Annotated in this window: 34 protein-coding genes and 1 tRNA gene (1 of these 35 running past the window's edge); 19 read left to right on the top strand and 16 right to left on the bottom strand. The window is 41.2% G+C overall.

Annotation, left to right across the window (positions count from 1 at the left end; translation table 11 throughout):
* The 4 genes from ACE1EF_RS10830 to ACE1EF_RS10815 all read left to right on the top strand — a co-directional run.
* Window positions 1–1004: the 3' portion of a hypothetical protein gene (locus ACE1EF_RS10830; protein ID WP_375720682.1), read on the top strand. Its footprint begins 94 nt before the window's first position; 1004 of the gene's 1098 nt are visible here — the last part of the coding sequence; its start codon lies beyond the left edge, outside the window; it ends in the stop codon at window positions 1002–1004.
* 17 nt (window positions 1005–1021) lie between these two features.
* The gene (locus ACE1EF_RS10825; protein ID WP_375720681.1) at window positions 1022–1693 is read left to right on the top strand and encodes a hypothetical protein; all 672 of its coding nucleotides are present in this window, start codon (window positions 1022–1024) and stop codon (window positions 1691–1693) included.
* A gap of 26 nt (window positions 1694–1719) precedes the next feature.
* A complete protein-coding gene (locus tag ACE1EF_RS10820) occupies window positions 1720–2499 on the top strand; it encodes a head GIN domain-containing protein (RefSeq protein WP_375720680.1) in 780 nt (259 codons plus the stop codon).
* A gap of 95 nt (window positions 2500–2594) precedes the next feature.
* A complete protein-coding gene (locus ACE1EF_RS10815) occupies window positions 2595–3020 on the top strand; it encodes a thiol-disulfide oxidoreductase DCC family protein (protein WP_375720679.1) in 426 nt (141 codons plus the stop codon).
* Here ACE1EF_RS10815 and ACE1EF_RS10810 read toward each other — a convergent pair.
* A complete protein-coding gene (locus ACE1EF_RS10810) occupies window positions 3015–3722 on the bottom strand; it encodes a hypothetical protein (RefSeq protein WP_375720678.1) in 708 nt (235 codons plus the stop codon). The two genes, ACE1EF_RS10815 and ACE1EF_RS10810, sit on opposite strands and share 6 nt — an antisense overlap.
* A 72-nt stretch (window positions 3723–3794) precedes the next feature.
* Window positions 3795–4694, bottom strand: a complete 900-nt coding sequence (locus ACE1EF_RS10805) for a hypothetical protein (protein ID WP_375720677.1) — start codon at window positions 4692–4694, stop codon at window positions 3795–3797.
* Between the two features lie 199 nt (window positions 4695–4893).
* Here ACE1EF_RS10805 and ACE1EF_RS10800 point away from each other — a divergent pair, with 199 nt between their 5' ends.
* From ACE1EF_RS10800 to ACE1EF_RS10755, 10 genes are all read left to right on the top strand, one after another.
* Complete coding sequence (locus ACE1EF_RS10800) at window positions 4894–5619, top strand: type III pantothenate kinase (protein WP_375720676.1); 726 nt, start codon at window positions 4894–4896, stop codon at window positions 5617–5619.
* The gene (locus ACE1EF_RS10795; protein ID WP_375720675.1) at window positions 5609–6865 is read left to right on the top strand and encodes a BamG family beta-barrel-assembly machinery protein; all 1257 of its coding nucleotides are present in this window, start codon (window positions 5609–5611) and stop codon (window positions 6863–6865) included. Before ACE1EF_RS10800 ends, ACE1EF_RS10795 begins: the two co-directional genes overlap by 11 nt.
* Before the next feature lie 18 nt (window positions 6866–6883).
* Complete coding sequence (locus ACE1EF_RS10790) at window positions 6884–8275, top strand: tetratricopeptide repeat protein (protein ID WP_375720674.1); 1392 nt, start codon at window positions 6884–6886, stop codon at window positions 8273–8275.
* 2 nt (window positions 8276–8277) lie between these two features.
* On the top strand, window positions 8278–8853 hold the full coding sequence (lptC, locus tag ACE1EF_RS10785; RefSeq protein WP_375720673.1) for an LPS export ABC transporter periplasmic protein LptC: 576 nt from the start codon (window positions 8278–8280) through the stop codon (window positions 8851–8853).
* 46 nt (window positions 8854–8899) lie between these two features.
* Entirely contained in the window at window positions 8900–10159 is a 1260-nt protein-coding gene (locus ACE1EF_RS10780; RefSeq protein WP_375720672.1) for a hemolysin family protein, read from the top strand.
* A 95-nt stretch (window positions 10160–10254) separates the two neighbouring features.
* Window positions 10255–10327: transfer RNA gene (locus tag ACE1EF_RS10775), tRNA-Phe, on the top strand.
* Between the two features lie 528 nt (window positions 10328–10855).
* Window positions 10856–12481, top strand: a complete 1626-nt coding sequence (locus ACE1EF_RS10770) for a lipocalin-like domain-containing protein (protein WP_375720671.1) — start codon at window positions 10856–10858, stop codon at window positions 12479–12481.
* Window positions 12482–12981: 500 nt separating this feature from the next.
* Entirely contained in the window at window positions 12982–14652 is a 1671-nt protein-coding gene (locus ACE1EF_RS10765) for a T9SS type A sorting domain-containing protein (RefSeq protein WP_375720670.1), read from the top strand.
* A gap of 267 nt (window positions 14653–14919) precedes the next feature.
* Complete coding sequence (locus ACE1EF_RS10760; RefSeq protein WP_375720669.1) at window positions 14920–17601, top strand: helix-turn-helix and ligand-binding sensor domain-containing protein; 2682 nt, start codon at window positions 14920–14922, stop codon at window positions 17599–17601.
* 291 nt (window positions 17602–17892) lie between these two features.
* Window positions 17893–19686: a cellulase family glycosylhydrolase gene (locus ACE1EF_RS10755; RefSeq protein ID WP_375720668.1), complete on the top strand. Its 1794-nt coding sequence runs from the start codon at window positions 17893–17895 to the stop codon at window positions 19684–19686.
* Window positions 19687–19915: 229 nt separating this feature from the next.
* Here the strand turns inward: ACE1EF_RS10755 and ACE1EF_RS10750 are convergent, their stop codons facing one another.
* From ACE1EF_RS10750 to ACE1EF_RS10685, 14 genes are all read right to left on the bottom strand, one after another.
* Entirely contained in the window at window positions 19916–22630 is a 2715-nt protein-coding gene (locus ACE1EF_RS10750; RefSeq protein WP_375720667.1) for a carbohydrate-binding protein, read from the bottom strand.
* 69 nt (window positions 22631–22699) lie between these two features.
* Window positions 22700–24202 carry a glycoside hydrolase family 30 protein gene (locus ACE1EF_RS10745; protein WP_375720666.1) on the bottom strand — a complete coding sequence of 501 codons (1503 nt, stop codon included), beginning with the start codon at window positions 24200–24202 and terminating at the stop codon, window positions 22700–22702.
* Complete coding sequence (locus tag ACE1EF_RS10740) at window positions 24199–25722, bottom strand: CotH kinase family protein (protein WP_375720665.1); 1524 nt, start codon at window positions 25720–25722, stop codon at window positions 24199–24201. Before ACE1EF_RS10740 ends, ACE1EF_RS10745 begins: the two co-directional genes overlap by 4 nt.
* On the bottom strand, window positions 25723–27273 hold the full coding sequence (locus tag ACE1EF_RS10735) for a glycosyl hydrolase (RefSeq protein WP_375720664.1): 1551 nt from the start codon (window positions 27271–27273) through the stop codon (window positions 25723–25725).
* A 29-nt stretch (window positions 27274–27302) separates the two neighbouring features.
* Window positions 27303–29300 carry a family 16 glycosylhydrolase gene (locus ACE1EF_RS10730; RefSeq protein WP_375720663.1) on the bottom strand — a complete coding sequence of 666 codons (1998 nt, stop codon included), beginning with the start codon at window positions 29298–29300 and terminating at the stop codon, window positions 27303–27305.
* A gap of 4 nt (window positions 29301–29304) precedes the next feature.
* A complete protein-coding gene (locus ACE1EF_RS10725; RefSeq protein WP_375720662.1) occupies window positions 29305–31326 on the bottom strand; it encodes a cellulase family glycosylhydrolase in 2022 nt (673 codons plus the stop codon).
* Window positions 31327–31332: 6 nt separating this feature from the next.
* Window positions 31333–33600: a beta-glucosidase BglX gene (bglX, locus tag ACE1EF_RS10720; protein ID WP_375720661.1), complete on the bottom strand. Its 2268-nt coding sequence runs from the start codon at window positions 33598–33600 to the stop codon at window positions 31333–31335.
* 351 nt (window positions 33601–33951) lie between these two features.
* Window positions 33952–35688, bottom strand: coding sequence for a sugar-binding protein (locus ACE1EF_RS10715; protein ID WP_375720660.1), 1737 nt, complete (start codon window positions 35686–35688; stop codon window positions 33952–33954).
* A 727-nt stretch (window positions 35689–36415) separates the two neighbouring features.
* The gene (locus ACE1EF_RS10710) at window positions 36416–37960 is read right to left on the bottom strand and encodes a RagB/SusD family nutrient uptake outer membrane protein (RefSeq protein WP_375720659.1); all 1545 of its coding nucleotides are present in this window, start codon (window positions 37958–37960) and stop codon (window positions 36416–36418) included.
* 20 nt (window positions 37961–37980) lie between these two features.
* A complete protein-coding gene (locus tag ACE1EF_RS10705) occupies window positions 37981–41073 on the bottom strand; it encodes a SusC/RagA family TonB-linked outer membrane protein (protein ID WP_375720658.1) in 3093 nt (1030 codons plus the stop codon).
* Window positions 41074–41109: 36 nt separating this feature from the next.
* Window positions 41110–42588, bottom strand: coding sequence for a fasciclin domain-containing protein (locus tag ACE1EF_RS10700; protein ID WP_375720657.1), 1479 nt, complete (start codon window positions 42586–42588; stop codon window positions 41110–41112).
* 9 nt (window positions 42589–42597) lie between these two features.
* Window positions 42598–44082 (bottom strand): RagB/SusD family nutrient uptake outer membrane protein, encoded by a 1485-nt coding sequence (locus ACE1EF_RS10695; protein ID WP_375720656.1) that lies wholly within the window; start codon window positions 44080–44082, stop codon window positions 42598–42600.
* An 11-nt stretch (window positions 44083–44093) separates the two neighbouring features.
* Window positions 44094–47360: a SusC/RagA family TonB-linked outer membrane protein gene (locus tag ACE1EF_RS10690; RefSeq protein ID WP_375720655.1), complete on the bottom strand. Its 3267-nt coding sequence runs from the start codon at window positions 47358–47360 to the stop codon at window positions 44094–44096.
* 22 nt (window positions 47361–47382) lie between these two features.
* Window positions 47383–49575 (bottom strand): fasciclin domain-containing protein, encoded by a 2193-nt coding sequence (locus tag ACE1EF_RS10685; RefSeq protein WP_375720654.1) that lies wholly within the window; start codon window positions 49573–49575, stop codon window positions 47383–47385.
* 2143 nt (window positions 49576–51718) lie between these two features.
* On the opposite strand from ACE1EF_RS10685, the gene xerA reads away from it, so the two are divergent.
* From xerA to ACE1EF_RS10660, 5 genes are all read left to right on the top strand, one after another.
* Entirely contained in the window at window positions 51719–53077 is a 1359-nt protein-coding gene (gene xerA, locus ACE1EF_RS10680) for a site-specific tyrosine recombinase/integron integrase (RefSeq protein ID WP_375720653.1), read from the top strand.
* 210 nt (window positions 53078–53287) lie between these two features.
* Window positions 53288–53878 carry a hypothetical protein gene (locus ACE1EF_RS10675; protein ID WP_375720652.1) on the top strand — a complete coding sequence of 197 codons (591 nt, stop codon included), beginning with the start codon at window positions 53288–53290 and terminating at the stop codon, window positions 53876–53878.
* 157 nt (window positions 53879–54035) lie between these two features.
* Window positions 54036–54836, top strand: coding sequence for a hypothetical protein (locus ACE1EF_RS10670; RefSeq protein ID WP_375720651.1), 801 nt, complete (start codon window positions 54036–54038; stop codon window positions 54834–54836).
* 611 nt (window positions 54837–55447) lie between these two features.
* Window positions 55448–56062: a hypothetical protein gene (locus tag ACE1EF_RS10665; protein ID WP_375720650.1), complete on the top strand. Its 615-nt coding sequence runs from the start codon at window positions 55448–55450 to the stop codon at window positions 56060–56062.
* Between the two features lie 260 nt (window positions 56063–56322).
* Window positions 56323–56520 carry a hypothetical protein gene (locus ACE1EF_RS10660; protein WP_375720649.1) on the top strand — a complete coding sequence of 66 codons (198 nt, stop codon included), beginning with the start codon at window positions 56323–56325 and terminating at the stop codon, window positions 56518–56520.
* Window positions 56521–57671: the final 1151 nt, after the last annotated feature.

Here is a 57671-nt window from a genome sequence, read left to right as displayed (position 1 = left end):
TGATTACTGTCAGGTCTTATAAAGTTGAACCTGATACCAAACTGGAGGTTTTTAATAAATACGGAACCATACACATCAATACATGGGAAAAGGATTCTGTAATCATTAAAGCCAGTGAATATTACAAAGCCGATGATAAAAAGCAGCTTGATAAGTTGAAAAGTTCTGTCGACTTTGCGATTACAAGAACGCACTATATTATTAATGTGAAAACGGTTTTTGCTGATCCGGCAAAAGACCTGTTGAATTTTATTCCGCTCGATCTTAAATCAAACAGCGAGACAAGGGTCGATCTGGAAATCTGGATGCCGGAAAACATTAATCTTACACTCGAACACCGGTATGGTGATGTTTTCCTGGGCACATTGAGAGGTGATGCGTATGTTGATGTAGCCCACGGTCAGTTTAAAGCCTATAACATGTATGGCAAACTGAAACTGAATGCATCCTACTGCAATTCGACGATACGCTATGCTGAGGATGCCATAATTACTGCTCGTTTCGGTGAAATGACGCTGGATTCTATCGGCAGACTGAACCTGGAAAGCAGGTCAGCCGAAATGAATATCGGTGATGCCGGTCTCCTTGAAATTAATGGCAAAAACGATGACATATATATCAGGTCATGCCGGGAACTTCATCTGGACGGCTATTTTTCTAAACTTAATGCCGATAAAATTTCAGGAAATGTGTATTCCAAAACAACATACGGCAATCTGAACCTGAACTTCCCGGAACAATATGAAAACAGCATCACGATATACTCCAACTATACCGATATTGGCTTAACATTTGATGCCGGGAACGGTCTGTTGCCTGTATCGGTTCTGCATCAGAAAAGCCGGTTTATGTATTCGTCTTCCAACACGCATCTGAAGGAAGAAAAGATAAGCGGTAAAGATGTAATATATAAATCCACAGGAACGATAGGTCACGGAGAAATGCTGAACGGGAACCTTAATGTGGAAATGTTCTCAGGTGAATTAAAATTAATTGTAAAATAATCTAAACTAATATAGTAATGAAAAACAGAAGTATACTAGCTGCAGTGGTTTTGGCGTTAATGTTTTTACAAACAACGGTTGCACAGGAAGAAACGAACAAAGATTTTGTTATCGTCGATCACAGTAATGACGATTTTAAATCTCTTTTAGGTAATAAAGGATCCAATGGAGGTTACCTGAGTATTGATATTACCGGTGGCCAGATGGATGGCAATCAGGTATTTGAAGCCGGGGGACGTCTCGGGTGGATCATCAACCACGGTTTTGCCTTTGGCCTGGCCGGTTATGGTTTTGCACAAAATATTGTAGATGACTCACAAACTCCCGGAGCAGAACTCAATCTTGCTGGTGGCTATGGCGGTTTACTGATTGAACCTATTGTCTGGAGCAAGGAAATTGTACATTTAAGCATACCCGTAATTATTGGTATTGGTGGTGCCGGAAGAAATTCCAACTCCACCTATGTTTCCGAGATCCAAACATATTTTCCTGATGGCACATACGGGGAGAACGATTTATTCTTTATGTTAAGGCCCGGTGTTGAACTGGAAGTGAACCTGTCGCGTTTCTTCAGAATTGCCCTGGGAGGCTACTACCATCAGGCGCTCGGGTTCCAGTTGGAAGATGTGAGCAGCAGAGCCCTGAACGGATTTACAGGCGGAGTCAGCTTTAAATTTGGCTGGTTCTGAAATTATAAATATAAAAAAATACGAAGATGAAAAAGACAATTTTATCAATCATAGCATTAAGCGTGCTGCTGTTAACCTCGTGTATAGGTTATTACAGAGCTGACGGACCAATTGAGACAAGAAATTATGACCTGAGTGGTTTTGAAGGAGTAGAACTTGACGGATCAGGTGATGTATTTGTTTATTACGGGGAATCGTTCAACATAGAAGTCTCCACGCATAGTGATCTGTTCGACATGCTGAACATTTATGTTTCCAACGGTGTATTACACCTGGGTTTTAAAAGCGAATTCAGAACCATAAGTTATGATAAACTTCAGTATAAAATCACGTTACCGGAACTGCATTTTGTATCCATCGACGGATCGGGCAATATTGATGTAATGGACAACTTCAGCATGAACAATGACTTTGCCATGTCAATTGACGGATCAGGTGATATCATGACCATGAATATAACTGCAGATCGCGTTTTTGCAGATCTTGGTGGCAGTGGAAGCATCACCACAACCGATATTGACTGCCAGATTTTTGATGCAAATCTTGACGGTTCCGGTAAAATCAGAAGCCAGGGTTATGCCAGAAAACAAATTATTAACCTCGATGGCAGTGGCGATGTCTTTACAGATTACCTTGAGACCCTGGAATCCTATTTAGATATCAATGGATCCGGGACCTGTAAGGTATGGGCTACCGATATTCTGAATATCCGTATCGACGGCAGCGGAAAGGTTTATTACTACGGCGACCCGGAAGTAAACTCCCGAATCACGGGCTCAGGCGATATTGTCCACCTTTACGACTAAACATTCCCTTCCAGATATTGAAACTCCGCATGTTTTACCATTCAACATGCGGAGTTTTTTTATAAACCTTATGCCTTCAAATTGGTTTATCAGGTATGAACCAACCTGTAATTTTATACGATGGATTCTGTAATCTGTGCAATTATTCTACACGGACCATACTTCGGTTCGACCATAAAAAGCAATTCGAATATGTCCCTTTACAATCACCGGATGGTCAGAAGATATTGTCCGACATTCAAAACATTCCTGACACTGTCATACTTTATTACCACAATAACCTCTATCTAAAATCAGATGCTGTATTGAAAATTTCCACACTCATCGGCTTTCCACTTTCAATACTCGCCATATGCTATATATTTCCACGAACGGTAAGGGATTATGTGTATGACTTAATTGCCAGATACCGTTATAAAATATTTGGCAAAAAAGATTATTGTACCATGCATCCGGAGGATAAAAAAAGGAGACCCGGTTTGTGGTCTCCTATAAAGAATATGAATAATGATTCATTATAATCTGTTCATGAATTGTTTGTGAGCTTCCAGTAAAAAATCGGACGAAAGAGCCGGATTATAAACCCTTACCACATCTTCTATCCTGTCATCTGTATAAAAAAATGCGAGGGCAAAATCCGATTTAGCGGTGATCCAGTTGTAATTGACCCGTTTTACCAAATCCCGGAATTCGTCCCACTTTAGGTGGTAAGGCAAAACAAAATAGCCCTGATCCAATTCACCTACATCAAGATATATGCCTTCCTGCACCACATTCAGATGAAACAACTTTTTAATGGTAATCAGAGCTGTATCTTTGATATCTCTTAATTGCCGGTCAAACCTGATCCCAACTTTACTGTATACCTCCTGTAAAACCGGTACTTCGCTGAAATTATCAAGATTACGAACACGAATAGCATCAAACGACTCGTGTGGGAATTTTATCTCTGCATAAGCAGCTTCAAACCGTCCCTTGAAAACGGATCTTGCAGCCTGAGTTGCCCGTGCAACCTCCTCGAGAGACGATTTGCCCTGGATGATAAAATAGATATACAACGGAGAAGAAAAATGAGGCCGTTCACTGTAATATTCAAGATAACCGGGAAAGGGTTCAGGTGCTTCCAAAACCAATGTGCCGGGGATTTTCTGAGAGGTTACAGTTGTGAGCTTCTCATATTTATTCAAGTGACCGTATCTTTCAATCTTTTCGGCTGAGTTCATAATACTAAGATTTGGTTAATATTTAAAGGTATAACAAAACATACTCATTTTCTGTTTAACAGTTAACTAAACTTACGATCTGCTTTTAAGTTCTTTCTCTGCTTTTTTCAGTATATCCTTCTGAATAGCCGTTCCGCATATTATTTTGTAAGTCGCCGGAAATAACGATTTCTGAGTAATTTTCTCCGTTGTAATACCATCACCATTTCCATTAAGTTTTACGGAAATAATGCCATTTTGGTTTCCATACAACCAGAATTCTTTGTTATTTTTTTGTAATCCCACTGTTTGCAGCCACTCCAAACTATCAGTCATTGTTCCGTCTTCTAAAACCCATCCGTTTTTAGCCCCGGCGGATGTGTAAAAATCTATGTGAACCTCCTCACGATTACCATTAACGGACATCAGTGCCAGAACATATAAACCGTTCAATCTGAAAATCTGAAAATCCTCAATATCAACTGTTGAATGAATTATTTTTATGGGTTCAACAAGTTTACTGTTTTCTGTACAGGTGTAGTAAATTCCGGAATTATCCAGTGCATTATTGCAATAAAACAGCTCAGTGCCGGCTTTTTTATTTTCCAGTATTTTAAATTTAAAGGGACCCGGAAAATCCAGAACTGCATCCGCATTTTCCACGACCGTTAAAGGTCGCTCCCAATGAACCAAATCATCGGACTTAGAACTTAATATTTTGTTTTTACCGGTAACGTAGTGCATGAACCGGGATCTGGCTACTCTTATGATTTGCTGGTTTTGAACATCATCATAATCAGCAATAACCAGGGGTTTGGCACTGGAAATAATATTCCATTTTATTCCATCAGTGCTTTTTGCCCAATGCATAGTTTCGGGTTTGTTTTTTTCTGAACATAAAACAATAAAGGCATCAGGTGTTAACAGTCTGTATAGCGTTAAACCAACCAGTGCGAGTACAGTGAGCAATATGGCTGTGTAATTTATCTTCATGCAGATATTGATGATTTTTGTTGTAACCCTTTCAGCCGTTTACCGTTTTAACAATATTGATATAAGCAAAAACGTTATTGTAGTAGAGCAAATTAAAGAAAACCTGAGTAATTTATCAAAGATTAACACTTTACTTGGAGTTGAAATAATATGATTCACGGTAATTTAAATACTTTTGTCGTCTTCACATAAACAACTGATGATGAACCTTATAATTGACGAGGGTAATACACGTACCAAGGCAGCAGTTTTCGAATCGGGAAAAATGCTGGATACGACGACCTGTACATCATCAGATTCAGAAGAATTGAAGGATTTGATAAACAGGTTTCTACCCCGGTTATGCATAATAAGCTCTACCAGGAGGGATAAATCAGATTTCTCAGAGCTTTCTGGTAAGTTTTCTCAGTTTATATTTCTGGATCACACCGTGAAAACACCGTTAACAATTCTGTATGATACACCTGAGACTTTGGGGAAAGACAGACTTGCAGGGGCTGCAGGGGCATACAGACTATACAAAGGCAAAAATCTTCTGGTGATAGATGCCGGAACTGCTGTAACTTTTGATTATGTGGATAATGCAGGAAATTACCTGGGCGGAACCATTTCACCCGGCTTAAACATGCGTTTAAAGGCATTAAATACGTTCACTTCGAAACTTCCACTGGTTGAACCGGTTTTTTCTGAAAACATTTTGGGTAAAAACACGCATGAGGCCATACAACAGGGTGTATTTAATGGTTTAACACACGAAATTAACGGGGTATGTTCCGGTTTTTTAGATAATAATCCTCATGGCAAAGTAATTCTGACAGGAGGTGATGCTGTTTTTTTTGAAAAATATGTAAAAAGTACCATCTTTGTACATTCAAATTTGGTACTGATAGGACTAAACACAATTTTAGAACACAATGCGAATTAAACTTTTATTTTTTACATTTTGTGCACTGACGTTTGTAACTGTTTTAAATGCACAAAACAGTACCAGTTCGCCCTATACGAGGTATGGTTTGGGCTTGCTTGAAACCAATACATTTGGCCGCGGACAATCGATGGGTAAATCGGGTATCGCATTGCGTTCCAATAAGACCATAAATCCATCTAACCCGGCAGCATTCAGTGCCATCGATACCTTAAGTCAGATTTTTGAATTTGCATTTTCCGGTCAGATCTCACAATTCAAATCCGGAACGCAGACACAGTTTAACAATGATGTAAACTTCAGTTATCTGGGCATGGCATTTCCGATCTCAAAGTACATTGGAGTATCACTGGGAGCAAGACCAATGTCAAATGTTGGATATAATTACTTCATTCAACAGGATCTTCAGGATATCGGCATCACCCAAAGCACCTACGAAGGTTCCGGAGGTGTGACCAATGCTTTTGCAGGTATTTCTGCCAGGTTTTTTAATCATTTATCATTGGGTGTTAACCTGGAATATCTTTTTGGTGCAGTTTCGCATAACAGAATTGTTGAGTTTCCCAACAACCCTGAGTATTCAACTTTCTACAGTTATGAAAAACTTTATGTTAATGCTGTTCATCCCGTCTTCGGCTTGCAGTTTGTCCTGCCAGTGAATGAGACTCACAGTTTGACACTGGGTGGTACCTACGAATTTAAAACATCCTTAAATGCCAGGCAGGATCTCATATCCCAAAAAGATTTCGCAAGCATAACAAAAATTACAATTGCCTCTAATATAGGTCAGGATATTGGAATGGAAATGCCGGAAGCATATGGCATAGGTGCAGCTTATGAAGTTAAAAATAAACTGACTGTTACAGGCGAATATGCATTGCAAAAATGGAGCGAAAGCGAATTTTATAACGTTACCGATACACTGGGGAACAAAACAAGAATTTCTGCCGGTTTAGAATATATTCCTAACTTTATAGACCGAAACTATTTTAAACGTGTGGAATACAGGCTTGGTGGATTTTACTCAACCAACTATATCACCGGGCTTGGAGAGGATCTCTACAATTTTGGCATGACTTTTGGACTCGGTTTACCACTGAGATATGAAAAGACAAGATTCAACATTGCATTTGAACTTGGCCAGATGAAATCCTCAGGAGGTTCTTTAATTAGTGAATCATATGGAAAGGTAACCATTAATTTTTCATTCAATGATTATTGGTTCTTCCGCAGAAAACTGGAATAATAATTAATCGCAATAAAAATGAAAACGAAGGTATTTACAACATTAGCATTACTTGCTTTTACGATGACCATGTTCGCCCAGACGGGGCTGGAAAGTGGTTCAAAATTCGGACATGGAGAAGACAGTATCAGGTGTCTGAGTAATTTTTCGCTGTTTCATGAATATGCTAAACAAAAAAATTACAAAGATGCGGTTAAACCATGGACAGTATCCTATAATGAATGTCCCGCAGCCAGTATTTACATTTATACTGAAGGTGAAGATATTATGGAGTGGCAAATAAAACATGCGCAAAGCCCAGAAGAGAAAGAGCAGCTTATTCAGCAGTTAATGCAACTTTATGATCAGCGGATAAAATATTTTGGTAATCATTCAAAATATCCCAAAGAATATATTAATGGTAAAAAAGCACTGACTTATTACGAGTATTATGGCAACACAACTGAAGGATTAAAACAATCACTTGATAACTTTGATGATGCCATTAAAGGGCTTTTAAACAAATTCATGCCTTCTACAGCTTCAACACTGCTGTCATGCATGTCAAAATACATTGGTCTGAATTTTGTACTTTATGATCGGAGTGAAATCACTGGCGAAACGCTTATAGCAAACTACCAGGAGATACAATCTAATCTGGATAAAATTCAGAAAGCAACAACAAAATATAATAGTACTGTTGATCAGTTGAGGGACTTTGCAGAAGAGAAATTTGCTGAAAGCGGAGTAGCAGATTGTAATACACTGGAAAATATGTATGCTGCAAAGGTGGAAGAAGACAAAGAAAACAAAGAAGAGCTTGAGAAAATTCTAAAGACTTTTGATAAATCAGATTGTACCGAATCTGAGACCTATTTTAAAGCAGCTGAATATGTTTATGATATTGAACCAAGTGCAGTAGGTGCAGTTGCCCTTGCTAGAATGTACATTAATCCGGCTCATGAAGATATAGATAAAGCCATGGAGTATCTGCAACAAGCAGTTAATCTGGAACAAGACAACGATAAAAAAGCAGATTATCTTTATTTAATGGCCAACATTGAATTTTCAAAGAAAAAAGATTATCCAACTGCCAGATCGTATGCTTTAAAAGCCATTGCAGCCCGGCCCAACTGGGGCGATCCATATATCCTGATTGGACAAATGTATGCTGCTTCTGCACAGGCTCAGCAACTGGGTAGCAAAGATATTGAAAACAGAGCGGGATACTGGGCTGCAGTAGATAAACTAAAAAAAGCCAAACAGGTAGATCCTTCATGTGCTGATGTAGCAAATATGTATATCAACAATTATTCTCAGCATTTCCCCGGTACAGAAGAGATATTCATGCAGGAAGGATTTGAACTGAATCAGCCATACCGGGTTGGTGGATGGATTAACGAAACAACAACGTGTACACCTAAAGACTAATTTTGTCACAACTTAAAATTCATATTAAAATATCACTTATTGCAGCACAAATTATTTGTGCTGCAATAATTTTTTCAGGTTGCAGTAAAACAAAAACACAACTTGTTCCTGATATTGACAGAACCAAATGGCCTTCGGTAAAAGCAGAAAACATTGAGTCAATAGTCTCAGATTCCGGTTTTGTGAAATATATCATTACTGCACCTCTGTATGAAGTTTTCGACAAAATTGAAGAGCCGTACTGGGAATTCAGTGAGGGTTTGAAACTTAAACGGTACAATCATGATCAGCTTGTTGACTCTGAAATAGAGTGTAACTATGCACGCTATTTTGAGAAAGAGAAACTATGGAAACTGGAAAACAAGGTGTTTGCCAGGAACATTGACGATGAAACATTTGAAACGGAGTTAATGTACTGGGATCAGAGCGAGGAAAAGCTTTACACGGACCAGATGTTGCGGATTACAAACCACAAAACCGGACAGGTGGTTATCTGTACAGGCTTTAAATCAAATCAGAACTTTACGCAATACTCCTTTGAAAAAGTAACAGCAACATTTCCGTTAGATATTGAATAATTTGAAATTTTAAATTCTCTTTCTTAATTTCATACAAAATATTGCAATGAGTTCACTCGCCACAATCCTCATAACGGTAACATTTTCAGCCTTTTTCTCAGGTATGGAAATTGCATTCGTGGCTTCAAATAAACTCCGGTTCGAAATTGACCGCCAAAAGGGACAATTTACGTCCAATATCCTTTCCATTTTTTATGAACATCCCCAGCAGTTTATTGCGACCATGCTGGTTGGAAATAATATAGCGCTTGTCATCTACAGTTTACAGATGGCCAAAGTGCTTGAACCCGTATTTTTCAGATATGTTGATTCCGGATTAGTTGTTCTGCTGTTGCAAACTATTTTCTCAACACTGATTATCCTCTTTACTGCTGAGTTTTTGCCCAAGACTGTGTTCAGACTCAATCCCAACTTATCACTTAAACTATTATCCATTCCATTGATCCTGTCGTACATCGTGCTGTATCCTGTTGCTTCTTTTTCCTCATGGGCTTCGGCAAAAATACTACGTATTTTCAGGGTCAGGTTTGACACCATGGAGGAGAAACCGGTTTTTGGAAGAATTGAGCTGAACAATCTGCTTGAAGAGACATACGAAAACACCAATGGAGACTCTGTCCCTATTGATCATGATGTAAAAATATTCCAGAATGCACTTGACTTTTCACGGGTTAAACTGCGGGAGTGTGTTATCCCAAGAACAGAAGTTGTTGCTGTTGATATTGACTCATCTCTGGAAGATTTAAAACAACGTTTTATTGAGACCGGCCTTTCAAAAATTGTTATATATAAAGAAAATATTGATCATGTTGTCGGCTATGTTCACTCCTCAGAGCTGTTTAAGAATCCGAAGACCCTGCGTTCAAGGATCATGAATATCCCTATTGTTCCGGAGACCATGGCTGCAAGCAAACTTCTGAAAGTATTTATGCAGGAAAAACGAAGTATTGCCGTGGTTGTGGATGAATTCGGTGGGACTTCAGGAATAGTGACACTGGAGGATATTATGGAGGAAATATTCGGTGAAATTGAAGATGAACATGACAGTACAGATCTTCAGATCAGCTCTGTTGGTGAAAATGAATATATCCTGAGCGGACGGGTTGAAATTGACAATGTAAATGAAAAACTAAATCTAGAATTACCCAAAACAGATGATTTTGAAACGGTTGCCGGATTAATACTTTATCACTATGAAAACCTGCCTAAGGTAAACGATATCATAGACATAGGAAAGTTTAAATTTAAAATCCTGAAAGCCACAGAAAACAAAATCGAACTGGTTAAATTAACGGTTATTCAATAATTTTCTATTTTTCTTAATCTGGTTTTTGAGAATTTGAAAAAATATCTATATTTGCACCGCTCTTAGCAATAAGAGATCACACAGCAAAACCAAACGGTGCCATAGCTCAGTTGGTAGAGCAACGGACTGAAAATCCGTGTGTCCCCGGTTCGATTCCTGGTGGCACCACAAAGAGGGAAAAACGATTGTTTTTCCCTCTTTGCTTTTTCAATATATTGGTGTCCCCGCTTCCCCCGAAGCTTCGGGGCTGGTGGCACAAGTTATATTCATTCCACCTAATCCGATTTTAATTTTTCAATATGCTTTAGTTAATACAGATTCTTTATGCGAAACATTTAAATCTAAACCGTTCTTCGGCCTATCATAAAGAATTGTCCGAACTCCCTCGCTGAAAACGACCTAAGAGAGTGTTTATCTAGGGCGATAAATGTGAAGCATTAATTCTATTCCACTGTTATAAAGTCACCTTTTATCTGGGGAAGGTATAATCAGCTTGATATAATGACATGGCGTTTCACTCAACGGCCTTCTGAAACCCCTTTCTTTATCCCTCAGCAAAAATACCCAAATTCGTTTTGTAGGTAATTTTACTGTTTTTATTGTTTTATATTTGTGTTGAACGTTAGAAGCATTTCCAATCTCTCAAATTTAATTATCTTTATCTTGACTAATTATAAATAACCTAACAGTTTTATTATGGGCAAATACGTTTACTTTTTTATGCTTTTTCTGATTACAGAAGTACTTCCGGTCAATTCTCAGGACTGGAAAGATTATCCCTATGAACCTGCTGGCAGCCTGATTAAGTTTCCAAAGGATGAGGGAAGACACACAACAGAACCTGTTGAATGGTGGTATACCATTGGTCATCTCACCGGGGATGAATCAGGCACTCATTACAGTTACATGCTCACCTATTTTTACATGAACTATCCACCTTATCAGGGATTTAGAATTTTTAATGTAACAAACGATGATACAGGCGAATTTTATTCTGATGTACAACCTGTGACCTATGCCCTGCTGGCTACAGACAGTCTGAACCTTATTGTGAAGACAGGATTTTTGGGATCAGGCACCGAAACATGGAAAAACAAGACCAATGCTGCCGGCATGATTCCTTTTGAATACGTTTTGACTGCCAATGCATCAAAAGGTGCTCTGAATCTGGAATATGTGGCTCAGAAACCACCACTTATCCTGGGTGATGATGGTTACTTCCCCCAGGGACAGGAAACATATACCTATTACTATTCGCAAACGCTTAACAGTGTTACCGGTTCATTTACATTTAACGGTACTACTGAAAACGTAAGCGGAACCTCATGGATAGACAGACAATACGGGACATTTAACCCGAGTACCGGTGAAAAATATGAATGGTTCTGCTTACAACTTTCCAATGGTATGGATATAAACGTCTGGGACCTTTTTGCAACTGACAACACGATTCCTGAAGATCCTAAATACAAGAATATATCGGTTTATGTGGATGAACTTAACAGTTATACCAATATTGATTTCCATATTGAGCGGCTGGGATTCTGGTGGAACTCGACAGAGGATTTATGCTATGCCCGAAAATGGCGACTCACTTCTGAGCAGAATAATATGGATCTTACGATTACAGCAATAAACAACAACACGGAAGTTGACCTCCCTTTTCAGTTTTATGAAGGTTCAGTAAGTATTGAAGGAACGGTAAACGGAAATCCGGTCAGCGGCAAGGGCTATGCAGAACTTTTACATCATTATCTTAATCCGGAGGTAACAGTTGTTCAACCGGAAAATGATGAATGGAATGCTTCCATGCCATTATCCTGGACCCTTAATAATCCTGATGACGGCAATCCGTTAGCTTACGATTTATACTATAGTGTGGACAATCAAGAGAGTTTTACAAAAATAGACTCCGGCCTGAAAGTCAATGAATATTACTGGCTCCCCCCTGCTGTCAGCACCGGTGAGTCCGTTTGGTTCAGGGTAGACGCCTACTCCATTGATACGACTCTAACCGGCACTGATACAAATGATGCCATGGTAACCGTAACAAAAGGAACAAAAACAGATGAGAAATATAAGCTGGATGGCATCCAAATTTTCCCTGTTCCGACCCGGAATATGCTACAGATAAGGCACGATCCTTCTGTCTCTGTAAAGCAGTTCACCATATATGATCTGGCAGGCAATAAAGTCATGGAGAATATTTTACAAAGCAACACATCAGAACAGATCAGTACAAAAAAGTTAAAACCCGGCTACTATGTTATTCGCATAAACAGCAGTTCAGGCACTGTCGATAAGAAATTTCTAAAACTATGAAGAGGAGGTCCCAAAAGTGATATCAGAATTATCTTTACTTACGGATCGTAAGTAATTTTTACAAAATTACCCCTAAGTCCACCTGCGCCTCCGCTATTGCTTCGGCGACACGCGGAAAGGGGACTTGAAACCTCCCTATTTAGGGAATTCCCGATAGCTGTCGAGGATGGAGGGGTAAAATAAAGATTGCTTACAATTTATAAGTTCAAAATATTTTCATTTGTCTTTTTGGACAGCTTTTTTTCGTTCGTTATAAAGAAGTATTTAAATTGCAGATCTGTTTGTGCAATCGATTGTGAAAAATCACGTGAATTATTCAATTTCAAAAATTCATTGTTATATTTGTAGTACACTTATCAAAATCTCTTTTTGCAGCACGTATTCTGATGGATATTTGGGAATAAAACTTTGGACAAATTCATAAAAAGAGATTAAAGCACTTCAGTTTGCCTGAATCTGTCTACTGGTTTACAAATAAGAATAACATTAATTCGATTGATATGAAACGTATTTCTACTTTACTTTTTTTATTTTTAGCCCTGATGCTTACAGAGGCATCGGCACAAACACCAGCTTTCCCGGGAGCAGAGGGAGGTGGAATGTATACAACAGGTGGACGAGGTGGTGAAGTTTATTTTGTTACCTCTCTGGATGATACCAATACAGGAAATTATTCAACCCATGAAGGTACACTCAGATGGTGTCTGGGTCGCCCCGGAAAAAAAACCATTATATTCAGAGTTGCGGGTATCATTGCACTTAATTCCAGACTGGATATTAACGATAACACAACTATAGCCGGACAAACAGCGCCCGGAGATGGTATCTGTCTTAAAAACTACAGCCTTTATCAGGGTGGAAGCAATGTCATTGTAAGATATATCCGTTCCAGGATGGGTGACGAGAAAGCAACACAGGATGATGCCATGTGGGGCAGAAATGAGTCAGACATTATTATTGACCACTGTTCGCTAAGCTGGAGCACAGATGAGTGCGGATCATTCTACGACAATAAGAACTTTACGTTGCAATGGTGCATTTTATCCGAAAGTCTCAGAGAATCAGTTCATGAAAAGGGAACCCATGGCTATGGAGGCATCTGGGGAGGCCAGACTGCAACATTTCATCACAATCTGCTGGCGCATCATGACAGCAGAAATCCAAGGATGAACGGCTCAAGATATTCAGGTGAAACAGATCTTGAACTGGTTGATTTCAGAAATAATGTCATTTACAACTGGGGAGGTAACAGCGGTTATGCCGGTATGGGCGGAAGCTATAATTTTGTCAACAACTATTACAAAGCCGGCCCTGAATCGTCTCATAAAACGCGTATTTTCAATCCTAATCCAAGTACTGATAAATATGAACTGCCAGCTGGCGTCTGGGGAGTTTTCTATGTTGACGGTAATATTGTAACTGCAAGTTCATCTGTTACTAACAGCAACTGGTTGGGAATAGAACCCAGTGGTGGTGATTTGCCCGGTGGTTCTATTGAAGGTATTAAATCGAATACAGAATTTGAAGTTCCTTATGTGCATACCCATAGTGCTGAAGTAGCTTACGAAACCGTACTTGACTATGCCGGTGCAAGCTATAGCAGAGATTCCACCGACATGCGTGTAACCAATGAAGTCAGAAATGGGCTGGCACCGGACAGAGCTTCCAATGGAACAGAACGTGCGGGATTAATTGACACCCAGGAAGATGTTGGTGGTTGGGAGACTTACTCTTACGATGAATCAGAAGTTCCGGTTGACAATGACCGTGATGGCATGGCAGACGACTGGGAAGATGCCAATGGGTTGAACAAGGAAGATCCAAGTGACCGTAATATAGTGGGAGCTGACGGTTATACTATGCTGGAAAAATACATCAACAGCCTCGTTGCAGAAAACGGACCTGTTCCGGTACAAAAGGTGAATTCAGATCCGAAAGGATTCAGCATATACCCGAACCCGGCCAGTTCGCAAATTCATTTGACAATTCCGGATTATAAGTCATTCTTGTCTTACAGCATTTCGGATCTTTCCGGTAAAACAGTACAGAAAGACAGGCTCACCGGCGCATTAGCCAGTAAAATAAATATTACGGCTCTGGATCGTGGCATATACTTTTTCACGATCTCTGACGGGAAACGGGTTATTACCAAACGGTTTGTAAAACAATAAAAACAGAAAGCCAGCGCTTTTTAGTAGTGAACCCCAAAAGTTTTTATCCGGCTTTTGGGGTTCATTTTTTATACCGGAACTATTTCATTACCTGATATTACTACTTTTTCTAACCTGAAAAAAGAACCAAAACATGTTATACAACGTTCTTACGGCACCATTTTATGGCTTGGAAGACATTGATCTAAATACTATATTTGCTTTTAACAAAGATCTCATTTCACTAACCACAGCATCTTTAACGATAACGATATCACTGTAAATGTAATGACCAGAATATGTTTTATTATACTGATTTCCGTTTTCTCTTATTCCGGAGCATTTGGATACAATTACCTCTCGGTAGTTAAATCCTATGATAAAACAGACTATAGTGCCGGTCGTCAGAACTGGGATATCGACATTGATTCATACGGTGTGGTTTACTTCGGAAACACAGAAGGATTACTAAGAAACATTTACGGCATATGGGAGCTGTCGCAAACTGCCAGTAAGGATGTCATCAGAAGTCTTAAAGTTCAGAACGATACCATATGGTGTGGTGGTGATGTTGACTTTGGATATTTTGTAAAAGCCACGCCAACTGATCTTGAATACACTTTTATTGGCAACGTGGAAGGCGGAACAGTGTGGGATGTGGAATGTTTGGATAACAGGATCTTTTTCCAGACTGAAGGACTGATAATGGTATATGATAAAAAAGCCGCCAAACAATCAGTCATACGATCCGGCACAGGCTTTTACAGCATGACGCTGTGGAACAACCAGCTATGGGCTATATCACGGGAAGGTAAAATCGGCACCGTGGAAGAAGACACCTTTAAGGTCCATTATAATTTCAATCAGACACATGGTGTTGAGATAAGAAAAATATTTGTCCGTAATAACCAACTCTATTTTATCCTTTTCAATGGTAAAATGTTTGCATACGATGGCAAACAGGTCAGGCAGGTAAGTCTACCGGAGTCTATTGACGGGATATCTTTTTTTACAGCATCTTCTTATGATAATGAAATTTACAGCATTGGAACCATATCTAATGGTCTGCTTCAGATTGATGAACAGGACAACTCTGTAGTAACAGAAGTTAATTCAACGAATAACCTGATTGACAATACCGTTCTGGCCATAAAAAAAGCACCCAATGGCAATATCTGGCTGGGACTGGACTACGGCATTGCTTATGTTGAACTGAAAAATGCATTAAAACCAATCTTTAACAAAGGTGCCACCTACTATATTCAGGATTACAACAACACAACATATCTGGCTACAAACAAGGGACTGTTTTCATCAGAAGCATACAATCCTTTTACTATTGTTCCAAACAGTGAAGGGCAGGTGTGGCGAATTCGCGAAATTGATCATCAGCTCTACATCTGTCATACGCTGGGTTTAATGAAAATGGACAACAATAAACTGGTTAAAGTGTATGCCGGTGATGGCGTTATGGATATTGCGCGTTTTGGGAGTACCGACTTTTATCTTTTATCCACGTATTCCGGAGTTATTCTTACGCGGAAATCCGGTGATAAAATGCAGCTTGTAACCTTTGTGAACCATACCGCGGGCACTAAACTGTATTTTGATGATTCTGACAATTGTATCTGGTCTGATACTGAAAGTGAACCTGTAACACAGCTTCGGCTGGTTCAGGATGATATGGTAAAGCAAACGGTTTATGATACCATTGAAACGTTTTTTGATTATAACAATAATGTTATTTTTTACAATGGCGATAAGCTGCTGAGCTATTCTAACGGATCCTTTGACGAAATAACCCCGCCACCGTTTAATTCCATCAGCGGCCCCGGGATTTCAGCTTTTTACGAAGAAGCTAACGGCAATTCACTGGCCTATGTACAGAACGGACAACTGGATATGCTGGTTGATCTTCATGACGGAACTTACTATTCCTACAAGAAGCTGCTGAGTTCTGTTGAAAATGCACTGATGAAACATAATATTTTCATTGACATTAAAAACGGAGAATTGCGGATAGGAACAGATCGCGGGGTAACCACATTTAATATTGAAAACACGTCAAAACGAGTAACCGGGTCACCACCGGTAATAACGAAAATAGAAGTAGGACAGGATGAAAATGACTTTAAGGAATACACCTATCCTTATATGACAAGGCAACTTCTCTTTTCTGCCGGAGACAAGAATATAATTTTTCATTTCGGAACACAGAAATCATCCACCGATGTAATAGAGTTCAGATACATCTTATGGCCCTACGATAACGACTGGTCGCAATGGAGTGCCACAGCCGGTAAAAAAGAGTATACCAAGCTCAACGGAGGAACATACAGATTTACGGTTCAAAGCAGACTAAACGGCAAGATTACGAAGGAAAGTGAAGTTTCTTTTGTGATTGACTCATACTGGTACCAGACAAAATGGGTCATTATCCCCTATTCCATTATATTTCTGCTGTGTATTTTATTCACCATTCATATTATGAACCGGCTGAATAAAAAGCGTATTCTGAACCAGCAGCAGCAACATGAGCAGGATGTGGTTAAAAGCAATATTGCCATTAAGAATGAACAACTTTTGCAGTATGCCGAAATTATAAGCCATAAGAATCAGTTTCTAATGGAGTTAAAAGAGGGTCTGGAAAAAATGCGGAACAGCGATTCGAAACGTTGGGAAAACAAGATACTGGAGGAAGTCAGCAACGAAAAAAGAAATTTCTTTTTCCATAAGTTGTTTTCTGAACTGCACCAGGACTTTATTAACCGGCTCACCGAAAAACACACAAATCTTACGCCGCATGACGTGCGCATTCTGTCCTTTATCCGGATCAATCTGGATACACAGGAGATTGCAAACCTTATGAATATTTCGCCCAAAAGCGTTGATGTTACCCGATATCGCTTACGTAAAAAGATGGGGCTGTCTCACGAAACAGATCTGAACCTGTATATCCGGGAATTGTAGAACGTTTGGATCTGTCTCTCATAAAAAATGACTCTTTATATTTCCCGGTGATGGCACTATAAGCGACAGATTTAACTGAACAAAACACAGGCGGCCTTCCACTTTTATTGAAAACATAAAGAGCTGAAAATCTTAAAAATAAAAGCGTTTGTATAGCATATCCTGATTATTTCTTTCATCTGTAGAGAGCAAGTATACTATGAATTCTGGGTAAATCCTTTTTCCTCCGGTATTTTTGAATATTGTTTAATGTGGATAAAACCGCATGGTTCTAACCGATTAGTTAAAAAGATGGCAAAATTTAAATACTTACTATTCCCCTTGGTTATTCTGATTTGCATTTTTCAGGAGTCATCTGCTGCCAAAAGTGTAAACGGTTTTTTGAAACGTGATGGTCAACGGATTGTTAATTCTAAAAGTGACAATTTCATTTTAAGAGGTGTAGGGCCCGGAGGCTGGATGCTGCAGGAAGGTTATATGTTTCAAACGCCGGTAGGGCCCCAACATAAGATCAGAGCCATGCTGGAGAATCTGACTGACAAGGCCACTACAGATGCATTCTACCGTGAATGGCTTAAAAATTTCTTTACGGGTGAAGATGTAAAAAACATTAGTGACTGGGGCTTTAACTCCATTCGCGTTCCCATGCACTATAATTTATTTACCCTGCCGGTTGAACAGGAACCCGTTAAAGGGAGAAACACCTGGTTAAGTACGGGATTTAATATGCTCGACAGCCTTCTGTTCTGGTGTGAAAAAAATGATATTTACCTGATACTGGATCTGCATGCAGCTCCAGGTGGACAGGGGAAAGATGCTAATATCAGTGATTACGACCCTGAGAAACCCTCTCTATGGGAAAGTGAGGCCAATAAAGCTAAAACCGTGGCACTTTGGTACCAACTGGCAAAACGGTACAGCAAAAGAGTTCATATCGGAGGATACGACCTGATTAATGAACCAAACTGGGCCTTTGAAAATGATGGCACACATCCCAATGGTTGCGACTGTACAATAAACAAACCGATACTTGATTTATACAAGCGCATTACCGATACCATCAGGTTGGTTGACCCTAACCATATCATTTTTGTTGAAGGAAATTGCTGGGCAAACAATTATAAAGGACTGCATGAACTTGCTTCATATGACGAAAATATTGTATTCAGTTTTCATAAATACTGGTCAGTAAACGATGATAAAAGCATTGAAGGTGTTCTGGATCTCAGAACCCAGCTCAATGTACCGCTTTGGTTAGGCGAAACCGGTGAAAACTCTAATGTTTGGTTTACCGATATGGTAGAACAGATGGAACGCCTGAATATCGGCTGGGCGACATGGGCATACAAACAGATGGATATTGATGATCCATACACCATTGTCTCTAAAAGCTGGGACGCAATCATCAACTATAATCCTGAAACAGGAGAAAACAGACCCGGCAGAGAACAGGCTGTCACCGCCATGAATGATCTGCTTGAAAATATAAAGACAGAAAACTGCAAATTCAACAGTGATGTTGTTTTCGCCTATCTGGATGCACCGTTTAATCATCAGCGTAAACCGTTTAAAACACATAATATTCCAGGCACCATATTCGCAGTAGATTATGATTTCGGAACCCTTAATGATGCATGGAACGACAGTGATTACCAGGATCTGCACGTAACCACCGGAAAATACACAGGATGGAATTCCGGCTATACCTACCGTAGCGATGGTGTGGATATAGGCATATGTAATGATCCGATTTCTAACGGGTATTATGTCGGCTGGACCGAAGATGGTGAATGGACAAAATATTCAATATCCACAGTAACACCCGGCATATATAATATTATTTTAAGGGTATCCGGTGATTCCGGGAAAATTAAAATTACGCTTGGAGACCAGCAACTCGAAGTAGCTCCACCGAAGAAAAATCTGCAGAAATCCGGTGAAGGATGGTATAATTTATCCATCAGCGATGTTCTCATTAAAGAAGGTATTAAGGACGTTAAACTCACCTTTACTAAAGGAGGATTAAACGTAAACTACATAAAATTTAAACACCTTTCATCTGAGGTCAGTCAGACAGAAAATTAAGCCTGAAAGTGTAACCAAAAAAGGATTTAATTAAGCTAAATAACTCTGAAAAAATAGCTCCGGTTTGTACCGGGGTTATTTTTTACCACAACCGAAGTACACGAATCTCAAATAACATCGGTCCGGTTTTATAAACGCAATGTATTACCAGGTTTTCCTAAACATAGCTAAACACTCAACACCGTACGATCTGTCCGGTGGATTAACGTTAAGAGGCTGACAGTTACAGTTATTTTACTACCGAAAGTTTTGAGACACTTTGTTTATCTCCGCTTTTCACCCTGATGATATAGATGCCCTGATCGAGACTTTCCGTATTAATCCGGCATTCAGCATCTCCTGTTTCTGCAATGATCATGCTGTGCCCGCTAAGATTTAGAATTTCAACTGTTCTTTCTTCACCGGCTGTTGCATTGAAACTGACAATTACGTGATCTTTAGAAGGATTGGGAGACAGTTTTATACCGGCATGCAATTCCGTTTCATCGGTCGCTGTACCGGTATAGTTCAACTGAAACCAGTTCAGATTAAATTCACTTTGTTTCACCAGGAACCGGAGATAGTAGTATCCTTCTTCCAGGTACACTTCAGAAGTTTGAATATCCCAGTTTTGCCAGCCGCCTGTACTTTCGAACTGCATGGTATCGAGCGTCGTATAAATATTTAACGGACCGGCCTGAAATTTTATCTCCGCATTGGATTTTTCTGTGGCAACGCGATAAATCACACGGTAATATCCTGTTCGTGTGACATGTACTTTATAAATAAGGTAATCACCCGCGTTGGCATACGACGTGTTTAATCCGTTTCCGGTATCTGTACAATCTTCCAGTTCAAAGCCATGATTTACAAAAAAGTCTTCCGCCTGAATTTTTCCGGGGATACGTTTACTTTCTGCCATCTTTTTAAGAACCGGTTCATCTGAAAACTGTAACAGGTTAACATCGCCTGACTGCACCGATTCTCCGGTGTACGACAGCCGGATATTCTGATCGGAATAAAGTCCCTGAGCTACAGACAGGACCAGGATCATATCTGATGATCCGCTCAGGTTGACTTCATCCACAGGTACAGCTTCATCATCTACCAGCAGCTCAAAATCGGCCGGGTTAAATGAAACATCCGGAATATCCACATTCTTATTCACACTCAACAGAATGCCAAACCCATCCTCAGTTGTCTCGGCAGAAATCAGCTTAAACACCACTTCGGAAGCAGAACGCGGATTTATGAACTGAAAATAATTCAGGTTCGAACCGCCCCGTTCAAAAACAAGCTTTATTTTAATATCACCTTCCGGAATAATAATATCATTAAAGGTCGTGGTCTGCCAGTTATCCCAACTTCCGGTAGCCGGAAGCACCAGACTTCCTGATACATTTACGCCGTTTACTTCAAAATGCACGGTTGATCCTCCTGAACCGGATGCGTGGCGGATCTGCAGATCATACATGGCAACAGAGTCGCTGTGCATGGAATACTGCATCCACTCACCATCTTCGGTCCAGCCAACATTGTATCCATTATTGGGTTCACTATCCGAACAGGCCTCTATATCCACGCCATCATTCCGCATAGACCAGCCATCGTTCCAGGATGAAAAATCCATACTGTAGTTGGCCACAACGGCATCTGAATACGCAATCGTATTTTTACCGTAATCATATTCCGTAAAGAAAACGGGTTCTGTAAGTTTGTGATCCCTGTAAGGCAGCACCTCGTTGGTATTTGGCTGACGGATCATGGCATCAATCACATCATACTGAATAACACAATTCTCAATTTTGTGATTTTCAGCCCAATCCAGGACCGCATCAAAAGCTTCCTGCTCAGTCAGTGCCGGCCCCTCTCCTTTCCAGTAGCGGATGAGACTTTCATAGGCACTGCTGGTTTTTACATTCAGAATGCTGTTTATATCATCCTTTTTGACCGGCCACCACGACCAACCTATATTTTTACTTTCGCATAACTGAATCAATTCTGTAAACCATGTATTTGAATTCTCACCTGACTCGCCAAGCCAAAGTGGAACATTGTACTGGTTACGCAACTGTATGATCCAGTCCAGATCGTTCGGTCCTGTTGTGCTCCAGTATTTATGGAAACTGTACACCATGTTATCATCCCATGGTGGTTTTAAACCGGAATGGTCATTGGCAAAACTGTTGCCCTCAATAAACAGAATATGGTTTTGATCGACCTTTCTGATGCTGTCTGTAATTTCTCCGAACAGTTGCCGCAGCTGTGAATTATTACCTTCGGGAAAGGTCCAGTTTGTTTCATTAATCAGATCATAACCTCCAATCCATGGCTCATCGGCATAGCGTTCTGCCAGTTTCTGCCACAGCGCCACGGTTTTCTTCTTGTTATCATTGCTTTCCCAAAGTGACGGTTTGGATGGATCATAATCCGAGATAGCCGCATCCTTACCCTGACCGCCCGGAGCTCCATGTAAATCGAGAATCAGGTACATCTCATTATCGCCACACCAGTCAAGTAGGGAATCTATCATCGTGAACCCTTTATCAAGCCAGGTATTTTCACCCTGAACAGGTTCATCTTCAATGGGAAGGGTAAACCATTTATAATGCATGGCAACCCTGACGCTGTTATATCCCCATATTTTCATGGAATCCACATCGCGACGGGTGAAGTGATTCGCCAGCCAGACATTGTAGAAGCTGTCTGTTTTAGCCACACCTATGGTTTCAATCAACTTATCTCTGAACTGTGTATGTGTATTTGCTACGCCGACAGTTTTCATCATATAGCCTTCCATGATCATCCAGTTCCCGGTGCCGATGCCCCGAAGAATGATGTTCTCTCCATTTCCATCCACAATCTGTTTACCGTCGGCATGTAAAAACCCTTCAGCACGAACTTCGGGGCTTAAACATGCGGCTAAAATCAAACTTAAAAAATATATACCCTTTATTATCTTCATTTTGTATCGATTCTTCCTTCTGGTTTAGTACTTAACCTATCACTTTAAACTGTTTACAACATAATCATTTTAATAGACTACGGTCTGAATAGCTCTGGCCGGAATCTTAACGTTCACAGACTGCATATTCACATACAACAAATAATCTATGTCCTTATCTGTATCATTCATCACAACGGTCACCATTTTACCATCCGGGTTCCGGAACGATGTACTTTGGAGGAAGCTGATACTTGTTGCCGTACTCACTCGTTTGGCACCTGGTTCAATAAATTTCGAAAAGTGTCCGATGTAATAATATGCCGGGGTAAAGATCAGCTCCCCGGTCCGCGTATCGGCATGAACCGGAGCAAAACAGAAATTACCGACATGATTGGGTCCGCCATTCTCATCCAGTAAGATATTCCAGTCGGTCCAGCCTACCGTACCACTGTTAAAATCATGGATCATCGACTCCCCATAACGTTCAGCATTGGGCCAGTACTGGTATTTCTCCGGATCAAACTTCTCGTTACAACCCTCTGTAAACATAAGGTTTTTATCAGGATATGCCTCCCATACTTTTTCAAGATTATCATATTTGGGATCTCCGCCCGACCAGTTTTCGTACCAGTGAAAACCAATTCCCCAGACATATTTAGCGGCTTCAGGATCGTTTAATATGGTGTTGGCACGGTTAAAAACAAGATCCCTGTTATGATCCCAAACGATGATCTTCTTGTCCATTAACCCCTTATTCTCAAACGTTGGTCCTAGGTAGTTTTTCAAAAAATCACGCTCATCCTCAGCAGTGTAAATGCAGGATTCCCAGCGTTGAACCGCCATTGGTTCATTCTGAATAGTTACCCCCCAAACGGGAATACCTTCTTTTTCGTAAGCCTCAATAAACTTTACAAAATAGTTAGCCCAGGGCTGGTAATACTCAGGCAACAGTTTACCTCCATGCAGCATTTCACCATTGCTTTTCATAAACGGTGGCGGACTCCATGGACTGGCATAGGTTGTCAGTTTTCCTCCGGCAGTCTCCAGGGCACGATGAATCATCGGAATCCTGTATTTCATGTCGTGAGCAATGGAGAAAGTCTTTAGTTCCGGATCTTCGTCAGATACATAAGTAAAGCTTTCTGATCCGAAATCAGCACTATGGATAGAGACCCGGAGCAGGCGATAATTTATACCCGTTTCAGCGTAATAGGCGTCAAGCAATTCCTGCTGTTTTTCCTCAGGCAGTTTTGCAAATACTTCGGCAGAGGCATCCGTAATGGCTCCTCCAACACCCATAAAAGTCTGAAATGTTTTATGCGGATTCACAAATACAGATTTTTGCGTTTCAAGGGCCTGCTTTCCTTTTTCAAATTTATACTTTCCCGTTTTTTGTAACCTTGAACCGGTATGCATTGCCGTGGTGTACACCGTTGCTGTTTTCCCTTTAGCCGAAAATACATCATCTGTGCGCTTTGCCACATCATCCTTTACATGCCTTGTGCCACAAGATGAGAGGATGATTCCCAAAACGACTGCTCCTATATAGCCTTTCATGTTATGTGTTTTTATTTTGTTTTCTTTTTTCATTTTAAAATGATTTTAACCCGCGTCATGTCATTTCCGGAGGTTATAACCAACATGTAGATTCCTTTAGTATACTGCTCCGGATCAACAATTTCTTCAACGGAATGCCCCTGATACATGCGCTGGTAAATGGCCTTACCGGTCATATCATACAGTGTAATTCTGCTATTTCTATGTTCAGAACTATACCGCACATGTACCGGACCGGAAGAAGGATTAGGATAAACCAGAAGGTTGTTGATTCCGCCTCTTAATACCGGAGGTTTATACCCGGTTTGTACGTCATATTCGCTGAGTTCAGCAGTAACATTACTGATGCGATCATCGATAAATGATTTCATATCATCCATGTCATTATGAAAGGTGCTGCTTTCATAACGACTTACATTATTGCGGATAGCCAGCCATAATGAATCCAGGGTTGCATTGAGAAAATCCGTCCCCAGATAGCTGTTCAGTGCGCTTTTATATGTTGCGATATATTGATTTCTAATAAGGGAATCTTTCATCATGTTCCACACCAGTGGTCGTTCCACCGGTTCCCCCTCCACCTTATTGTAGGGTTCGTAGCCATCGAAATAATGAAATACACTTCCATTAGTTCCGATGCTGTTAAAGTGGCCTGAACGCTGAAAGGTGGCATCCATATCCCAGGGTATAAAGTGCCACATTTTATCATTTGGGGTCTGGTATAAAAAGTAGTTTTTGGGTCTGAAAGGGTAACCGTCCCAATGAGCCATGAAATTAGCCACAACCAGGTAATTCAGGAATGCATCCACATCAAAATTCCGGCGAATCATTTCAGCAAACTGATCTTCAGGTGTGTAGCTGATTAAATACGTAAAATCACGAATCGAACTGTAATCAAATTCCTCTTCGTCATTATTGTTGGTTTGCTTGCGATAATGCAGAAAGTAATCACTGTAAGCATTCCCCAGGAAAGTCAGGTCTGCAAAATACTTTATTTCATCCGGCATATCGTATGCTGCTTTGTACAGGTCTCCGTTGTTATCGCCAAACGTATCGGTTAACCAGCGTTTATTATCCGGATCCTCATACTGAAGGTATACGCCCTGCCGTTTACCGTTAACGGAAAGGATGACATGCTGAGCGGTAACACAGGGAACCCCGGCTGCATCCATGAGCAGATATGCCAGCCGCTGACGCAGGTTTAGCTCGTAATTAAAATTCCATTCCCTCCGGTTGTTGTAGCGGTTCAGTTTTGACGTTTTGATTTTCCAGTTTCTGAAGTCGCCCTGCTGCATCAGTGTATACAAATAATAAGCACCACGGTAATGTATTTCAACATTATCAATCCTCAGATCATCAGCGGTAAAGTTTCCGTGCACGTCTTCGTTGGTATATGGATGTGATTCCAGTTCATCAATACTATCCTGCTCAATTTCAATATTTACCTGTACAAAATCCTGGCTGCTTATACCCTGCCCCATAAAAAAGCAAAGCATGACAGTAACCCCAAAGGGGAACCACGTAAAACGTGTATGTTTTTGTTCAGGCTTCATTTATTGCTTCACAATTTTTTTTAAAATCCGGTGGTTATCAGCATTGACCTCCACAACATAAATGCCCGGCACCAGGGTACCCAAATCAATTTGTGTGGCATTCTCCTGTTTCAGCACAGGAATACCGTCAATATTATAAATCTGTACTCTGTTTGCGGAAGCAGATGTGCCGGAAATAATCAGTACATCATTAGCTGATGCATTTAAAATAACGGCAGTGCCCGGCTTCTCATCCAGTTTCTGTGCGGTCTGATTCCTGATTTCAACCCAATTCAGATTAAAGCCGCTGCCCAGGGCAACCAGCTTTAAGGTATGTATGCCCTGCGACAGATCGATCGTTTTTGTCACGGTTGACCAGTTATCCCAGCCATCATTATCCGGAATCTGATGTGTTAAGACAGCTGATCCATCCACATAGACTTTTAGTGCAGTTCTTCGTGTTGACGAAACCCGGATATCAAAATTATATGTCCCGTCTGCCGGAACATCTATTCTGTACTCCAGATAATCGTTGATCTGCACATCGGTTACATCCATCACCCCGTCCTGGTCTGATGTGCGTTCAATCTTCATTCCCAATGCACGATTATAATCTTCCGCTTCTATCCGTGCAGGAACCTGCACCACTCTTGCGGTATCATGTACCGGCATCGCTTTATAGGTCTGACCCAAATCGGTAAGTTGTCCGTTTGCCCCCAGCAAATCGATGTATGGAAAACTCTGAATCCCACCTGATGTCCGTCCGATAAACCAGGCATACCGGAACACTTCCGGACTGTTTTCCAGAAACTCCACAGCCTCCATCATAAAGCTGATCTGATCTTCCTGGGAATTTATGGCATCGTTATATTCCCAGCCTGAGAACTCTGTCAGCCAAATGGGCTTGTTGTATTTTTCAAATAAAGAGATATACCATTCCAAAGCACTGGCATGGTTCATATAGCAATGCACCGCAATATGATCGACCTGACAATCGGGGCAGGCCGCAAAAAAATCATCCAGGTACTGAACAGGATCTGTATAGGTAGTGCCATTTTCAGATACGCAGCTGTTACAGAAATTAACTGCCGGACCAACAATCTCAAGGTTGTAATCAGCAGCAATAGCTTCCAGCCGTGGCCAGATCGCTGCAACCTGGGATGGTTTCATATTAGCCTGATCCAGAAAGTTGGGCTCATTGAAGGCCAGTAGATATTTGGTTTCCGGATGCTTATCAAGGAATGTCCGTAGTTTGCTTTCATTAAATGATCCGTTCCAGGTCATCGGAACAAAGTCAAAGCCATAATCGCCGTATACATCAGCGACAGTGCTCTCCGGTGTTTCTGACCAGTTATACCACCAGGAGACAGCAGGCGCAAGGGTCTCCATATCCTCCGGGGAATGATGGCCATAAGCAATACCCCGTTTTTGTGCATCCGCATCAGGTATTGATATCAGAAGCAGGATAAAGCAAAAAACGCCTGTAACCCGTACGCCATACTTTCTTAATTCATGCATGATACAAACGATATGCACTAAAGGTATTACGGGGTATGGAACTGTCTTTTTCATGTTTTATTTCTGCATCGGATCTTGCGGATTTATAAATTCTGTGATCTGACTTTGATGAATCTTTTTGATGTCCTTTCATATGCATTCCGGAGGGTCAATATATAGACACCGGCCTCCAGGCTTCCGGTAGAAAGTACCTCGTCCGGTAAAACACGCCCGGACTGTATAATTTTCCCGCTCACACTGGCAATCTGGTACCGGTACTCCGTATCCATGTTGCTAATGTGTAGCCTGTTGGTCACTATCGTGGGAAAAACTGCTAAGTCTGCTACTGACGTGTTTTTATCCAAAGGTGTTGTTGAACGTGTAAAATTCATGTTTGCCATGTTAAAATCTCCATTTATAATTTCCAGTCTTAACATGGTATCTGTTTCAAATAGCTGTATTTCCCTGATGTACATGGAGCGAAACTGCGTCCACGAGCTGGCAGTAGAAGCTACTTTTTCCCCGGTGAGATCGCGCCCGTTCATTAACAGCCGGAAACTGCCTCCACGGGTAAGACCTGCTGTTCTGCACATGATATCGTACAGGCCATCTGCCTCAACCTTCACGCTGTATTCCAGCCATTCTCCCGGAAATGTCCAGCCGATATTACCGGTACCATCTCCATCTTCCGTATCCACATCTTCATCCTGGCGAAGTCCCGGGCCGTTATTCCCTTCATCGGTATCGTGATATGCAATTCCTTCTCCTCCCTGATCAAAATATACCGACCGTATGTCTCCCGGTATTGTTAGCGGCTGATCCAGATACGGCAGCTGTGCAATTGCATCCACCTCCATTTCAGCACTATCTGTTCCACAGGAATTGCCAATCATTACTTTTAGGGTTCCATCAGTTCCACCCCAGTTCACGAAGATCGTGCTGGAGTCCTTTTTTTCTGATGTCACGCCCTCAGGCAAAATCCAGGTATAATCTGTATGCGCTGCATGAGGCACCTGATACACGATGTTTTTCTGATAAGCGCTGACCGTATTTTCCCCACTCATGATGACCTCAGCGAGCTCCACCGGGTAAGCCAGGTTTTTAGTTGAACAGGGTGTGGTCAGCACACACTTTACAGTATCCGCACTACAGCCCCAGTTAACTGTAACCGAAGATGTTCCCTGTCCTGAAATGATTTCAGCACCATCAGGCACCAGCCATTCATATTGATATTCCGGATTATTAATCAGGCTGAACTCAGCTCCTTCCTGACGAGGGATCACTTCTGCCGGTCCTTCTATTGCAGGGTCGGATCCAACCTGATAAACCCTGACATAATCCACCCACATCTGTTGAGGAAAGGTTGTTGATCCATCCGGATTTCCCGGCCAGTTTCCACCGACCGCGAGATTAAGAAGGATAAAAAAGTCATTGTGAAACTCTGACATATGATCAGGCGTAATGCTCACCACTGCATACTGCACATCATCCAAAAACCACTTGATATAGGTTTCGGTCCACTCTATGGAAAATACGTGAAATGCATCGTTAAAAATACCAGTGGGCAACTGTTTTGAACCGCCATACTGCGCATGATTACCACTGGCATCAGACCAGTGAACTGTGCCGTAAATTTTATCATCGCGGCCTTCTCCGCCACCTATCATCTCCATGATATCAATCTCACCGCACGATGGCCAGCCGGTTCCCGTAAAGATATTGTTGCCCATCATCCAGAAAGCAGGCCAGATGCCCTGACCGTAAGGCAGTTTTATCCTGGCTTCCATCCTGCCATATTTAAATGACGCTTTATTGTATGAAATCAGACGTGCTGAAGTATATGCTTTCCCAAGGTAGTTTTCCTTGCGTGCCTCAATAATCAGCATGCTGTCAACAACCCTAGAATTATTCAGGTTATCCGTGTAATACTGCAATTCATTGTTTCCTCCGCCATCGCCGTTTACCTCATGCGTCCATTTGGCAGGATCCGGTGCGCCTGAATAGTTAAATTCATCAGCCCAGACCAGTTCATAACATTGTGCTACAACGCTGGAGAAACCTGCTAAAATTGCAAAACAAAGTATGAAAATTCGTTTATTCATAGTATTATTTTTTTACCTCCAGAATTCCGGAGAGCATTCTGTCATCGTGACCAATTTGTACAATGTAGATTCCGGTACTCAATGGCGGTGTTATTTTCAATGTTTCTGACACAGGGACAGGAAGGAATTCACGATAGACTTTCCTTCCGTCTGCTCCGATAATTTCAATTCTGTTAAACCTGAATCCGGGACTTGTAACAGAAATGCTTCCAGAAGTCGGATTAGGGTAGAGTTGAAAATGGTTGGTCTTATTTTTATTCAGTGCCAGGGCATTGGCATCACGGAACTCAAATTTATCGATATTAAAAGCACCTTCTATTATTTCAATCCGCATGACCTGTTGTCCTTCCGGCAGCCTCAGTTTATCCTGCGTAACTTCCGTATTTTGCTGCCAGTCTCCGGTTGCCGGAACCGTCCAAATCCTGGCCTTACCGCGTTCAAACACCATCCTGAATGTTCCACCATCTTCAGCTGATGCCACATGTGCTGTAATGATATAATCCGTGGTTTTATCAATATTCACTGTAAATTCGAGCCACTCATCCGGTTCAACATAAGCCAGCTGGAAACCTCCATCGGTACGTGCTTCAATATCCACACCCGTATTTGATCTGAAAGCACCTCCCTGGTTCTCAGGATCCGAATCATGATAAGCATCACCTTCATCCCCTTTATCGAACTCCTCTGCCTGAATTGTTCCGGGTATAGATAAAGGAGCAGTGTTGAACGGCGCCCTTATAACAGGAGCCACTGCATTTATGATCTGGGGATAGCCCCATGAAACAGCCGTATCGCTTTGATGGGTCATGACACGGAAATAGTATTCCCGCCCGGTAGCCAGCGTTGAATCTGTAAACCGGTTCACGCCCGGCACAACGCTACCTATGGTTATATAATTCCCTCCTGCCAGTTTCCGCTGAATCGTCAGGCTGTCGTACGTACTGGCCTGATTTACCCATGATAGAATTACGGAAGAATCCGGCTGCATTTCAGCTGTAAAATCCGTCACACTTTGCGGGGAATAGTGTAAGATGATGTCATTCCACTCTTTCCACTTCCGTGTTTGCCTCATGTAAACCTGGAACCAGCCATTATCATCCCACACGGTAAATGCAACCTTGTTTTTTATAGCATTTTCAACGAAACAGGCATAATGGCGAAACCTGGAGTTCAGGTCGCTGTCGCCACCGTCATCGTTGACATAAGTTGAACCGAATTCTCCCAGTAAAACAGGTATTGCGGTCTGATCCGACCAGGTACGTACCTTAGTGAACATGGAAGCAATTGCATTCTTGTCCGCGGCGGTTCCCCAGGTCCCCTTACCCTGTCCACCGAATTCCCAGGGATCGTAGGAATGATACGTGCCAAACAGATACGGATCATCCGGAAATATGACTTCGGGATTGACCATATCATTGGCTGAAGACCAGTTATTACCGGCCAGTACAACAATGCGTGTCGGATTAGTTTTACGGACGATACCAAGAACGCGATGATTATACGCATTCACATTATCAACAGTCCAGCCGTTGGGCTCATTCATCAGTTCAAAGAACAGTTTATCCGGTTTATCCTTAAATCTGACTGCTACCTGGCTCCAAATGCTGTCCCAACGTTCCTTTTGTCCTTCATAGTCCTCTTTTACCGGTTCGGAGTGATGGGCATTGATGATCACAAAAAAGCCCTGATTCAGTGCCCAGTCCACGATGGTCTCCACACGGTTCATCCATGATTCGGAAATTTTATATGGCGCCGATTCTTCGGTATGTGTATACCACCTTACCGGAATTCGTACGGTGCTGTAACCAGCAGTTTTGTAATCTTCAAAAAAGTATTCCTGTGCTGCGGGAGCCCATGAACCTTCCTCTGGTGCTTCCAGTGTATTGCCCATGTTGATTCCCCGTCCCATTTGTTCCAGTGCCTGCTGTGGTGTTATCTGAGCAAACATCCCAGGTGAGAACATGAAAGCCAGTATGATTCCTGTATATTTCTTCATCAGCATCTGCATTCTCCGTTCAGGTAGCATAGATTTTTACATTAGTTCAAACTCACCGGTCAGTCCCTTATCAGAACTGGTTCCCACCATCACATCAAACATACCGGGTTCCACCACAAATCTGCCGTCGTTATCATAAAACCCGAGTTCTTTAGCTGTCAGGATAAACGAAATGGTTTTTGACTCACCGGCTTTCAGCATATATTTTTCAAATCCCTTCAGTTCTTTAACCGGTCTGGCCACACTTGCAAACCGGTCACGGATATACAATTGCGTCACCTCTTCACCATCTCTATCGGATGTATTTTTTACGGTTACAGAAACTTTCACAGCTTTTGGATCAGACGCATCCACCTGAAGCCCGGAATAGTCAAAACCGGAATAGCTTAAACCATATCCGAACGGATATAAAGGTGTATTTGCCACATCCATGTAATGTGACCAGAACACATCTGTGTTTGGCCCCGGACGACCGGTATTCAGATGATTGTAATAAATCGGGCACTGACCCACTCTGCGCGGAAATGACATGGGCAGTTTTCCTGACGGATTATTTGCTCCGTACAAGGTTTGTGCAATGGCATTACCAGACTGGCTTCCCAGGTGCCATGTCTCCAGGATGGCCGGAATGTGTTCATCAGCCCAGGTAAGAGTTAACGGACGGCCATTCATCAGTACCAGCACAATATTTTTATTTACGGCATATACGTTTTCGAGCAGTTCCTGCTGTAATCCGGGCAAGCCAAGTTCTGTCCTGCTTCGTCCTTCACCGGTCTGCAGGCCATGTTCTCCAAGCACCATTACAACTGTTCCGGCAGATTTTGCCAATGCAACAGCTTTACTGAAACCACTCCTGTCTGTAGTATTGAATACCAGTTCCGAATTAAATGCGACCGGTCCTGTAACCAGTTTTGCACCTTCGGCATATGCATACTTTGCACCAAACAGATCCAGTCCTTCCAGTACAGAAACTGCCGTGCTGTCATCAGAACCGATCCTCCAGCTTCCCAGCGGACTGGTTTTATCCTCTGCCAACGCACCGATGACTACTACCTTTTTATTCCTGTCCAGAGGCAGGATATGGCCTTCATTCTTCAGCAGAACGATGGATTTTCTGGCTATATCCAATGCATCCTTTTGATGATCAGGATGATAGAGCAAGTCTTTTTCGCGTTCTTCGCTGCAGTATTTATACGGATCATCAAATAAACCAAGCTCATACTTTACCGTTAAAATGCGGCGTACCGCATCATCAACTACCGCTTCCTTTACCTTTCCGCTTTCAACCAGCTTTACAAGGTATTTTACGTACGAATAGGATTCCATATCCATATCTGATCCGGCATTGGCTGCCATTTCTGCGACCTGTTCCAGATCGCTGGCATATCCGTGAGGAATCATTTGCTGACCACTGCCCCAATCCGAGATTACAAAACCTTTAAATCCCCAGGCGCCCTTCAGAATATCCCGCTGTAAAAATGCATTACCGGTTGCCGGTATTCCGTTCAGGGTATTAAATGAGTTCATCACCGTTTTCACATCTGCATCAACCACTGCTTTAAACGGCGGCAGTATAATATTATAGAGGGTGGATGTTCCCACATCAACGGTATTGTAGTCTCTTCCTGACTCCGAAAAGCCATAGCCTGCAAAATGTTTGGCACAGGCGGCCATCGTATTGTTCGCCGCAAGATCATCACCCTGAAACCCTCTTACCCTGGCTGCACCAATGAGTGAACCCAGGTATGGATCTTCTCCTGCACCTTCCATAACACGTCCCCAGCGGGCATCCCTGCTGATATCAACCATAGGAGCAAAGGTCCAGTTTTGACCAACAGCTGTTGCTTCAATCGCAGCATTGCGGGCAGATTTCTCTATGGCTGCCAGATCCCAGCTTGCGGCTTCAGCCAATGGTATAGGCGTTAATGTTTTATGTCCATGAATGACATCCAGACCAAAAATGAGCGGTATCCCCAGACGCGATTCCTCCACTACTATTCGCTGCAGTTCTCTTGTTGCTTCAGCCCCTCTCACATTAAGTACGGAACCCACCCAACCTTTTTTAAGATGATCCAGCTTGTTTTTTGCATCTCCCTCAGACGGAGCAGGCCCGGTTGCATCATAAAACCCGTTGTACTGGTTCATTTGTCCGACCTTTTCTTCCAGAGTCATCTTTGCCAGAAGCGCTTCTACCTGTTCATTTATCTCCGGCTCAGTGGAATATCCTTGTTTTTTATCTGCACATCCTGCTAAGAATGCAATTACAGAAACCAAAAGGAACGTGAGTATGGATGTTGTTTTCATAAGAGATTTAATTTCCTTGTATGATTAGTTAATGTTCAGCTGTTATACGAAAATAAAGTGAATACAAAGGGGCAGCAAGTTTTTATATCGTACTTAAACACTACACATTAGATGGCAGACGTTATTAATACCATACCGAAAGACACAAAACCCTGTTTTTCAAACCAATACTGTCCCATCTGAATAAATACAGCAGGCCGGATTATGCGCAGATCTACGGCTATAAAGCCCGATCATTTCAGAAAAACACAACGGTATTTTTGAGCTCCGGTTTGCTGTTTTTACTTCAGGATTATTCAAAAAAGGCCTTGCTTATGGCAAGGCCTTTTTCTGAGATTAAAACCAATTAATTTATCGTACTAACTTCTGTGTTGAACCATCATCCAGACGGATGAGATATAAACCTTTACTTAACTCTGAAACGTCAATTTTAGCTACGCCGTTTACAGATCTTTTTTCTGCAACTTTATGTCCTGAGATGCTGTACACTGACACATTGGTATCTTTACCTGCAACCTCTACATTCAGGATATCAGCATGGCCTACAGGATTCGGATACATATTGAATTTTGTTGTATTTACTTTCTTTAATCCTGTTTCCACACCCAGAATTTCAGTGTCAGCTTTGCTGATCAGTGATACGCTGTCAATATAAACAGTACCATCATCTATGGATAACAGGAACTGAACTTTTTCAACTGTTGTTTCAGTAATCTGATCAAAGGTCACTTCATATTCGTACCATGTAGGTTCTGTCTGCAGTTCAAACTGCCACTCTGATCTTCCTTCAACATTACCATCAGAACTACTTGCACCATAACGGTTGTAACCGTTTGCTTCTGTATCTTCAAAGTCGGTTGTTGCCATACGAACCTTAGTAGCCCAGGCTTTAAATTTATAGACATAAGGGATATCAGGTGTTGCATGGAACATGTTAGTCTGGTTGAACTGATAATGCCAGTTTTCTGCTTTTGCAACAGTTACACATTTAACCACTCCGTCTTCCCAAACATATGTTTCTCCTGATTCGGCGTCTACCCAGCCACCCCAGGAACTCAGGTCAGTATCAAAGTTACCGTTCACAATAAGGTTTGCTTCGTCTGCTGTCAGAATCTGATTAGTAATGGTAATGGTAACAGGATCAGAATCGATATATCCACCATCTGTTGATGATGCATAAATTGTAACCTCACCGTCTCTGATGGCTTTAACAACGCCTGTTTTAGAGATTGTTACGGCATTGGCAGGATCGGCATAATATTTTAATTCCTTATTGGTTGCGTTACCGGGTACGATATCAGTCGTCAGCTGAATTGTTCCGTTATTCACATCAATAGTGGTAGCTGAAGGAGTCAGTGTAATTTCATCCACATAAATAAGATCTGAAGGATCGGCAAGTGTTACCAGACCAGCATCATTCATATTACCCCAGTTTTCACCTACGGTACCAATGTTAGCCCATACTTTGCGTTGTCTTGATCCGGCATCTCCGGCTGCATCTCTGTCAGCAATGTACACATCAAAGCCAAACTCAGCTGTCTGAGCCATTACAAAACTACTTTTATCAACAAGTGTTGAGAAAGGAATGAAATATTCAATGGTATAACTCGGATCAGTAGTTTTAAGTGCATACCTGTAATTGCTTTCCTCTGTTAATGTTCCATTGGCATTTTCTTCAGTGATACTTGGTGCAAACTGATAATGTCCGGTTCCTCCTGTACTTGGGCCTTGTCCATCAGCAAGGTCACCTTCGTTGACATCGAAATAAACTTCAGCCTTGTCATAAGTCCACTCATCGCCACCTGTTTGAGCATACCAGGGAACAAGCACATCGTCATCTACATAAACCAGTACAAAAATACCACTGTCTGCATACATCCCTTTAAAATAGGAAGCACCAACTGTTGGGGTCTCACCGGTATAGTCTTTGTCAATATCGTACTTGGTTGCATTATCCCACACCGCATCAATTTCACCGTCCAGTACAGGAGCGGTATCTGTTAACCTTGTAAAAACTGCTTCAGGCTGTTGTGCAAATGAGAATGCACCAACCAGAAAAGCCGCAAGAATTGTAAAAGTTTTCCTCATAATAATTAGAATTAAGTTATTAAATTTAAGTGTTGCTTTTCAAAAAAACTTGATGAAACTAAATTATGCAGTTTTAGGGAACCAACATAATAACCCGTCGCTATTTATGCGCTACACTTAAGTAAATCGTGCAATAATTTCATTTACAGCTACACACAATAATCTGAATTACTGAACATTACAAATTCAAAAAATCAAATTTCAATCGCAGTTTTTAACAGTTGAAATTTCTTTTTTTAATCCTGTTTTCAGAATTAAATAAATTATTCCGACCTTTGGTTACCACAAGGCAAACAGTTTAGAATCAGCTTGTTCGAAAAGGTCCTTTCAAAACATGTCAGACTAAAGGCAAAATGGTAACTTATTGCGTAACATAAGGAAAATATACATTCTGACCATAGTGAAGAACTTTGCTGTCATGTGGATCCAGGTTTAACCACAAAGGGAATTCACAAGGGATACAAAACATCCTTCCCTGTATGAATTATATACATCTCAATAAATCATTCTTTAAAACATGTATCCCTGATGATTAGAATCTGAGTAGATCAGAGGTTGGGAGTTTCATTAAGGAATTACTACGCCGGGAACCATTAGTTAAAAGGATGCAAAGCAATGAGGCGCCGGAATTAATTGCAGGCATTTCACATAAATGATAAAAAATCCCCTGACTATATGGTCAGGGGATGCAGTTGTTAAGGTTGTGTTTGTATGGAATACGGACCTGTCAGTGAAATGGCAGGTACCAGTTTTCTTTATTCATATAAAACTGTTTTACATATTCTGACATGCTACTGTCGTATTTTGCAGCAATAATGTTTCCGATATATTCCCCCGGATTATCGCGTCGTTCTGCCACGCGGATCAAATCTGACATGCGCTTTCCTTCAAAGGCACATTCCATGGCTTTTTCCTGAAGGATCAAATCTTCAATCATCTCTACCCGTTCATTTCCGGTAACTGAATCCGGAATTTCCCTGTTTTGCAGCAACACACGGTTTCGTATACCACGGTTTTTACTGAAAGCGGAAAAACCTGCCGGTCGTTTGGATAGACTAACACCACTGATCCCGTTATTTAAAAACATAAGGGCCACATCCGACTGACCGTTTCTGTTCAGCGCTTCAGCAAGCAGAAGATGTAAATCGCCTGCGCGTTGCAGTACAATATCAGAACTGTAAGGTTGCGCCTCGTCAATGTCGTACTTTTTAATAAAATAATTACCAGCTGAAATCGTATCGTATGTTACGCCCATCCCGCGGTATACATCAGCCGAATCGCGCCGGGTAGTGACCTGTGCTTCCATGGAGTCTACAAGAACCTGTGAAGGTTTCACCATAAACAAGCGGTTAGGAAGCATAAGTTCCACCATGGTATTCACCTGTTTCTGGTTAATGGAATACGGTATAACCAGCATGTTTTCAAGTATGGCATTCTCCGCATTAAGAAAGATAGATTCCCATGCATCTTCATCATATGACGCATCAACCTTATAAGCCTCATCACCTGCAATTGCCGGAGCCGTTTCCAGGCCGAGCTTCAGGTAATAGATGGCATTTTCATAATCCTGTTTCTCCAGGTATAATTCCCCAAGCACAGCTTTATAATTGGGAAAACCAACAAAATAGGCCTGATCACGAGCTCTAGACACTGTATCCTGATCGTAGATCACAGAATCGTTGTTAAACTGACTGATCAGTTTGTCAATAACGTCAGCTTTCGACATCGGTGTCATGCTGCTTAAGTCTTCGGGCAGACTGGTCAAATTATCATCTATTACAACCGCCTCACCATATAAACGGGTTATAGTAAGGTAGCACCATGCTCTTAAACCATACAGGTTTGCACGCATATCGAACAAATAATTCGGTTTAAAATCCCTGTCTTTTCCTTCCGCCCTCTCAATATTCGCAAGCACCTCGTTAACATTTATAATCACCCTGTACAATCCTGAATAATCCAGGTATGGATTATCTGCACGGAACTCCTGGTTATACAGCGCCGCAATATCACTGCCCGCATTCGGTGTGATGTTCATCTGGTCGCTGCGCAATCCGTCCAGCAGAATCAGGTCAGGTGCCACATCCTGAAGGCCACTCAGTGTACCATACAAAGATGCTATGGCATCCTCAAGGGTCTGATAATGCTCGTCCGGGGTAATTCGTTCCCCAACCGGAACATCAAATATATCATCGCTGCAGGCAATGGTCAGACTGAATACTGCTGCTAAAGCCAGAAGTCTGAATATCTTATTAAGTGATTCTGATACCATCGTTTTTAATTTTTCCAGAATTATAAATCAAGTTTTAAACCCACCATAAACTTCCTTGTCTGAGGCATTTGTCCGTAATCCAGTCCCATACCAAACGCATCGTTTGTATACTGGAACTCCGGATCATAACCGGAATAACTGGTAAAAGTCAACAGGTTTGTTGCAGTAACATAAGCCGTCAGGCCTCTGAATCCAAATGCTTTTGGAAAATCATAACTTATTGTGAGTTGTTTCAGTCTTACAAATGATGCATCCTCAATCCAGCGATCAGAAAATACCGTGTTACCTGTCGGATCACCAATGGAAGAACGGGGAACGGAATTTGATGTTCCGGGTCCGGTCCACCTGTTCAGTACTGAAACAGACTGGTTACTGTATCCATACATCGACTCTGTGAGGTACTTCACATAATTGAAGGCATCATTTCCAACGGCATAATTAAGCTGAGCCGAAAGCTGCAGGCGGTTTAATTTAAAGGCTGTAAATACGCCGCCATAAAAATCGGGATTCGGATCTCCGATAACTGTTTTATCCGCTTCGTTAATGATGTTATTATTATCCGCATCATGGTATTTTATATCGCCGGCCTGCATAATCTCACCATTCGGTCCGGTAACGGCAGCTGCTTCAGCATCGGTATTAAATATACCATTGGTCTCGTAGCCGTAAAAAGCAGTCCTGCTGTTCCCGACGGAAGTGACCATCTGACCACCATAGAAGTCGGTGACTATTTTATCTGCCTCCGGATCAATAAACGACAAAGCCGTTATTTCTGACACCGTTTTAGAAGCATTCACGGCCAGGGTCCAGATTACCGGCCCCAGATTCAGACGGGTATCAAGGCTAACATCCAGCCCTGATATCTTTAGCTGACCATCATTATTATAATATTCAGGATATCCGTAATAAAACGGCAGTTCCTGTTGCATCAGCAGATTGTTGATATTGGATTGGTAGGCATCGATATGCAGATTAAGCTGTTGTCCGAAAAAGGTAAGATCGGTTCCCACGTTAACCGTATTTTTCCGTTCAATTTCCATGTCCGGATTTGGGATCGCCTCGCGTAACAATACACCTGTGCTGTTGAGGCGGCGCGTCACATAGTAGTTCTGAGAGTTATAGTATACCGAGCTGAACATGTTCCCTGTTGCAGAATAGGATCCCCGCAGTTTAAAATTATCGACAGGACGCCATGCCGCGGCCACCGACGGATACAGATTAAACCGCTGATCACCGCTTAATGCTGAGCTGCCATCGTACGAGAGTCCGGCCTCAATAAAATACTTCTGTTTGAAATTATACCCCAGATTTGCGAAATAAGAGAGCCAGACCAATCCTGTTTCGTCACCGCCAACTTCTCTTAAGTAGGTATATTTTCCGCCTTTCCCCAGGCTGCTGATTTCGTCTGAAGCTGTGTTGAGGTCAATTGCATAGTTATACTTGTAATTGTTTTTCATATAACGCAATCCGGCATTGGCAGTATACGCATGTCCGTTACTGTTTACATTATGATAGGTCGCCATGGTATGGCTTTGCACTGACTGAAATTCGTTGATAAAATACTGCGGACTGTTCTTTGCTGAATCTACCTGGGCCAAACCAATATCAGGCAGGAAGATATCTTCATGGGAGTTGTTATAGTCGATACCAACCAAGGTAGAAACACTCAGTTTATCGCTGAACTCATATGTGGCTTTCAAAGAACTTACAAAAATATAGTTCACATTTTTACCGAGTGCATTCCGGGTTATTGCCACCGGGTTGCTCACAGGAAATATATCTCCAACATCATCAAGATATGGTAAAACCGCACCTGTCAACGCATCCCGTGCATTAGTCTGCATAATGGATGGTTTAAGCAGCGCAGACAGCATAGGGTTTTTAAAATGGCTGTACCCCTGATTTGGTGTTGTGCTGTTAGCGAGTGATATTTTCACATTAGGCTTCACAGAAAAATGGTTAGTGATATTGATTTTACCATTGATGCGCAGGTTGAACCTGTTGTATCCCGTATTATCATAAATACCATCCTGTGCAATATAGCCTGTAGAAATATTGTATGTAGCAATTTCGTCACCACCCTTCAGAAAAAAATGGTACTTCTGCAAAACAGCGGGTTTGAAGATTTCCTTCTGCCAATCGGTACGGTTGTTGTATTTGTAATACCCCGAAGCGGACTGATTGCCATTCAACCAGGGATACATGTTGTTGATCTGATCTGTACTGTAACCCTGACCGCTGAGTACCTGATCGAAATAGGTTCTGAACTGATCTGCATTCAACACCTCCAGTGGCTGCGGACTGGAAGCCATACCACCATATGCCGAAAATTTAATGCGGGTACTGGCCTCCGCTTCCTGTTCAGAACTGATATTGATTAAGCCGTTTGAGCCTGCTGAGCCAAGAAAAGACAACCCATCTTTCATCACGGTGATATCGGTGATGTCTTCATCATCAATAATATCCATTGGATTCAGGGTAAAGCCTTCCAGAATTCCGTTTTTCGCATAGTTGTAATTATGCAGCATTCCATCGATAAACACCACAGGTTCGTTTGATGCCAGAAGTGATGAACCACCCCGGATGTTCATATAGGTCCGCTGGCCCGGCATGCCGGATTGTTGTTGTACATACAAACCCGATATCTTTCCCTGAAGTCCCTGGTCAAACGAGGTGATGGTTGTCATCTCCAGGTCCTGAACAGTGAGCGCCTCCAAAGGAGTAACAACATCCTTAAGCTGTTTATTCTCAAGTGGTGTAATCACAAGTTTATCTTCCGATTTATACATCTCCGGAACAAGATAAACCCGGATTGTCGTCTTTCCATGTACATAGAGACTGCGTTTGGTGTATCCCGGCAAATTAAAAATCAGCATGGTGTTGTCATCACCCACTCTGATGCTGAATTCTCCTTTTTCATCGGTACTGGTGGATATTCCTGAAACGGCATCTGAAACCGATACCATATTCAGTGCATTACCTGTTCCTGATTCAAACACTGTTCCTGAAATATTTACGCTGTCAGTCTGCGCTGTTACATAGCCTGAACCACCCACGATAAACAGAGAGACCAAGAGTGCTAAACAGAATATATATTTGCGATTTTTTGTCATTTCAAACTATATTAGATTATGGATCAGATTATTCATTTAGTCAACCGGTGTAAACGTTACTGTGTCCCAGAATAAGCCACCAAACTGAATGGCTACCAGTTTTATTTTATGTCTTTCGGTTTTATCCCAGATAAATGTACCCAGATCAGGCACTTCGCCGGAATTCACGATTCCAATTCTTTCATCGTCAACGAATACCTCATAGCCCACCTGGTTTTGCCAGATATTGCCGGATACATGGTATTTCCCTTTCATGATCTTAGGCGTAGTGATCTCAATCCACCAGTAGCCCAGCATGTTCAGACAATCGTCGTTCAACAGTGTTCCGGTGTCGTGATCCTTCCAGTAATACTGCAGATAATCGCCTGACCATTTGATGTACTTAAAGGTATTTTCCCCGTCAAACCATTTCATGTAATACTTACCGAAATAATCGCCCTGTTTCAGGTCGAAATAATCTGTGACCTCAAAAATTATGGTGGTCGGACTGGGTGTTTCAACCGGTAGCAAGCCGTTAATGCTATGTAAGGCGCCGTTTTTAGCCGGATAATTGGATTCCGGCACATAAAACCCGGTATAGGTTTCTGTTTCAGGATCTAAATTTAACTTATAATCATCTGTAATGGTAGCCTTTACATTATTATCATGCGACAGAATCGGATATAACTGTGATTCAAAGTCAGACAGATAATAGGTGTTGGCCAGACAATGATATTCCATATATCGGTAGAATCCGTTATTCAGAAAAGTGAGACTATCAGGATTATCCGTAAACTGATTGATCAACTGATCAATATTTGTAATACCATAGCGCCCGTATGTTGTATCCGCAATAGCCAGCACTGTAAAGCGTGTTCTCGCCGTTTTATTGCCGTAAGGGAAGGTGATAAGATCCAGGGTATCGCTTAGACCTGTCCTTTCAAGCCCCTGTGTAAATATTGAATATGACGGATTATCCTTCAATGTCTGATAAATACTTTTTGTGATGATTGGAATGACCTCGTCCACAACATGAATAAATCCGTTGGCTGTCTCTACATCCCTGTCAATAATTTTGGCTTTCTTGTTGAGAATAATATCTGCATTCTGGAATTCACTTACTATGTAGTCACCAAGTGCGTTGGTATCGCGTAAAGCACCCAGGCCCACATCACCGGTTGTAATCTGATTGGCTATCAAATGGTTGTAGACAAAGTCAAATACCATGTTCGTATCCGGAAAATCGCGGAAGGAAGAATAGCCATTTTCCTGGTAAAATTTCTGAATCGCCTCGTCAGTTGGCAGAAACAAGGTAAAAGGTCCGCGTGTACTAAGTATGCGGTACAATTTTGTATACTCCAGCATTTTGTTGAATTCCGAAAATTCAGCATTATCGGATACATACTCTGATATCACCTGGAATTCAGAATCCACCTTCCAGTAGATGGGATCCTTTTTACAGGCAAATAATACGACCAGCAACATTGCCAGAGGCAAAACGGACTTTATGTTATGTAATACTATCTTTTTCATCATGCTTTCTAATTATCTGTCGTAATACGGGTTTTGGATCAAATTCGGATTGGTTCTGATATCCCCTTCCGGAATAGGCAGGTAATAACTGAGGGTATCATAAACCTTAGCCTGCAGTATCGGTTTCTGCTTGATATCGGCACCGGCCAGGATCATGCTTATGATCAGTTGTTTCTGCTCAAAACTGTTGCGTTTGGCAACCCTTAGAACATCGAACCATCGTTTCCCTTCAGCAAGAAATTCTTTGGCCCGTTCTTCCAGTATGGCCGTCCGGAGATCTTCTTTGGTATCAACAGGAGAATGCGAGAGGTTTGCCCTTTCCTTGGTCTTCCTCAGCCATTCATTTGCTCCCGCCACATCATCCAGCTCATTCAGTGCCTCTGCCTTTATCAGGGTAATATCTGCATACCGATAGTACATAAAATTGGCATCACGCTGGTTTTGTGAGCGTGGAATTCCGGTTTCAATACTAATGCTTTTATATTTCCTCAGCGGATCCGGATTTCTTGGGCTTGAGGGATTACAGGTGCGAATATCCTGCTCTGAGAGCAGCAGGGTTAGCTGTTGCATATCAGGCCGTATTTTTGCCCCTCCGGTCAGTGGAATAAGATCGTTATAAATGGGATTCTCCTGGTAATCCAGGTTATCGTCGTACTGAATCTCAAAGATACTCTCCACCTTTGAGTTACCCGGATAGTACAAACTAAACCAGTTATCAGCCGGTTCCAGATCGTAAAGACCAGAAGCGATAACTGAATCGCAGTAGTCTGAAGCAAGCCGGTACTGCTCATCCCACAGGTACACATCAGCCAGCAGCGCCATAATCGCGTATTTATTGGCTCTCCCGGTTCTGAATCCCGGTTCGGCATTGCTTCCGAAGAATTCCGTTGTATATGCCATATCCTTGGCTTTCAGCAGATCCTTAATAACCTGGTTTAAAACTTCGCGTTCCGAACTTTTAGGAATAAACATATCTGCGGTGTCCGATAAGGTGGGTTCAATAACCAGTGGAACATCTTTCCACAAACGCACGAGATAAAAATAACTCAGCGAACGAATAAAGAGCGCTTCGGCATCCACGCCATCCATCATGCGTTTTGTAAATGTCTCATCAATTTCAAAAACTTCCTTATCATAATACATAAGCGTATTGGCAAGGTTAATGGCCTTATAATAGTGTCTCCAGCTTACCGCACCGTTTGTAGGACTGATATTACTTTCTGCAATACGGGCATAATCCTGGAAGGGAGAAATATCGTTGATCACCATAAGATCTGCCCTAAGTTCGCCCCAAATCAGGTTCTCCATGGACGCATCCCTGAACGCGTTGTACATGGCGCCCAGCGCACTGTACACATCTTCAGTTTTACCCCAGAAGTTTTCCTTCAGTAGTTCATCTTCAGGCATCAGCGTCATCCAGTCGTTACACGATGTGATCATGAGCAACAACATCACTGCAATGGCCACCGGTTTTCTATATATTCTGTCAAACTTCATAGCTGCAATTCTTAAAATGAAACATTTAAACCAAACATTACCCTTTTGGATGGCGGTGTTCTGCTGTAATCCTTTGGCAGTGTATCCGGTCTGTTCGGAAGTCCGACTTCCGGATCCTGTCCCGAATAGTTCGTCAGTGTAAACAGGTTGTATCCTGTGGCATACACTCTCAGACTTCTCAGGTGAAGCTTTTTCAGGAGAGCACTGCTAAAATCATAGCTCAACGATATGGTTTTCAGACGCATATACGATCCGTCTTCCACAAACCGGCTTGATCCAAGCCAGTTGTACCCTTTGTTATATAAGGGCCTCGGAACATCGGTAATATCACCCGGATTTCTCCAGTACCAGTTTGTGGCTTTGCTCTGGTTATCGTAGTTATACATTTTTTCGGTATCCATCCGGGTCTGGTTTATTACTTTCTGACCCAGCTTGAAATAGAGGAAGGTATTGAATGTAATATTCTTATACTGCGCCCTGATACCGGTACCACCCATTACTTTCGGGTTCAGGTCGCCCAAATAAACCAGGTCCAGTTCATCAATCTTACCATCATGGTTGATGTCGTCGTATTTGGCATCACCACCTTCAAAGGTATAGCCTTCAGAACCACCCATGATCATTTTTAAGGGCTCGGTTTTATTCAATCCATAAATAGGATCGCCATTTTCATCGCGTACCACAGCATCTTCATTGCTCTGATAAACACCAAGGTAACGGTAGCCAAAGAATCCCCCCAGTGGTTCACCCGGCACCACACTGATTTTATAATTCCCGTTGGCCAGCATATCGCCGTATTCCATGGCAAAGTTCTCCGGCAGGCTGATCACAATATTTTTGTTGGTAGAAAAGTTGGCATTAACGCTCAGTTTAAATGCTGTCTTTTCGAGAATCTTGTAATCGACCATCACCTCATATCCCCTGTTTTCCATCTGCCCTTCGTTGATACTCATATTCGTAAAACCGGTATGGGTTGGAATGCCGGTGTTTTCCAGGAACAGATCCTTGGTGACTTTGGTATAATAGTCCAGTTCAACATTTAAGCGGTTTCTGAGCCCATAAAATGATATCCCCGGGTTGAATGTCTCCAGGGTTTCCCATTTCAAGCTGGTCAGTTCCACACCATTGGGTTCAACACCCTGGTAATTGAGATAAGACAACTGAGCACTTGAATTATAGGTGTTCCAGTAAAGGTAGTTTGCATTGGGAGAGTTGCCGCTCTGTCCCCAGCTGACACGCAAACGAAAGTCATTGATCCAGGTGGCATCCTTCATAAAACTTTCCTCATTGATTCGCCAGGCGCCTGAAACGGTTGGGAATAAACCCCAACGGCTATCGGGACTATATTTTGAGTTGCCTTCGTATTTGGCACCCATCGTTGCCAGGTACTTGTCTTTATACTTATAGGCACCCTGCAGGTAGAAACCAAGCGAACGGTATTCCGATAAGTCCTGTCCAATATATTCAATGGTTTTATCACCGGCTGGCAACTGCAGGTAAGGTGATGCCGAACGGCTGGTCTGCTGCTTTTGCCATAACTGACTGGTTTTCTCCGTATCAACCTGACCCAATACCGTAAGATTGTGATCTTCTCCCAGTACCGGTGTATAAATCAGCTGATTGTAAGTATATATGGTGCTTTTCTTTGAAAACTCATCGGATGCAAGGTTGGTTATTTCACTGTCGTAAATGTAACCAACGGCATCGTATGGCAGGAACCGGTGCCTTTTATTATCGAAGATATCGAGGGTGATGGTAGAATTTAAGATCAGGTTGTTTTGAATCCGGTAACGCAATGTAAACAGTGCTCTTGCATTATTCTTTAGCTGTTCGTTTACACCCAGGTTTGCCAGAGCCACCGGATTATACATATCTCTTGCATTTCCCTGTAAGGTTTCTGCCGGTGTAAAGTAATCGCCAACATGTTCATTGTTTTCGTCCCTGTCGTACACGCTCATGTTGGGCATTTTTCGGTATGCAATAGACCGAACCAGCTTACTGCCAAATTCAGGGTCCTCGGCATCGTAAGTGTTATACTGGTCGTAACGGGTGTACAGGATATCTGTTTTAAACGTCAGTTTTGACGACAGATCATAGTCGAGTGAACTGCGCAGAGTCAGTTTTTTAAGCCCGTTGTTAATGGTAGTACCGGTTTCGTTGGAGTGCCCCACAGACATATTGTACCGTGACTTATCACCACCTCCGCGTACTGAGAACACGTGTTGTTGTGAACTGGCACGCTGCGTAATCTCTCCTACCCAATCGGTTTCCTGGCTAAAGTTATAATACTCTGTCCATCTCGGGTCAAAAGCAATTTCGTTGGCCAGATTATTCACATTATTGGGATTGAACTGATTTGAAAACTCATTACGATCCACATTGTAATGCATCTGCAGAATCAGACGGGAGTAGTCACCTCCGTTAAGCATGGGTAGCGGATCCGGTTCCCAGCCCACAGCATATTTATAGGTATAGTCGAAAATAGGTTTTGACTTGATACCGCGTTTGGTTTTAATCATCAAAACACCATTGGCAGCACTTGAGCCCCAGATGGCTGTTGATGCCGCATCCTTCAGTACCTCTATGCTTTCAATATCCTCGGGTGCCACATCTATCATGTTACCGAACTTTTCTATATCGGCAGTGGCAAAATCGAAGTTTTCATCAATTTGTGAATTATACGGAATGCCGTTGACCACAATCAGTGGTGTATTCCTGGCATTCAGAGTAGCTGTACCACGAATCCTGATATTCAGGCCTGCTCCCGGATCACCCGAAACGGAAGTAATATCCACGTTTGCGATACGTCCCTGTAACATATCCTCCACAGAGCTTCCCATCTGTGTTTCGAGTTCCTTAAATTCGAGGCGCGACACACTGGTGGTCCTGTCCCTGATGGTTGTTATGCCATCGTTGGACATTCGTGAACCGGATACCGATACTTCGTTCAGTGCCGTTGATGAGGTTCCAAGTTCCACATTAATGGTTGTTTTCCCGTTGACCGGAATGGTTTGCTTTTCGTATCCGATATAGGAAAACTGCAGCGGATTATCCGGATCACCCGTCTGAATGACATAGTTACCGTTCATATCTGTAATGGCACCTGTAAGAAAACGTTCGTTTTCATCAATTTCCACTACGTTGACGCCAACAAGAGGTTCCTTTGTTTCGGCATCAACCACCTGCCCTTTAATGATGGTGGTTTGCGCCTGTGCATTTAAAAGACCTCCGGCTAAAGCTATGATAAGTAATCCTGAAATAAGTAAGATTTTTTTCATTTTAAGACTCGTTACAACGTTACTACTGATACTTTAACACGGAGTTAATTTTATGAATCACACTCTTCTGGGCCAGGTTATCTGCTTTGGCATGATCCACTGTGACCACCTGTCCGCTCATATCTGTAACACTGAGGTTATTCATTACATTATTAATAGTCACCGTATAAAACTTAGGTCCGTTGGGGGTTTCCGGTGCTTCTGCCTGTGTTGAAAATGTTCCGCTACCATTGGGATCACCGTTATCGAATGACACCACATCCTTTACAAAATGATACTCCAGGAATGCAACCAGGGAATCGCGGTCCTCAGGAATCAGCCCGGCATCTCTTGCAGCTGCAATGGCATCGTTGGTTGGTGCAAAAACCGTCCAGGCATCTGAGTTGGAGACAAAGGAAAGTCTTGGAATCAGCTCCTTGGTATCGCTGTCTTTGATGCGGCGGTTCAAAAGCCGTGAACCATCAAGCAGGGCAGCAAATTCAGTTAGTTCCGGATCGAACCAGATTAATTTACCCATGCTGTAATACCGCGATTTAATGGCATTTGTTATGCCATACTGAATCCCTGTTTCGTTGGGTTCCTTACTGTATACAATGGTTATGCTATCGTTTAAATACTGGTTTTCAGGTCCCTGCAAAATATTATTCCGATAGTGCACATAGTTACCTGAGCTCATTTCAAGAAATCCCTCGCCACTTAAATCTGTTACCTTATTGAAGGTGACATGGTTTTGAACGAACTCTGTCAGCTGATCGGTTTTCATTTTCCGCCAGACTTCGTCAGGACCGTAGTATTCAATCTGATTGGCATCTTTATTATACCGTACATTCGATTTTTCCAGTTCATCGTTTGTTGGTGCAAACAGCGTTACATCCTGGTATCCGCTGGCCAGAGTCCGGATCATACCGGTTTCATTCAGGGCAAACAGAAAAGTGGAATAGTCCTTAATAAAAAAGAGATCACCAGTAACCCCAGTAAATGCGTTGGGTTCCAGCACTTTTTTCATGTCGTAGAATACACCGTTGCTGCACATATAACCCGAATTGATATCATCGCGGGTTAATGTAAGCGGATCACCAAAATCATTGAAAAATCCCCGCTCCATTTTTGACACCAGTCCCAGTGAACGAATCAGATGGCTTCGCAATACATACGACAAGGTGATAAGCGGCACACTGTCTATACTGCCATAAGAAGCCAGTAGTTTGTTATTGATATATGGTTCCAGGATATTGTCCTCTGGAATAAACGCACTGTACACATCTTTCATCCTGACTTCCGGACCATCACCGGGACCTGCATCGTTCGCTATGTTGGGCAGATCAACATACGATTTCTGATAAAAGGTATTCTGATCCTCATCCACTATGGGTAAGCCATAATCCGCAAAACGCTGCATCAGATCGTAGAACACACCGTATTTATCGAGATGCTGACGCAGATACTCCTCAATACTGGGCATGGGTGCCACTACCTGATCAAGATAGTAAATAAACCCACTGGATGTTCTTGCTCCCAGTTCATCCGGTTTTGCCGGATTCGGGATCACCCTGGCATTATGCCAGTTCATGGCCTGATTGGCCAATGGTGAAGCAGCATCGTATGTACTGTTGGGATAAATAAAGGTATAGTCTGAACCATCTGTGGCCGCGAAATAATCTTCGAAGAAATCTTTACTCCACAGCGGTACATATTTATCACCGGTGTAGATCAGTAAGGAATCACCTTCGAAATCTGTATTGTATTTTACATACTCCGTATAGGGTGTTGAACGGCTTGGTGTTCTTTTACGGAAAAACAGCCCGGCATATTCCCCGTTTGGCCCCTGTTCCTCGCTCCATACATATTCGTAGATTAACTGGTAGCGTGAGCGTGGATTGACAAGGATATGCAATGTGAATAACTGAAAAGCCTCGTCGTCGGTCAGGTCGGCCACCGATTCCTTGCCAATGGAATGAAAATATTCTGTAAAAGCTTCATCGTTTGGCACAAACAAGGTATACAGAATTTTAGAAACAGATTCAGTATATCCGGCCCGGTCCATCAATTCGAGAAATATGGTATAGTCGCCTGCGGCTTCCAGGGTTTCTATGTTCGATCCGCCCAGCCATGGCGGGTCTTCATATCTTTCTTTATAGTCCTTACAAGCAAAGAGAGCCAGCAAAGCCAACAGCAACAAGGCTCTTATCTGGAAAAACTTAAGATTAGCAAACATATTCAGATTTTTGTAGTATTAGTTAGTTAGCAAAATAAATCCTAAAAGAATTCTGTTCGAATCTTCTAAATTAAAATATTATAAGGTTATCATATCATCGTATTCACATTTAAATTCATATTTTACAGCATTAAATATTCGAAAGTAAGGCCTTTCGGGCAATGATGAATGTTGTAAAGTCATACTTATTCTCTACAACAAAATTTTATTCAACTATATCCGCATTACATAACCAGCTTAGTCATTCTAACACTTGCACTTACATTTACAAACCCATCCGAATTTTTAAAAAATATTCCCGTAGTTTTCAAGCTTGTTTTTTCAGATTTTCATACAAAAACGCCCTTAAAATAAGTGTTTAATTTACGCTTATCCGCTCTTCATAAAGTTATGGTTCTGACTTATTTTCAGAAAAAATAATCCACCTTTCGTAAGACATAACAGACCTACGGAATTCACCAAAATTTTGTTTAACTGGGACTTTCAATTTTATAACCCACCCTGGTTATTTAATTACGAATTATGAATGTTTGACCCTCCCTGGCTTCTGGCAAACCTGCAAGCTCCTTATTTACTGCCCTCCCTAATCCCTCTCTATGGTCGTGACCAGGGGGGGTATTCGGACGGGTGGTTTTTGTTGGGATTCGGGAAATACTTTGCCTGAAGGGCAAACCGTAATTGAGCCCATGGCGCAGCCATGGGATTATTAGTCATGTAAATCCAAAGCCGCGCACAGAAGTAGAAAAATTGAAGATCGTTCTTGTCGGCTTTTTGTTGCATGTTGATATTAGTATTACCAGATCCTCCCTGGCTTCTTTCAAATCTGCAAGATACGGAGTAACTGCCCTCCCTAAACACTCTCTTCGGTCGTGACCAGGGAGGGTGTTCGTACAATTACATTTGCTTGTGAGGCGTTTGGATTAAATTGTATGAATCTGGTAATTAGAAAAGAATTGAAAAGCTATAATCGGGTCCGCTTGTATAAACGGTCCCTCTTTGTCACGCAGGGTAGCGAAGTGATAGAGAGGGCTGTCTTGTGGAGAACATAGTGGAACTGAGGACTGGGGTGAGTCAGATAATGCATGACCCACCCTGGCTCCTGACAAACTTGCAAGCTCCTTATTTATTGCCCTCCCTAAACACTCTCTTCGGTCGTGCCCAGGGAGGGTGTTCGGACGGGTGGTTTTTGTTGGGATTCGGGAAATACTTTGCCTGAAGGGCAAACCGTAATTGAGCCCATGGCGCAGCCATGGGATTATTCGTCACGTAAATCCGAAGCCGAGCAAAGCAGTTGAAAAATTGAAGAACGTTCTTGTCGGCTTTTTGTAGCATGTTGATATTAGTATTACCAGACCCTCCCTGGTTCCTTTCAAATCTGTAAGATTCGGAGTAATTGCCCACCCTAAACACTCTCTTCAATCGTGCCCAGGGAGGGTATTCGGATAAGTAAATTTGCTTGTTAAGCGTTCGGATTAAATTGTATGAATCTGGTAATTAGAAAAGAATTGAAAAGCTATAATCGGGTCCGCTTGTATAAACGGTCCCTCGTTGTCACGCAGTGTAGCAAAGTGATAGAGAGGGCTGTCTTGTGGAGAACATGGTGGAACTTATGACTGGGGTGAGTCATCTTTAATTTGCCTGAAAGGCAAAAGGCAATTCAGCCCATGGCTTAGCCATGGGATTATTAGTCATGTAAATCCGAAGCCGAGCAAAGCAGTTGAAAAATTGAAGATCGTTCTTGTCGGCTTTTTGTAGCATGTTGATATTAGTATTACCAGACCCTCCCTGGCTCCTTTCAAATCTGTAAGATTCGGATAATTGCTTTTTGTTGGGATTTATCGGATTAACTATGGAACATGGCCCTTAATATTTGTGGATAAAATTCATATTTATGCCGGTAAAATATCCGGATGCCAATACGTTGTTGATATTCTTGTTTATAATCATTAAAAATGTTAAGAAGAATCAAATTTTCTTAAAGGAGCGATCAATTTTTTACTATATTTAATCCCGGAATTAGCCTGTTACAGTTCCAAAGGGTGAAGTATTTGTTTGATATTGGTTGCATGGCAGTGCGGTATGTGTGAGGCTATTCTGCTGCAATGTGACTGAGTTGGCGAAGCATGGAAAAAACCCTGATATTATGACTAAACCAATTATTAAACTGGAACGTGCCAGACACCGTGATATCGATGTTGTTTTTATCCGGTTTGAATACAACCCGGGTGTAGCAGCTCTGCTTAAGCCTTTAGGTGCCACATATACAAAGACGCATCAGTGCTGGTATATACCGCGGGCAGTATTCAATTTTGAAGATTTTACGGCAAAACTTCGGAATCTGGTTGAGATCACCTATGATGAAAAGAATAAAACCAAAACTCCGGCACAAACGGACAAAACGTATAAATACGAAGTCACGCTTGAACATAACCGTTCTGACCGTGTGATTTACATCAGGTTTTATTACAATGAATCGCTCGTTGATGATATTAAACACATTATTGGCGCCTGGTATCATCCCGGCGCCAAAACATGGTCTGTTCCGGATACTGAAGAAAGCATGGAAGCCTTACACCTGATAATGCCGGAAAGCAAATTTCGGGTAATCGAAAAAACTGAAACAAAATCTTTTGCAAAGATCCAGAAGTTCAAAAGCAAACCGGAACAAAACCTTGTCCCAGAACGCTACATTGATCAGCTGGTACTTCAAAATAAAAGCAAGCGAACCATCGAAATTTACGAAAGTTTTATCAACCAGTTTCTGAACCGGTTCAGTGATACAGAGCCTGATAACATACCCATGGATTCTATTCGGGATTACATACTGGATCACCGTCAACACCAGGGATATTCGGTTTCATACCAAAACCAGATGGTAAGTGCCCTAAAGTCGTTTTACCGGATCATGTATCAAAGAAACCTGATGGATCAGGATATTCCCAGACCGAAAAAAGGGCGTCAGCTACCCAAAGTGATTTCAAAAGAAGAAGTTGAACGTCTGATTGGTGCCACTAACAATTTAAAACACCGTCTGATTTTATTGCTGCTTTATGGATGCGGTTTGCGGTTGAACGAACTTTTGATGCTAAAGGTAACAGATATTAATCTGAACAATAACATACTATGGGTTCGTAAGGGGAAGGGCAGCAAAGACCGTCGTTTGCCGTTACCGGGCAGAATAAAACAAACACTGGAACAATACATAAAAAGCTATCTGCCGCGGGAGTTGTTACTGGACGGATATAATGGTGAAAAATACGCGCCCTCGAGTGTTCAGAACATTGTGAAACGGTGCGCCCAAAGAGCAGGTATTGAAAAACGGATAACGCCACATGTGTTGCGGCACTGTTATGCCACCCATATGCTTGAAAAAGGTGTAGATCTACGCTATATTCAGGAGCTGCTAGGTCATAAGAGCAGTAAGACCACAGAGATTTACACCTATGTTTCGAACCGGAAGCTCGGGGAACTTGGCAACCCGCTTGATGATATAAAATTTTAATTAACTTTAAAAAAATAAAATCGACAAAAGTTCGGCTTTATCGACCAATACGGTACGATATACCGAATTTATATCGGTATATATACTAGTTAGCGGTTATTTAACAAGACATTTATATTTGAATGACTGCCAATTATCTTAAAACTATTAAATCTGAAACACTTAATATTAAATCGTTATAATTAATTATAAATTAATTACTTAATAAAAATGAAAAAAATTATTTTGATATTCTTTCTGACTACAATACATGCTTTTTCATATTCACAATCAGAAAAGATTAACGCCCAAATAATCTTAACATCAGAAGACACATTAAATATAAAGTTTAAGGTCGCGGTCAATCTATTTTATAGAGACCTTATTGAAGAACCTAGTTTCAAAAAAAAACTTACTGTCTTTCCTGATAATAAGCCAAAATATAAAATATACGCAAAAGATGTAAAATCATTAAAATTTACAGATTTAACAGGTCAAGAAAGAATTTTTAAATCAACAAACGAAATCGAAAGGATTAATAAACAAAATCAACTAATAGAAGTAAAAGTCGAAGGTAAAATATCTTGGTATAGACATTATTTCAGAAATCTTCAAGATCAGTCGGTTACATTCGTCGACTACTTTATAAAAGACAATAAACCTATTGAATCAAAGGGATCTTTAGGAGGTATAAGGGTTATAAAGAATATTTTATATAGGTTAATAATACCCAGCACTATAGATTATAGCGACAAAATAGAAGATCTACAATCCGATGAAGATGTTATATCATTTATCGAAATGTATAATAAAATGGAATAATAAAACAACCGCTAACACGCGGTCATACTGCATGGCAGTACTTTTAACCAAAATATTTCAACGTTCGCTGCTATCACTTTTGTCCTGACAGTTTCTATCCCATGGGACAGAAACTGCCACGACAGCATACCGCGGGAACGTTGGCAACAATTATAATATGAAGAAAGCAATACATCTAATAATCGTTTTATTTGCATCACTAATTTTTGTTAGTTGTGACTCAGAATCAGAGTTTCAAACAAATTATGATGAACAAAATATATTCTTAAATAATGCCATTGTTGAAAATTATGGATGCATTGATTATGAATTACAATATAAAGATTTTCAAGATTACTCAAAATCGATAATAGAACTTAAACCCTACTTTGATAATCTTAAAAAGATATTTATCCAAAAAGATACTTATGATAAAGAAACTTTAATTAATAGTGTCGATAGTATAAAAAGCTTTATTTATTCTGATTATTATGTTAGACATGATACTACGTACCCCAATTTCCTATTATCAAGAATTTTAAATTTTATAAATCATTGGACTAAACCTGAAAAAATAAATGCATCATTAAATACAATATATCTGAATCAAGTATTAATGCTAGAAAAACAAATTACTGATTCCTACATTAAAAATAATTACAATTGGACTCCAGCACTTGACAAATACAAAATTGAAATCATTCCTGATAAAGAACAGATAAAACTTGGCGATGAATTTTCTGCAAGAGTTTTTTTTACCGGATTTCCTACTAAATACAAACCTAGAATTATAGTTTCAGAATTAATAAATGGAAAAAAATTTAACTCTGATACAATTGACTATAATTTTGAAAATACAAAATTTACGATTATGCCAGACTCAAAAGGAATTAAAGAACTAAATATTGAGTATATACAAATGTTCAATGATTTGAATAACCTATATTTTTCAGAGAATTTAAAATATGAAGTTAAATAATAACTGTTGCCAACACGCGGTCATAGTGCATGGCAGTACTTTTAAAACAAATAATTCAACGTTCGCTGCAAACGCTTTTCATCCTGACAGTTCCTATCCTATCGGACAGAAACTGCCACGACACCATACCGCGGGAACGTTGTATTTAATACCGGGATTAGTTGTTTGATTATTTTAAACTGGCTTCCACCCTCTTTCGGCTGAAGCGAAGGAACGTTATTTTTAAAACTGGATCATCGTTTGATTTAAACCAGGTGTCGGGTGGAATCTCAGTCTACACAACTTTGAAGATTCGTAGTTTGACGCAATATCGTTTGGTGTTGACGCAATATCGTAGAGTTTTTGATTTACACTATCCGGCTATGGGCGGCTGAAGCTCATTTGATTTGCCGAAGTATTTAATTTGCGAAACCGTTCAATTAAAGAGCTCCGGTGAGAGAAAAAAAGAAGGTACTAAATACAACACGCGGTCATACTGCATGGCAGTACTTTTAACTAAAATATTTCAACGTTCGCGGTTAGGCTCTTTTGTCCTGACAGTTCCTTTCCCGTCGGAAAGAAACTGCCACGACAGCATACCGCGGGAACGTTGTATGGCATAAAATCAAAACATGAGACAGACAATTAAATCGATATGGGTTTTAATTTTTTTACTCTTATTTTCAAATAAGCTTAGTGCATCAGACTTTATGAAAAATGATTCATTGAAAGTTGCCGAGATTGTAAATGAATTTTATGAATGGTATATAACAGCGATAAAAGAAAAAAATTATTCGGAGTTCGGACCAAAATTTATTGAAAATAAAAATGGAATGACTACGCTTGAATTTTCTACATACTTAAAAAATTTAAAAACAAAAGCGTTTTCAGACTCATTGATTTTAAAAGAAAAACAAAGCTATCAAGTATGCATACGAAATTTAGAAAAAGTAAAATATTCTGATTTTCAGAAAACATCTTTTACTGATTTAGATGAATTTGAACAAGCACATTGTGATTTTGGGAATTATTATCGATGGATTGGAGGACAAGAACCAATTGATGGAATAAGAATAAAAAAAACTACTTTTCAATCAACTGACTTAGTAATTGTTAAGATAGACTACTTTGAATATTCAAAAGAAAAGAATGAAAAATATTTCTGGGGAGAAAATAGATTGACTTTGAAGAAATTAAGAAATCATTGGTTTATTTACCGAATTGACTCCTGGAAAAACATTGACTAATTTATAATGAAAAAATTACGCCATACAACACGCGGTCATAGTGCATGCGGTTTTTGTTTAAACCTGCAAAACCAAATTCCGTATGCCGTCGTTTTCGGCTTGACAGTCTCCACTTCGTGGGACAGTCAACCGCACGACACCATACCGCGGGAACGTTGGCAATAAGCTTAAAAAGCCAAAACAACGGTTAGAGGAATAAAAAAGATGTTTCAATTTTGACAGCAATGTACTTATAAATTAATCCTAAAAAATAAATAACTATGATTTTAAACTATGTATTATTGAGTTTGACTGCCATTTTCTTTATTGCTTTTTGGACAGGAATTATAATAAAAAGAAGAAGAATATGGATTGCTTCTTTAATTGCTTTTCTTGTATTAATATTTGTAGATATTGCGCTAATGACTATGAAAATAAAAACTGCGACTGTAAATAAAACTGAATTGATATCTAAATAAGATTTATCTCAAAATAAATTGAAATCAAGGACTCTCCTTGAAAAAAGAAAGCCAATTGCCAACACGCGGTCATAGTGCATGGCAGTAATTTTAAACAAAATGTATCAACGTTCGTGGTCAGCGCCTTTCGTCCTGACAGTTCCTTTCCCGTCGGAAAGAAACTGCCACGACACCATACCGCGGGAACGTTAGGTGCAACCGTCATTAAATTGACTGTCAATTTTAATTTAGTTGCTGCTCTTAGCTGGTTAGACGTTAATTTGCCAACGCTTTATTTAAATGGTGCTTAGAGTTGGCTGACACCGGATTAACGTCTCCCCTATGCTGGTCTTCACGTTTGAGTAGTTAGCGTGTGATCTTTAAACTCAAAGTTGTCGCAGCAACTGTCCTTAGTACCAGGAAAGTTTCTTGTTTTGGGTTTTCAGATTAAAGACAGGGAAATTGAACGGGAAAGATGACCAGATCTTACAATCTCAATGCGGGCAGACAAAGAAACAGCAGCACCTAACACACGGTCATACTGCATGGCAGTACTTTTAAATAAAATATTACAACATTCGCGGGCTGTCGCTTTTGTCCTGACAGTTCCTTTCCCTTAGGAAAGAAACTGCCACGACAGCATACCGCGAAACGTTAGGTGCAACCGTCATTAAATTGACTGTCAATTTTAATTTAGTTGCTGCTCTTAGCTGGTTAGACGTTAATTTGCCAACGCTTTATTTAAATGGTGCTTAGAGTTGGCTGACACCGGATTAACGTCTCCCCTATGCTGGTCTTCACGTTTGAGTAGTTAGGGTGTGATCTTTAAACTCAAAGTAGTCGCAGCAACTGTCCTTAGTACCAGGAAAGTTTCTTGTTTTGGGTTTTCAGATTAACGACAGGGAAATTGAACGGGAAAGATGACCAGATCTTACAATCTTAATGCGGGCGGACAAAGAAACAGCAGCACCTAACACACGGTCATACTGCATGGCAGTACTTTTAAACAAAACATTTCAACGTTCGCAGGCTGTCGCTTTTGTCCTGACAGTTCCTTTCCCTTAGGAAAGAAACTGCCACGACAGCATACCGCGAAACGTTAGGTGCAACCGTCATTATATTGACTGTTTATTTTAATTTAGTTGCTGCTCTTAGCTGGTTAGACGTTAATT

The sequence above is a fragment of the Quyinboa sediminis genome (genome assembly GCF_042219855.1).
In the GTDB taxonomy this organism is placed as follows: domain Bacteria; phylum Bacteroidota; class Bacteroidia; order Bacteroidales; family UBA5342; genus JBHJHP01.
Note: the sequence above shows the minus strand (reverse complement) of the source record. Positions and strands in the feature narration are given on the sequence as shown.

Bases quoted from the DNA above. Each gene is read 5' to 3' on its own strand.
- ACE1EF_RS10825 (WP_375720681.1), top strand. From the start codon at position 1,022: ATGAAAAACAGAAGTATACTAGCTGCAGTGGTTTTGGCGTTAATGTTT.
- ACE1EF_RS10820 (WP_375720680.1), top strand. From the start codon at position 1,720: ATGAAAAAGACAATTTTATCAATCATAGCATTAAGCGTGCTGCTGTTA.
- ACE1EF_RS10815 (WP_375720679.1), top strand. From the start codon at position 2,595: ATGAACCAACCTGTAATTTTATACGATGGATTCTGTAATCTGTGCAAT.
- ACE1EF_RS10810 (WP_375720678.1), bottom strand. From the start codon at position 3,722: ATGAACTCAGCCGAAAAGATTGAAAGATACGGTCACTTGAATAAATAT.
- ACE1EF_RS10805 (WP_375720677.1), bottom strand. From the start codon at position 4,694: ATGAAGATAAATTACACAGCCATATTGCTCACTGTACTCGCACTGGTT.
- ACE1EF_RS10800 (WP_375720676.1), top strand. From the start codon at position 4,894: ATGATGAACCTTATAATTGACGAGGGTAATACACGTACCAAGGCAGCA.
- ACE1EF_RS10795 (WP_375720675.1), top strand. From the start codon at position 5,609: ATGCGAATTAAACTTTTATTTTTTACATTTTGTGCACTGACGTTTGTA.
- ACE1EF_RS10790 (WP_375720674.1), top strand. From the start codon at position 6,884: ATGAAAACGAAGGTATTTACAACATTAGCATTACTTGCTTTTACGATG.
- ACE1EF_RS10780 (WP_375720672.1), top strand. From the start codon at position 8,900: ATGAGTTCACTCGCCACAATCCTCATAACGGTAACATTTTCAGCCTTT.
- ACE1EF_RS10770 (WP_375720671.1), top strand. From the start codon at position 10,856: ATGGGCAAATACGTTTACTTTTTTATGCTTTTTCTGATTACAGAAGTA.
- ACE1EF_RS10765 (WP_375720670.1), top strand. From the start codon at position 12,982: ATGAAACGTATTTCTACTTTACTTTTTTTATTTTTAGCCCTGATGCTT.
- ACE1EF_RS10760 (WP_375720669.1), top strand. From the start codon at position 14,920: ATGACCAGAATATGTTTTATTATACTGATTTCCGTTTTCTCTTATTCC.
- ACE1EF_RS10755 (WP_375720668.1), top strand. From the start codon at position 17,893: ATGGCAAAATTTAAATACTTACTATTCCCCTTGGTTATTCTGATTTGC.
- ACE1EF_RS10750 (WP_375720667.1), bottom strand. From the start codon at position 22,630: ATGAAGATAATAAAGGGTATATATTTTTTAAGTTTGATTTTAGCCGCA.
- ACE1EF_RS10745 (WP_375720666.1), bottom strand. From the start codon at position 24,202: ATGAAAAAAGAAAACAAAATAAAAACACATAACATGAAAGGCTATATA.
- ACE1EF_RS10740 (WP_375720665.1), bottom strand. From the start codon at position 25,722: ATGAAGCCTGAACAAAAACATACACGTTTTACGTGGTTCCCCTTTGGG.
- ACE1EF_RS10735 (WP_375720664.1), bottom strand. From the start codon at position 27,273: ATGAAAAAGACAGTTCCATACCCCGTAATACCTTTAGTGCATATCGTT.
- ACE1EF_RS10730 (WP_375720663.1), bottom strand. From the start codon at position 29,300: ATGAATAAACGAATTTTCATACTTTGTTTTGCAATTTTAGCAGGTTTC.
- ACE1EF_RS10725 (WP_375720662.1), bottom strand. From the start codon at position 31,326: ATGCTACCTGAACGGAGAATGCAGATGCTGATGAAGAAATATACAGGA.
- bglX (WP_375720661.1), bottom strand. From the start codon at position 33,600: ATGAAAACAACATCCATACTCACGTTCCTTTTGGTTTCTGTAATTGCA.
- ACE1EF_RS10715 (WP_375720660.1), bottom strand. From the start codon at position 35,688: ATGAGGAAAACTTTTACAATTCTTGCGGCTTTTCTGGTTGGTGCATTC.
- ACE1EF_RS10710 (WP_375720659.1), bottom strand. From the start codon at position 37,960: ATGGTATCAGAATCACTTAATAAGATATTCAGACTTCTGGCTTTAGCA.
- ACE1EF_RS10705 (WP_375720658.1), bottom strand. From the start codon at position 41,073: ATGACAAAAAATCGCAAATATATATTCTGTTTAGCACTCTTGGTCTCT.
- ACE1EF_RS10700 (WP_375720657.1), bottom strand. From the start codon at position 42,588: ATGATGAAAAAGATAGTATTACATAACATAAAGTCCGTTTTGCCTCTG.
- ACE1EF_RS10695 (WP_375720656.1), bottom strand. From the start codon at position 44,082: ATGAAGTTTGACAGAATATATAGAAAACCGGTGGCCATTGCAGTGATG.
- ACE1EF_RS10690 (WP_375720655.1), bottom strand. From the start codon at position 47,360: ATGAAAAAAATCTTACTTATTTCAGGATTACTTATCATAGCTTTAGCC.
- ACE1EF_RS10685 (WP_375720654.1), bottom strand. From the start codon at position 49,575: ATGTTTGCTAATCTTAAGTTTTTCCAGATAAGAGCCTTGTTGCTGTTG.
- xerA (WP_375720653.1), top strand. From the start codon at position 51,719: ATGACTAAACCAATTATTAAACTGGAACGTGCCAGACACCGTGATATC.
- ACE1EF_RS10675 (WP_375720652.1), top strand. From the start codon at position 53,288: ATGAAAAAAATTATTTTGATATTCTTTCTGACTACAATACATGCTTTT.
- ACE1EF_RS10670 (WP_375720651.1), top strand. From the start codon at position 54,036: ATGAAGAAAGCAATACATCTAATAATCGTTTTATTTGCATCACTAATT.
- ACE1EF_RS10665 (WP_375720650.1), top strand. From the start codon at position 55,448: ATGAGACAGACAATTAAATCGATATGGGTTTTAATTTTTTTACTCTTA.
- ACE1EF_RS10660 (WP_375720649.1), top strand. From the start codon at position 56,323: ATGATTTTAAACTATGTATTATTGAGTTTGACTGCCATTTTCTTTATT.